This is a genomic window from Halomonas sp. YLB-10, from assembly GCF_003856855.1.
GTDB lineage: Bacteria > Pseudomonadota > Gammaproteobacteria > Pseudomonadales > Halomonadaceae > Halomonas > Halomonas litopenaei.
Genome location: NZ_RRCU01000010.1, coordinates 57,537 through 113,984, shown reverse-complemented (window position 1 = coordinate 113,984; position 56,448 = coordinate 57,537). Strand labels below are relative to the sequence as shown.

The window sequence follows — 56,448 nt, the reverse complement described above, 5'->3', positions numbered from 1 at the left end:
CTTCCAGCAGGCCCGAGTGGGAGCGATCGGCGTTCATGCCATGGTCGGCGGTGATCATCACCTGGCAGCCGTCGGCCAGCCAGCGTGGCAGGTAGTCGGCCAGGGCGATGTCGGCGTGGCGGGCGGCGTTTCTGTACTGGGGCGAGTCGCCGCCGTGACGGTGGCCGGTGTCGTCGATGTTCATGCTGTGAACCAGCAGGAAGTCCGGCGCGTGGCGTTGCCTCAGGGCCTCGGCGTCGCTGAACAGGTGATCATCCGGATAGTGGTCCTGCCAGTAGAAGATGCCGGCCTGGATGGCCGCCGCCGGGTCGTCGAGGAAGCGGTCGCGGGTGCGCTCGAAGGGTGCCTTGACGTAGAGCTCACTGACCCAGTGATAGGCCGCCGCTGCGGTGGCAAGGCCCTGGCCGCGGGCCAGGTCGAACAGGCTGGTGCCGTGGGAACGGCGCACGATGTCGTTGTGCACTACCCCGGAGTCCACCGGGCGATCACCGGTCAGCAGGCACTCGTAGAGCGGCCGAGACATGGCCGGCAGCTCGCAGTCGAGGTGGGTGGTGTAGCCGCGGCCGGCCTCCACCAGGGCGCTCAAGTGGCCCATGGCGTGATGGCCGACGGCGTGATTGAGGCCGTCCAGCACCACCAGTATGACGGGTCTGGTCATGATGACTCCCGGCCGCGCGGCAATACAGGGCGCGGCACTGTCGCGAAATGGCGTGGAATGCGCTGAAGACAGGCCTCGTGGGCACTGTCTTCAGCGGTCGATCGTTGTAGCGGGGCTGTCCTCAGCGCTTGATCACTGCTGGTGGATCAGCACCTCGGACTGCCACTGGCGCGGCAGCACCTTGGCGCTCTGTTCCCAGGCGGCAAAGTCCTGGATCGGACGGGCGCTGGCGTACTGCTCGTTGGGCAGCAGCTTGGCGGCGATATCGTCGGGCAGGGTCAGGTGCTCGGCGCGGATCGGGCGAGCGTAGCCCTCGGCCAGGTTGAACTGGCCTTCATCGGACAGGATGTACTCACGGGCCAGCTTGGCGGCGTTGGGGTGCTGGGCGTGGGTGTTGATGATGGTGGCGTAGCCGGAGGTCACCGAAGCGTCCGAGGGGATTACCACCTCGAAGGCGTCACGGTCGATCTGGTCGCGGTAGTTCAAGGCGTTGAAGTCCCACAGCAGGGCCACTTCCACTTCGCCCTTCTCCAGGTTGGCGATGGACACGTCGGCCAGCGACAGTCGGCCCTGCTCGGCCAGTTCGGCGAACAGCTCGAGGCCCGGGGCCAGGTTGCCCTCGTCGCCATCGGCGGCGTAGGCGGCGGCGAGTACCGCATTGTTGGCCTGGGAAGCCTGGCCCACGGCGCCCACTGATACCGAGTAGTCACCCTCGCGCAGGTCGGCGAAGGAACTCGGGCGCTGGTCCTCTTCCACCAGGTTCTTGTTGATCATCAGCGCAATGGTGCCGGTGTAGCCGAGCATCCAATGGCCATCTTCGTCCTTGGCCCAGTCGGGGATCTCGTCCCAGGTGGTGGGCTTGTAGGGCTGGGTCACCCCCTGCTGCACCGCGATCGGTCCGAAGGCGAAGCCGACATCGCCGATATCGGCGGTGGCGTTCTCGCCCTCGGCCTTGAACTTGGCGACTTCCTCGGCGGAGCTCATGTCGGTATCGGTGTGCGCCAGGCCGTAGACGCTTTCCAGGTCGGCCCAGGTGTCCTTCCAGTTGGCCCAGGTGTCGGGCATGCCGACGCTGTCGACGCGGCCTTCCTGCTTGGCGGCCTCGATCAGTGACTCAAGCTCGGCGGTGTTTGCCTGGGCGGCGGTGGACAGCAGGCCAGCGCAGGCCAGGGCGGTCAGGGTCGGGTAACGCAGAGAAGTGACGATCACGAGAGGGTCTCCGGGTCAGGGGTGTGAAGTCGACGGAAACCGATGCGCCTTTCTGGTCTAGATCAGTTTCCGCTGACGATCACCCTAAGGAGCTAGCGTGACAGCCTCGTGTCAGTTGCGTGGCAGTCTCGTCTCAGTTCATATGTGCCAGGTGGAGGAAGAAAAACCCGACTCGTTCGAGCACTGTCATCGCGTTGTCACCGGCTTGCCACTAGACTGCTGAAACTACGTTGAACCTTCTTTGGTCTATACCAGAAAGCTGGACGCCGCCGGAAGCCGCTCGGCGACGATCCTGGTCAGAGCTTCGAGAGTCCGCCTTGCCTACTGTCCCTGACGACACCTCGCACGACGCCTCACCCGCCCATCGCCTGCGTGAGCGTCTTGCGCCCTTGCTGAGCCTGGCCTCGACACGGGGCGATCGCCGTCTGCCCAGCGAGCGAGACATGATGGCGCGCCTCCAGACCACCCGCATCACCCTGCGCGAGGCACTCAATGAGCTGGAGGCGGAGGGCTGCGTGTATCGCGAGAATCGGCGCGGCTGGTTCGTGTCGCCGCCACGGCTTCGCTACGACCTGCTGGCCTGCCTGCCGTTTCACGAGATGGTGCGATCCCAGCAGCGCAGCGCCCGAACCCTGTTGCTCAGTGCCGAGGAAGTGATCGCGCCCGTCACGGTTGCCCGCCGGCTGGGACTCGCCGAAGGCGAGCGCGTCTACCGCATCTGTCGTGCCCGGCTGGTGGATGAGCGCCGGGTGCTCTACGTGGAACACCATCTGTTGCCGCGCTGCTTTCCCGCCATCCTGGAGTTCGATCTGGCGCGGGAATCGCTGACAGAGCTATACCGCCGCGAGTACGGCATCCGGGTCGGGCGGGTCAGCTACGAGCTCGGCACCTGTGTACTTTCCAGCGACGCCGCCGGCGCGCTCAACGCGGTACGCGGCAGCCCCGCCCAGCGCATCACCCGCATCAACCACGACCAGAACGGCCGTGCCATCGACTGCGACGACGAGTACTGGCGCCACGACGCCATCGAGCTGACGCTGTCTGCCGCGCCTCAGGGCGGCTGAGGTGCGAGATCGAGGGACTTCGAGCTGGGGGGAGTGCTAGACCGCGGGAGGACGCTCTTCCAGCAGGTGCCACAGGGGGGCTGCCACCGCTGTCTCGTCACGATGGCGATAGCAAGCCACTTCCAGATAGGGGCCGCCGAGGATTTCCTGCAAGGAAATCAGCTTGCCGCTCTCGAGGTCTTCCTCGATCAATCCGTGGGGCAGCCAGCCGATGCCGAGACCGGCCAGGGCGAGTTGGCGAATGCCGATGGTGAAGGCGGTCTCGCAGACCAGCTCGATCTCGTAGTGGCGTTGGGCATCGAGCAGGTAAGGCGTCGCCAGGGCCTGGCCAAGAAAGCTGTCCGGATCGTAGCCGATCAAGGGCAGTCGTTGACCTTCCTCGAGTTCGTGCATGAGACCACCGTGATGATCCGACGCACACACCGGCAACAGCCGTTCGACGCCCAGTGACAGCCGCTCGACGCTATCGCTGCCACTGAACAGGGGAGCCCCTTCCAGCTCTGAACACAGCAACAGGTCGGCCTTGCCTTGCTCGAAGTCGTGGATGCACTGGCTGCGGTCGGATGAGGTGATCTGCAGTCCCACCTCAGGCGCGTGATGACGCAGGTGGCGCAATAGACGCGGCAGGTAGCTGACGGTCAGGGTGTGCTGGGTGGTCAGAATGGCCCTGGGCCCCTGGCGGGCATCGCTTCTGAGACGACTGCGCATGGCGTAAAGGCGTGCCAGCCACTCTCGCAATTGGGGCTCGTACGCCCGCGCGTGGGCGGTCAACTCCAGGCGCGAGGCGCTGCGATCGATCAGCGCCACCCCCAGCCACTCTTCCAGCTGGCGGATACGGCGCGAGAATGCCGGCTGGGTGACGTGGCGCCGTTCGGCCGCCTGGGAAAAGGTGCCCGCTTCGATAAGCTCGAGAAAATCCTCTATCCATTCGATCTTCATTGGTGTTTTGGTCTGCCTTGGTGGGGAGCGGCCGGGGCTAAGCAGTGGCTATGCAAAAATTTAACAGCTGGCGAGCAACTTGGCATTGGTCTCATGTTCCAGGCGAGGCTTAACTTGGAAGCGATCGCTCGAGGGCAGGCCTTCAGGCCTGCTGTGTCTTTCGACGTAGGTCGTCAAGAGAGCACGCCAATGCCAACAATGACTCGCCTGGAGGCCCGTATGCACCTGTCCCGTTTTCCCCGTGTCCGTCTCGGCCATATGCCCACTCCGCTGGAGCCCATGGACAACCTGAGCAAGCTGCTCGGCGGTCCGCGCCTGTGGATCAAACGCGACGACTGCACCGGCCTGTCCACCGGGGGCAACAAGACCCGCAAGCTGGAATTCCTGATGGCCGACGCCCTGGAACAGGGCGCCGACACCATCATTACCCAGGGCGCCACCCAGTCCAACCACGCCCGCCAGACCGTGGCCGCCGCCTGCAAGCTGGGGCTCGAGTGCCACATTCTGCTGGAAGACCGTACCGGCAGCGAGGACTCCAACTACAACTACAACGGCAACGTCTTCCTTGATCAGCTCCACGGCGCCAGCGTCGAGAAGCGCCCGGGCGGTGCCGACATGGCCGCCGAGATGGAAGGCCTGGCCGATCGTCTGAAGAGTGAAGGCAAGAAGCCCTACATCATCCCTGGCGGTGGCTCCAACGAGATCGGTGCTCTGGGCTACGTCAATGCCGCCCTGGAACTGCTGGCCCAGGCCAACGACATGGGGCTGCGCATCGATCATCTGGTCCACGCCACCGGCAGCGCCGGTACCCAGGCGGGCCTGGTCACCGGCCTCAGCGCCTGCAACGCCGGCATCCCGGTGCTCGGCATCGGCGTTCGTGCGCCGAAGGACAAGCAGGAAGCCAACGTCTTTGCCCTGGCCCAGAAGACCGAAGCCAAGCTCGGCCTGTCCGGCGTCGTCAGCCGCGACCAGGTGGTCGCCAACTGCGACTACGTGGGTGAGGGCTACGGTGTGCCCACCGACAGCATGATCGAGGCGGTCACCCTGCTGGCCCGTCACGAAGGCATCCTTCTGGACCCGGTGTACTCCGGCAAGGGCATGGCGGGGCTGATCGACCTGATCCGCAAGGGCCACTTCAAGCAGGACGAGAACGTCGTCTTCCTGCACACCGGCGGCGCCGTTGCGCTGTTCGGCTATCCCGATGCCTTCGGTTTCCCTGACTACAAGGGATAAGCCCAGGACGCTTCAGGGCAGGCGCCCGCTGAGTTCGGGCGCCCTCGACGACGTTATTCGGAGACAACAATGACCATTCGTCATCTCAAGAAGGCGGAGGCCGCCGCTGGCGTTGCCGCCGAAGACCAGCGCGTGACGGAAGCGGTGCGTGGCATGCTCGAGGATATTCGTGCCCGCGGCGAGGCGGCCGTGCGCGAATACGCCGAGAAGTTTGACGGTTGGACCGGCGACTTTGTGTTGAGCGACGACAAGCGACGTCAGTTGATCGACAGCGTGCCCCAGTCGGTCAAGGACGACATCGACTTCGCCCACCGCCAGATCCGCCGTTTTGCCGAGGCCCAGCGTGACAGCCTGACCTCCTTCGAGATCGAGACCGAAGAGGGCGTGCTGCTCGGTCAGCGTGTGCTGCCGGTACACAGCGCCGGCTGCTATGTGCCGGGCGGCCGCTACGCTCACGCCGCCTCGGCGCTGATGAGCGTGGCCACAGCCAAGGCCGCCGGTGTCGAACACGTGGTGGCCTGTTCGCCGCCCCGGGGCGACAGCATCAACCCGGCGGTGGCCTACGCCATGCATGTGGCCGGCGCTGACATGATCCTCGAGATGGGCGGCGTCCACGCCATGGCCAGCATGGCCTTTGGCCTGTTCGGCGGGCGCGAGGCCGATATCCTGGTCGGTCCCGGCAACGCCTACGTGGCCGAAGCCAAGCGCCTGCTGTTCGGTGAAGTGGGTATCGATGTGTTTGCCGGCCCCACCGAGTCGGCGATCATCGCCGACGAGTCCGCCGACCCGATGACCATCGCCGTCGACCTGGTGTCCCAGGCCGAGCACGGCCCGAATTCACCGGTGTGGCTGTTCAGCACAAGCGAAGCGATCGCCCGCGAAGTGATGGAGATTCTGCCGAAAGTCGCTGACGACATGCCTAACGCTGATATCGTTCACGCTGCCTGGCGCGACTTCGGTGAGGTCATCGTGGGCGACAGCCGCGAGGAGATCGTCGCGATCAGCGATCAGTACGCCTGCGAGCACCTGCAGGTGCTGTGCGAGGATCTGGACTGGTGGAAGCAGCATCTGAGCAACTATGGCTCGCTGTTTCTGGGTGAGGGCAGCACCGTCACCCACGGTGACAAGTGCTCCGGTACCAACCATATCCTGCCGACCAAGCGCGCCGGGCGTTACTCCGGTGGACTCAATGTCCACAAGTTCATGAAGGTGCTGACCACCCAGCAGTTGAGCGTCGAGGCCAATCTGACCTTCAGCGCCGTGGGATCCCGGATTTCCCGTACCGAGGGCATGGAAGGCCACGCCCGGGCCTGTGACTGGCGCCTGGCCAAGTACTTCCCCGAGCAGGAATGGGATTTCCCTGTTCACCGTCAGGCTCGTTACTGAGTCGCCAGCGGAGGAGCCAGCCATGCGCCGTTTTGCCAAATCCTTCACCCAGCAGGAAGCCATCTCTGACGACGCCATCGCCTCGGCGGTGGCCGTGCTCCAGAGCGGTCGCCTGCATCGCTACAACCTGGCCGAAGGCGAGGCCGGTGAGACCGCCCTGCTGGAGTCCGAGTTCGCCGCGAGCCTGGGTGTCGACTACGCACTGGCCTGCGCCTCCGGCGGTTATGCGTTGCAGCTGGCGCTGCGCGCCTGCGGACTCGAGGCCGGCGACAAGGTGCTGTGCAACGCCTTCACCCTGTCGCCGGTGCCCGGCAGTATCGTCGCGGCGGGTGGCGAGGCGGTACTGGTGGACATCCTGGACGATACCACCGTCGATCCCGACGACCTGGATCGCGCCGCTCGCGAGAGCGGTGCCGGCTTCTTTGTGCTGTCGCACATGCGCGGCCATATCGGCGACATGGACGCCATCGTCGCGGTGTGCGAGTCCCACGGCATCGTGCTGATCGAAGACTGTGCCCACACCATGGGGGCGGCCTACGATGGCCGACCCAGCGGCACCTTCGGCAAGGCAGGCTGCTTCAGTACCCAGACCTACAAGCACATCAATTCCGGAGAGGGCGGGCTTCTGGCCACCGCCGATGCCGAGGTCATGCGGCGTGCGGTGATCCTGTCCGGCTCCTACATGCTGTTCGATCGGCACCTGGCCGCACCCGCGCCGGAGAGCTTCGCCGAGACGCGCCTGATGACACCCAACATGAGTGGCCGCATGGACAATCTGCGGGCGGCCATCCTGCGTCCTCAGCTGGCCGAGATGGAGCACCGCAAGACGCGCTGGAATTCGCTGTATCGGCGCATGGAGCAGCGTCTTGGCGATATCGCCGAGGTGTGCCTGATTGACCGGCCCGCCAGGGAGGACTTCGTCGGCAGCTCCATCCAGTTCCGCCTGCCGGCGCTGGGCGCTGACACCATTGCGCGCTTTGTCGAGGGCTGCGAGGCCCGCGGCATTCCGCTGAAGTGGTATGGCAAACCCTTGCCGGAGGACTACACCAGCCGCTACGACAGCTGGGGTTATCTGGCCGGCACACGTGCGCTGCCGATCGCCGACAGAGTACTCGCCACCCTGTGTGATCTGCGCCTGCCGCTGACCTTCGATCAAGCAGACTGCGACGACATCGTCGCGCTGATGAGCGCCGCCATGGATGAGGCGGTGCAGCCCCCCGAGGCAACACCCGACAAGGCGCTCGGCTCTCGCTGAGCCACGTCTGACGACGCAATAACAAGACATCCGGAGTGACAATAATGTTCAAGAAGACTCTACTTACCGCCGCCATCGTCATGGCAGCCACTGCCACCGCCGCAGAGGCCAAGACCTTCAAGGTCGGCATGGGCGATCCCATGGACTCCGACCAGGGGGCCCTGGCCCAGCGCTTCGAGGAGTTGGTCGAATCGCTGTCCGACGGCGAGATGCAGGTCGAGTTGTTCCCCGGCGGCCAGCTCGGTTCCGAGACCGGCATGATCCAGGACACCCGCATTGGCAAGCTGGACTTTGCGCTGGTCGGTGTCGGCAACCTGACGCCCTACGCAGCGCGTCTGGGCGCCTTGACCATGCCCTATGCCCTGCGTAGCCACGCCGATGCGGTCAAGGCCACCACCGGCCCCCTGGCCGATCGGTGGAACACCATCGCCGAGGAAGAGGCCGGTGTGCACATCGTCAGCTGGCTGTACTCCAACTTCCGTCACCTGACCAACTCCCAGCGGCCGGTGACGACCCTCGCCGACGTCGAGGGACTCAAGGTTCGCGTGCCGCAGAACGAGATCATGCTGGCCAGCTACGAGGCCTGGGGCGCCAGCCCCATCAGCATGTCCTGGCCGGAGGTCTTCACCGGCCTGCAGCAGGGCGTGATCGATGGCCAGGACAACCCCTACATCGTCAACAGCACCATGAAGTTTCACGAGGTGCAGGACCACCTCACCGAACTTCACGCCCAGTACTCGCTGCAGCCCATCGTGATGGGGGTGCGCAGCTACGAGCGTCTGTCCGACGAGGAGCGAGCGATCATCGATCGCGCCGGCCTGGAGGCGCAGCTGTACGCGCTGCAGTTCCAGCTGACCAAGGCCTCCGAGGCGCGCGCTGCCATGGAAGCCGAAGGGGTCGAGGTGGCCACCCTGGAAGATGAGGATGAATGGATCCGCATCGCCCAGGAAGAGGTGTGGCCGCAGTTCTACGAGGACATCGGTGGCCAGGAAGCCTTCGAGGAAATGCAGGCGGCGCTCGGTCACTGATCGTTGTCGCCGCGGGCGGCGGTCGCTGACCGCCGCCCGGGTCTTGTTGTCATCGCTGCTGCATTCCCGTCGGGAAGGAGGCCTCCATGCTGGCCAAACTCAACTATATCGAAGACTACGCCTGCCGCTTTCTGCTCGGGCTCTTTGTCATTCTGCTGTTCGTTCAGGTGGTGATGCGCGTCACCCTGGGCATCGGCATGGCCTGGATCGAAGAGCTCGCGCGCTACGCCTTCGTCTGGTTCGTCTTTCTGGGCGCCGCCCACGCCGCCCACTTGAGCGCGCATAACCGCCTGCAGACCCATATCAAGCTGATGCCACGCAAGGTGGCCAATACCCTCTTGTTGCTGGTGGATCTGATCTGGGTCGCCTTCTGTCTGGTGCTGGCCTACAAGAGCCTGGATCTGATCGGGCTGTTGCTGGAATTCCCCTATGACTCGCCGGCCCTGGGCTGGTCGCTGGCCTACGTTTACTTCGTCTTCCCCATCGCCTTTACCTTGATGGCCTTTCGCGTGCTGCAGGTGCAGTGCCTGAAGCTGTTCAAGGGCATCGAGCCAGGTGACGTGGACGCCCAGGAAGTGTCCAGGATCACCGAGGAAACGAGCCACTACAGCGACGGCAAGACGTCGTCCAAGGCGGAGGGCTAAGCCATGGCCGCAACCGTACTGTTTTCCATGTTTGCCGGGCTGTTGTTCTTCGGCACCCCTATCGTCGTCTCTCTCGGCGTGGCCTCGATGGCCGTCTATATACTCAACGGCGACGATCTCAGTTCGCTGATCGAGCTGGCCTTTTCGGCCATCAACTCGTTTCCGCTGATGGCCTTGCCGTCGTTCATCCTGGCCGGCGCACTGATGGGGGATGCCGGTATCGCCAGACGCCTGATCCTGATCGCCGAGGAGCTGGCCGGTCCTGCCGCTGGTGGGCTAGGCGCCGCTGCGGTGATGGCCTGCATGTTCTTTGGCGCGATCTCGGGCTCGGGACCTGCTACTACCGCAGCGGTGGGGATGCTGGTGATACCGGCGATGATCGAGCGCGGCTACGGCAGAAGCTACCCGGCGGCGATCACCGCCACCGCTGGTGGTCTCGGGGTGGTCATTCCGCCCAGCATGCCGCTGGTGATCTATGGCGTCACCGCCAACGAGTCGATTTCTGCGCTGTTCATGGCCGGCGTCATCCCCGGCGTGATGCTGGGGGCGGGCCTGATGGTGGCCAACTACATCACCGCCAAGCGCAACGGCTACCAGACCGAGGGAACTTCCTACGATCGCAAGCGGGTGGTCGCGGTGCTCAAGGATGGTTTCTGGTCGCTGATGGCGCCGGTGGTGATCCTGGGCGGCATCTATTCGGGCATGTTCACGCCCACCGAGGCGGCCGTGGTCTCGATCTTCTACGCGCTGTTCGTCGGTGTTTTCATCCACAAGGAGTCATCGCTGCGCGGGCTCAACGAGGCCTTTCAGAGCACCACCTGGCTGACCGGGCGTGTGTTGATCATCATGTTCACCGCCACCGCCTTCGGCCGCATCCTGGTCGAGAATCACATTCCGGCGATGATCGCCCAGGGCATCCTGGATATCACCAACAGCCTGTGGCTGGTGTGGATTCTGGTGATCGGCTTTCTCCTGATCGTCGGCATGTTCATCGAGATCCTGGCCACCATCATGATCGTCACGCCGGTGCTGTTGCCGGTGATGGTGGAGCTCGGCGTCGATCCCGTGCACTTCGGCATCGTGCTGGTGGTCAGCCTGGGCATCGGTTTCTCGACGCCGCCGCTGGGCGAGAACATGTTCATCAGCTCGTCGATCGCCAATGTCTCCATTGAGAAGATTTCGGTGCGCGCCTTGCCGCTGGTGGGTTCCATGGTGGTCATTGCCTTGCTGCTGGCCTTCTTCCCGCAGCTCAGCCTGTGGCTGCCCAATCTGCTCGGCTTCTGATACCGGTCATCACTCGTCAAAGGACCCGCTATGACGCTTTCCACCGATAACTCCGCAACCATCGCCGACCATACGATGGTCGGCGTGCTGGGCGGCATGGGACCGGACGCCACGGTGGCCTTCATGCAGAAGGTCATCGAGGTGACGCCCGGCGAGGACGATATCGACCACGTGCATATGCTGGTCGACAACAATCCCAAGGTGCCATCACGCATCAAGGCGCTGATCGACGGCGACGGCGAGTCACCGGCGCCTGCCATCGCTGCCATGGCCAGACGACTCGAGCAGGCAGGCTGCGATTTTCTGGTCATGCCCTGCAATACCGCCCACTACTACTGGTCGGCCGCCCAGCAGGCGGTGGACATTCCGGTGTGGCATATCGTCGAGCGCACCCTGGACCGGGTCGCCGCCGAGATGCCGGGGGCCAGGGTGGGCATGCTGTGCTCGCCGGCGCTTCGCAAGATTGGTCTTTACGAGGGATTCATCAAGCCGAGGGGGCTGTCGTTGGTCTATCCCGACAACGAGGATCGCGTGCTCGACGTGATCCGAGCGGTCAAGCGTGGTGCCGGGCGCGCGCCCGCCACCCACGCGGCCTTCATCGAGGCCGCCCATGACGTCCAGGCGCGTGGTGCCGACGTGCTGGTCCTGGCCTGTACTGAGCTTTCGGTGATCCGCGATGCGCTCGATGGTCGCGTGCCGATCATCGATACCGTACAGGTGCTGGCCGAAGACGTGGTCGCTGCGGCCACCGGAAAGGCACCGCGCGGTTGATTCGGAGAACCGAGTCGAGCACTGAAGCGAGAGCACTGTAACGAGAGCACTGTAACGAGAGCACTGCTCAGAGGTTGAAACAGGGCGGCGTCGAGCGCCGCCAGCACGTCGATCTTCCTGTCCCGTTCACCAAAGAGACGCCTTCGTCCGCTGGCCTCATCCGGCAGGACCGGGGTCGCTCGTTTTCACGATCCGGAGTCGTCCCATGACCTCACCCTCTTCTTCCCCCTCGACGGCGACCTCGCGACAGCGGCTAAGCCGTCGACTGGCGTCCCTGAGCCCGATCGGGCGAGGACTGCTGGTGTGCGTGACCATTGCCCTGGCCACCACCTTTATCGCCGATCACTACGGTGGGCCGACCCTGCTCTACGCCTTGCTGTTTGGCATGTCGCTGCACTTCTTGAGCGAAGAGGGACGCTGCCTGCCGGGGATCGAGTTTGCCGCGCGCACCGTGCTGCGCCTTGGCGTGGCGCTGCTGGGCGCACGCATGACCCTCGAGCAAGTCGGTGACCTGGGGCTTGGACCGGTGCTGACGGTGCTCGCCGCGGTGGGACTGGTGATCTGCGCAGGGGGGCTGCTGGCCCGGGCGCTTGGCCTGCACCGTGATCTGGGCCTGCTGACCGGTGGTGCCGTGGCGATCTGCGGGGCCTCGGCGGCGCTGGCGCTGTCGGCGGTGATGCCGAAAAACGACACCAGCGAGCGCAACACCATCCTCACAGTGGTGGGCGTGACCACGCTGTCGACGGTGGCCATGGTGACCTACCCGCTGCTGGTGGGGGTGCTCGACCTTGCCAATACCCAGGCCGGCATCTTCCTGGGGGGCACCATCCACGACGTGGCCCAGGTGGTCGGGGCGGGGTACATCATCTCGGAGGAGACCGGCGACGTCTCGACCCTGGTCAAGCTGGTGCGTGTGGCCATGCTGGTGCCGGTGGTGATGATCTTCAGCTGGCTCTATCGCGCCTCGCGCAACAGCGAAGGAAAGCGCCAGGTGCCGATGCTGCCTGGCTTCCTGGTGGGGTTCGTGGCGCTGGTGCTGATCAACAGCCTGGGGCTGATTCCAGAAAGCGTGAACGAAGGACTGTCGACGCTCTCGCGCTGGTGTCTTGTCACCGCCATCGCCGCCCTGGGCATCAAGACCTCCTTTCAGAAGCTCGCGGTGGTCGGCTGGAAGCCGGTCATCCTGATGGTGCTGGAGACCCTGCTGTTGCTGGCCATCGTGCTGGGGGTGGTGGTCTTCGGCGGGCTGGGTAGCTGAGCGGCGATGGAACGCTGCTCTTGCTGATACACCAATAAAACACAATAAGGTCCCTGACAATGACAACACAAACCGCAACACCTTCACTGTCCTTTCGTGGGGGCACCCTGGGTGCCTTGACGCCTCTGATCCTGCTGGTGCTAGGCCTTATCTATCTGTCGGTGTTCGAGCGTGCCGGCACCAAGCCATTCTGGGCCTGCGCCTGGGTGGCAATGGGCGTGGGACTCTTTCTGTGCCGACAACGCACGGCGTACTGTGACAGCCTGCTCAAGGGGATGGGCAATTCCACCGCGACGGCCATCATCGCACTGTGGCTGCTGGCCGGTGTCTTCGGCAAGCTGATGGCTGCCGGCGGCCTGATCGATGGCTTGATGTGGTTGGGAGCAGCGGTGGGCGCCGAGGGTGCGGCCTTCACGCTGCTGGCCTTTGCCATGGCCATGGTGTTTGCCCTGGGGACCGGCACCAGTACTGGTACCGTCATCGGGCTGTCGCCGGTGCTGTACCCGGCGGGCGTCCTGTTGGGGGCGGATCCGTCCATGCTGGCGGTGGCGATCCTGTCCGGTGCGGCCTTCGGTGACAACCTGTCCCCAGTGTCGGATACCACCATCGTGTCCTCCTATACCCAAGGGGCGGAAATCGCCGACGTGATCCGCACCCGTCTACCGCTGGCGCTGACGGCTGCGGCGATCTCGATGCTGATCTTCCTGTTGTTCGGTGCCAGCGGCGAGGCCTCGGCGTCAGCCGTGGAGGTGCCTTCCGGTCATGCCTCCGGCCTGGTCATGCTGATTCCGCTCGCGGCGGTGGTGTTCTTTGCGCTGAAGCGCCGACACATCGTCGAAGCCATGTTTATCGGCAATCTGGTGGCCATGTTGTGCGCCCTGGCGATCGGTGCCATTGGACTGGGCGATCTGTTCTCGTTGCCCGAGGCCAGAGGCGAGAGCACTGGCCTGATCGAAAATGGTATCGCTTCGGTAACCGGCGCCGTGCTGTTTGCGCTGATGGTGCTGGCGCTGACTCAGGTGATTCTCGATACCGGTCTGATGGAAAAACTGCTGGACGGCGCCAGGAAGCGCCTGGTCAAGGACCGGGCCAGCGCCGAGACCAGCATCGTGGCAGTGACGATTGCCGCATCTACTCCGCTGTCGGCCAACGCCCCGGCGTTGCTGCTGGTGGGGCCGGGATTGGTACGAAGCCTGGCTCAGCAGTTCGGCATCTCGCCGGCCAGGGCCGCCAACCTGATGGACTGCGCGGTCTGCACGGTGTTCTTTCTGCTTCCCTGGCACATCGTGGTGGCGGTCTGGCAGGAGGTCATCGCTTCCACCGCGGTACAGAACGAGGTCGCCGCGCCGTCAGCCTTTGCCTCCTTCCTGACCCCATACCCCTGGGCCATGCTGGTGGTGCTGGCTGTCTCGATCCTGCTTCGGCGGCGCAAGCAGGGCACCACCGAGGTCGCAGCCGTCTGATCGGCCTCCGCTCACCTGGCAGTAAAAAACAGCCCCGCCATGCTGGCGGGGCTGTGGCGCTCTTGTGGTTGTCGTTGTTGGTGGCGCGGGGAAAGTTTTTTAGAGCGTTAGAGAAGCCAGCGCTACGCAAGCAACGACCGACAGTCCGGTCAGGAACCAGAACAGGGTCATCTCATTGGAAGTGAGGGGGGAAGGTTCAGCACCGAAGCGGTTATCACCATCACTCCCCTTGATGAAGGTCACCATGATAAATGGGATGAGGTTTATAAGGGGGATAAAGAAAAGTAGCATGAGCCAGCCTGATTTGTTCAGGTCATTTAGCCTGCGCTTTCCCTGGATTAGCGCAAAGATAGTCAATGGAATTCCAAGCACGAATTGGCTGATGGTAAAGGCGCTGGCGGCTGTCTCTGCAGCGGCCGGTGTTGCCGTCAGACTATAGTAGATAAGTATTCCGTATACGGCATAGACGAACAACACCGGCAAGGTCAAGCGATTAAAGTGTCTTACTCTACCGATACGACCATTGGTCGACCATAGTCCAGGGTTTTTATTTGCTACCTGGCGGTCGTTTGCATCACCTTGCGTGTTGGATATTTCTGTATCTGAAGGGAAGTTGATTTCATTTGAGTTATCTAGCGTAGTGCTTTCGTTTGTCATCTTGCTGCTTCCTTCCTTGGGGTAAGTGTTCCGGCGATCCTTTCGCCGAGTCGGTTAATCTCTATGCTTGTTGCAGTGCTCTGGGAGGGTCTAAAGACCCAGGTGAAACTGTAGTGGTCCATAGCAGATGGCCGCTGACGCCACGGCAATGTTAAGAATGAGCAAGCACCAGAAGCGCTTCGTTTCCGATGAAGTCGATGGAGAAGGTGGTGGTCCGAAGGGGTTGCTTCCTGGTGTGCCACGAAAGAAGACCAGAGTGATGACCAGCCATACGTTGATCAGGGGAATCAGTCCAAGAAGCAGTGCCCACCCAGAACGCCCCTGATCGTTAAGGCGACGTTTTGCCTGAAGAATGGCGAAAAGGGTGAAGACTGAGTACAGGCCTGCGTAGGCGTAGATCAGGATGGTGAAGGTGCTCTGGGTGAGTGTCGCAGGGTACAGGTAGTCGAGATAAAGTGGGACGAAGAGCGCGAGGTTATAGATGAGTCCTACTGCGGCAAGTCGGCTACAGTAGCGAATGCGTCCGATACGGCCACGAGTTGACCAGAGTCTGCTGCTTCTACTGGGTACGCTATACAGCGGCAGCGGCAAGGTGACGGAAGATGAGGTGGCTGACGACATGGAGTTGAGTCTCATCTTCTTCTCCTGTTTCCTTCTTTAAATCGGTCTTCGATTCATCAAAGGTGTCAAGGCGTTGTCGGATTTTCCCATGCCTTGATGGATGGTCAGTCGTCATGGCAATGGTTGGCGGTGGCGCATGTTTTCCTTGCATGAGGAACGCATCATTGGTGCCTGCAGCAAGGGCTTCACTGCGACTCTAGAAAGCCATTTCGTCAGAGGATATAGGGGATCTCCTACATACTTTCTTTTTTTAAGAATTTTCTAATTATTTGTTCTCCCGTTGGCCGAACTGGCACGAAATTGCGTCGCAGCGACAAAAAAACACCCCGATGGCCGGGCGCCTTGCCCTGCCATCGGGGTGATGTTGTTGAGATATTGCCGCAGTGATGCTGAGTCGTCGCTGAGGCGATGGTCCGGAAACAGGACCGGGAGAGGTTAAGCGGCAGGGCCAATCAGATGCTTTACCTCAAGATAACCGGACAGTCCCCAGGGGCCGAGTTCACGTCCGATGCCGCTGGCGCCGAAGCCGCCCCAGCTGGCCTCGGGCATCACCAGCTGTTCGGAGTTGAACCAGATGCTGCCTGCACGCAGGGCGCGGCCAACACGCCTGGCGCGCTCGGCGTCACCGGAGATCACGGTGGCGGCGAGGCCAAAGGCGCTGTCGTTGGCCAGGGCGATGGCCTCGGCTTCGCTCTCTGCGCTGCGCGCACACAGCACCGGGCCGAAGATTTCCTCGCGCCACAGACGGCTTGAGGTGGGCACGTCGCGGTACAGGGTCGGGGCGACGAACTCACCCTGGGCCGGCAGGTCACGATGGCGGCCGTCACGCACCGGCGTCAGGCCTTCCTCCTTGGCGATCTCGAGGTAGCGCTCCACGGCTTCGCGCTGACGGGCGCTGGTCATCGGGCCCATGTCGGTGCCCTCGGCCAGCGGGTCACCCAGGGCGAGGCCGTCGATACGTTCGGCCAGTGCCTGGTAGAGCGGTTCGGCCAGCGTCTGATGCACGATCAGTCGCGAGGTGGCGGAGCAGATCTGCCCGGAGTTGAAGTAGATGCCGGCCATCACCCAGTCGGCGGCGGCTTCGACCTCGGCGTCATCGAGCACCAGGATCGGCGATTTGCCGCCGAGCTCCAGTGATACGCCGCGCACGCCGTTGGCGGCGGCCCGCATGACCTTCTCGCCGACCGCATTGCTGCCGGTGAAGGACAATTTATCCACACCCTGATGGGCGGACAGGGGGGCGCCGATGCCTTCGCCGTCACCCAGCAAGAGGTTCAGCACACCGGCGGGCAGGCCGATCTCCACGGCGATGTCGGCCAACGCCACCTCGGGCAGCGGAGTGACCTCGGAGGGCTTGAACACCAGGGTGCAGCCGGCGGCCAGTGCCGGTGCGATCTTCCAGGCGCTGGTGACCAGCGGGAAGTTCCAGGGGGTGATCAGTCCGACCACGCCGGCGGGGTCTTCGAACACCCGCGCCTCGACGCCGTCCATGCCGTGCTCGAGCAGACGTCCCTGACGCTGTTCCAGAGCACGGGCCTGGCCGGCGTAGTAGCGGTAGCAGGCGATGGCGTCGTCCAGGTCGATGGCGGCCTCGGCCAGGGCCTTGCCATTGTTGGTGGAGGACAGCCGTTCGAGATCGCCGCGGCGGGTTTCGAGGGCCGTGGCGAAGGCCTCGAGAAAGTCGCCACGACGCTGCCCGCCCAGCGCCTGCCAGGCGGGCAGGGCGGCGCGGGCGCTGGCCACGGCGGCGTCGACGTCGCTGGCATCGCCGGCGGTGATCTCGGCGATCTGGGTCTGGCGGTAGGGATCGGTCACCGCCAGGCGCCGGCGGCTGTGACTATCCACCCAGCGGTTGTCGATAAACTGTTGTGTCAGCTGTTGCACGGGGGGACTCCAGGGGCAAAGACATTGGAAGGAATAAGCGAATGAAATGATCGGCGAGATGAGGGCTCGTTACGCGCTCAGGCCTGGTGGCGCTTGATCCAGTCATCGATCAGGGCGTGGCAGTGACGGCCCGAGAAGCTCGGGAAGTGGCCGCCGTGCACCGTGGCGATCGGCAGCCTACGCAGGCGCTCGAGGCTCGCCGCGTAGTCGTCCAGGTCGCTGTGGTAGGCGTCCTCGATCAGCTCACCGTCGTAGATGATGTCGCCGCTGATCAGGGTGGCGCTGGCGGCCTCCCACAGGGCGATGCCGCCGGGCGAATGGCCGGGGGTGTGGATCACCTCGAAATGGCGATCGCCCAGCTCGATGACGTCGCCGTCCTCCAGCGTCTCGATACGCGGCGGCGCCGCAATGCGATAGCCGCTGTGGGCGTAGGGCAGCGGTGGCAGGGCGTCGAACATGGCGTCGTCGAGAAAGGCCTCGGCCAGGGTGCGACGGTTGTCGGGGCTTGCCAGGATATCGGCCTCGGCGCGATGAACGTGGCAGCAGTCGAACTCGTGAGCGGCGCCGATATGATCGAAGTGGGTGTGGCTTGCCACCGCCACGATCTCGCGTTCGGCCAGTAGTGCCACCCGTTCGCGCAGTGGCACCGCGCCCAGGCCGAAGTCCACCACCAGATCGCGCTCGCGGCCGCGAACGTGCCAGATATTGCAGCGGTAGAACGGCTTGATGGCCGGTTCGTCGATCAGGGTGATGCCGTCGGCCAGGCGCTGGGTGCGATACCAACTGGCGGCGTCGCCCCGGGGCAGGGTGAAGGTGCTCACGTGTTGCCTCCCGGCAGGGCGCGCAGGTCCTTCAGGTAGTCCTGGTGGCTGCGGCTCTCGTCGATACGCGAGTGTTCGATGTCCACCACCAGCACCCCGGCGTCGTTGCCAAGGCGCCCCAGCACCTCGCCGTCCGGTCCTGCCACCAGGCTGTTGCCGCAGTAGTGCAGCTCGCCCTCGATACCGGCGCGGTTGATGCAGGCGACGAAGCGCTGGTTGTCCAGCGCCCGGGCGCGGATCTGCAACTGCTGGCGCTCGGCGTTGGGCACCATGTTGGCGGTGGGCGAGAGGATCACCTCGGCGCCGGCCTGGGCCAGCGCTCTGGCTATCTCCGGGAACTCGTTGTCGTAGCAGATCATCAGGCCCAGGCGGCCGAGCCGGGTGTCGACCACGCACAGCTCGTCACCAGGGGTGAAGTACTGGTGCTCACGATCCCATAGCTGGCGCTTGTGGTAGCAGGCCAGGGTGGTGCCGGTGTCGTCGATCAGCACCGCCGAGTTGGTCAGGCGGCCGTCGGCCTGGCGCTGGGCCAGGCCGAACAGCAGGTGCAGGCGATACTGGTGCGCTAACCGGGCGACCTGATCGATCAACTCGCCTTCGTCGGCCAGTTCATCGAGCCGTTCGAACACGTTGTAGCCGGTCAGCGCCAGTTCCGGCAGGGCCAGCAGCTGGGCGCCGGCGGCCACCGCCTGCTGGCACAGGCCATCGAGGGCATCGAGATTGGCGGCGACATCCGCGTGGACGGGGTCGGTCTGGGCCAGCATCAGGCGCATGGATCAGTCTCCTTGGGCAGCGAGGCTGGAACGGGTGAACAGGGCACAGCCCAGCCAGTAGAGTCCGCCGGTGATGACGAACACCGGCAGCGAGGCACCGATGGACAGCGGTGCCACCAGGGTCCAGTAGGCCGCCAGGGCCGCACCGATCAGGTAGGCGCCGATGGCGATACCGGCGGTGGGCCGACCGAGCTGGTGCGGCGAGCGCAGCAACTCGGTGCTGTAGCCGTCACGGCCGACCAGGTAGTAGTCGACGATCATCACCGAGAAGGCCGGAATGAACAAGGCGCCGATCAGCAACAGGAAGTTCTGGAACTGGTCGAGGATACCGGGGATCAGGGCGCCAAAGACCGTCACCACGCCGATCACCAGCGCCGGCTTCCAGAAGGCCATGCCGGGGGACACGTTCATGCACGACAGGGTGGCGCTGTAGACCGCCATCACGTTGGTGGTCATCACCGAGAAGAAGATCACCAGCGCAGCGGGCAGACCAAAGCCGAAGCCGGACAGCAGCCGGGTCGGGTCGTAGGTCTGTTCCATGCCGCCGAGCACCGACAGGCCGGATACCGCGGCACCCAGCCCCATGGCGATCATCGAGGCGCAGACGTAGCCGCCGTAGGTGCCGAGTACCGCGATGCGTCCGCTCTTGCAGTTGCGGTTGTAGTCGGCCGAGGTGGAAATCCACGAGAAGGCGGTGGCGACGACGATGTCGAAGGCGATGCCCAGGGTAATGCCGTTGCGGGATTCGGCGGGCATCTCGAACAGTGCACCGACCTCGTAGTGGCGGTTGAGCTGGTAGACCACGCCGGCCGCCAGGACCATCATGGCCGCCGCCGCCCAGCGCTCGATGCGCTCGATACCCAGGTGGCCGCGCAGCACGATCAGCACCACGATGGTCTCGCACAGGATCGTCATCAGCGGCAGGTTGGAGTAGCCAGTGGTGGCCTCGATGGCGTAGTCCAGGCTCATGCCGGCCAGCAGCGCCTGGATCCAGCTCCAGGCGATCAGCACCGCCATGTTGACCAGCGAAATGATCTTCGACCCGGTGGGGCCGTAGGCGCGGCGGGTCAGGGCCATCGAGGGCAGGCCGGTGCGCTGGCCCATCAGTCCTACCAGCAGCAGCGGAATGGCGCCGATCAGCGAGCCGATCAGGACCCAGGTCATGGCGACCGGGAAGCGCAGGTCGGGTACCAGCAGCATGCCGGTGAGGATGGTGGTGACGACCACGTTGGCGCCGAGCCATAGGGCAAAGGTGGCCATGCCTCCCATGCTCTTGTGCTGGTGTTCATCCAGGGTGTCGTGGCCGATCAGCCGCTTGAGTGAAATCATCTAGGAAACCTTTGTGGTTATGGTTGGTAGGTACCGCAGGGGCGCGAAATTGGGAGCGCAAAACGGAGCAGATAAAAGGAGCAGACAAAAGGAGCAATAGGGCCGGCGCCGTGGCGCCGGCAAAGGGGTCGTCGCTCGATCAGGCCACTGCGGCGTTCCATGCCGTGGCGTCGATCTCGATCAGCATCGGGCCGTCTTCGGGGCGATGGGCGATGGCCCGGGCGAGGCCGACGGGGTTGCCGACCCGGGTCGCCGCACAGCCGAAGCCGGCCGCCAGGGTCTGGAAGTCCGGTGCCTGGATGTCCACGCCGAGGCGGGTGACGCCGGCGTTGTCCATGAAGCGGCGGATTTCCTCGTAGCCCTGGTTGTGCCACAGCAGCACGATGACCGGCAGCCGTTCCTCCACCGCACAGGCAAGCTCGGTCAGGGTGAACATCACCCCACCGTCGCCTACCAGCGCCACCACCGGCAGGTCCGGCTGGCCGAGGCTCGCGCCCATGGCCGCGGGCAGGCCGTAGCCGAGAGTGCCGTAGCCGGTGGATGCGTTGAAGAAACGGCGCGGCGCGTCCTGGCTGACCAGGTGGTTGGCGGCGTAGGTGGTGGCGCAGGAATCGCCCACCAGGATCGCCCCCGGCAGGCTCTCGCGCAGGGTGTCGAACAGCGGCACATAGGGGCGGAAGGCCGGATCATCGGCCAGCGCCAGGGCGCTCAACGCATCATGTGTACGCTTGCGGCCATCGCGCGAAAGCCGCTCACCGCCGAGGCGCTGGTCGCAGCCGGCGGCCAGCGCTTCGAGGCTGGAGGCGGCGTCGGCCACCAGTGCCAGGTCGGCATGCTGGTTGCGGGCGAGCTGCTCGGGGTCCAGGTCGATACGAATCAGTCGACCGTCGAGGGTGAAGCCGTCGTCGAACACCACGTCATAGTCGGTCTCGCCAAGCTCGGTGCCGATGGCCAGCACCACGTCGGCTTCATGGGCAAGCTCCCGCACCGCTGGCAGCGAGGCGTTGGCGCCCAGATCCAGCGGATGGTCGCGGCCGAGCAGGCCCTTGGCGTTGATGGTGGTGACGGTGGGGGCGTCGAGATTCTCGACCAGACGACGGGCGGCGTCCGGGGCATCGACGCAGCCGCCGCCGAGCAGCACCAGCGGGCGCTTGGCGTCGACCAGCCAGTCGAGCGCCTGCTCGAGCGCGGCGGGGGCCGGTGCGGCCTTGGCCAGCGCCGTGCGGCGCGTGCTGACAGGCTCGCTGACCGGGGCATCGAACAGGTCGATGGGGATCTCGATATGCACCGGGCCGGGGCGGGCGCCATCGAACACGGCGAAGGCACGGGCCAGCACCTCGCCGAGGCCGTTCGGGTCGAGCAGGGTGTGGCTGAAGCGCGAGACGCCGGCTATCAGCTCGCGTTGGCCGGGGAGTTCGTGCAGCCGGCCCTGGCCGCGTCCCAGGGTGTCGCGGCGGTTGACGCTGGAGATCACCAGCATCGGCACCGAGTCGGCCAGGGCCTGGCCCATGGCGGTGGCGATATTGGTCATGCCGGGGCCGGTGATGATGAAGCACACGCCGGGCTTGCCGGTGGTGCGGGCGTAGCCGTCGGCCATGAAGCCGGCGCCCTGTTCATGGCGCGGGGTGACGTGGCGGATGCCACTGCCCTGGTGGTCGTGTCCATTGCCGCCTTCGAGGCCACGATAGAGCTCGATGGTGTGGACGCCGGGGATACCGAAGACGGTGTCCACGTCGTAGGTGTCACGCAGCAGACGGATCAGCAGTTCAGCGCAGGTCATGCGGTACTTCCTTGAGACGGGGCATGGGCTTGAGACGGATCAGGGGCTTGAGACGAGCCAGGGGCGAGGGCGGGGTCCGGGGCCACCGAGTAGGGGGCTCTTGCAAAGATCCGCCTGACCATGGGCTCGAAGTGCGCCAGCGGCAGGGTGTCATAGGCGGGGTCGAAGGACGGGCAGTCCCAGTCGCGACAGAAGGCTTCGCAGTCGTCGAACCAGGGATGGCCGCGGAACCGCTCGCGGGCGTCCTTGTTGCCGCCGACCTTGTCCCAGTAGTAGTGACCCTGGAAGACGTCGTGATGCTGGACGATCCAGTGGGTCTTCTCGCTGACGAAGGGGCGCAGGATCGAGGCAGCGAAGGCGGCGTGGTCGAAAAGCGCCAGTTCGTCGCCGATGTCGTGGACCAAGGCGGCGACGATCATCTCTTCGTCGGCGCCGGCACGCTCGGCCCGGGTCGCGCTCTGCAGGCAGTGCTCCAGCCGGGTGATCTGGTAGGGCTGGTGGCCCTCGCCCAGCCGGGCGAGGGTATCCAGTACGCTGTCGGCGAGGCCGGCCAGGTAGTCGGCGTCGTGGGCGGCGATCACCGCCCAGTCTTCTGCCGTGCTTTGGTCGATGCGGGTGAAGGCCGCCTTGCCGGCGGCGTGAGCATCGTTTGCGTCTGTCATGTCGGCCTCCCGATCAACCCACCAGCCAGTGGGCCATGACCACGATGATGGGCAGGGTGATGGCGGTGCGCAGCAGGAAGATCACCACCAGTTCCCACAGCTTGAGCGGGATCCGTGACTTCAGCAGCAGGGCGCCGATCTCTGACATGTAGATCAACTGGGTCAGTGACAGACAGGCGATGACGAAGCGGGTCAGTTCGCTCTCGATGTCGCTGGCCAGTACCGCCGGCAGGAACATGTCGGCAAAGCCCACCAGGGTCGCCGGCGCGGCGGCCTCGGCCTCGGGCAGACCCATCCACTCGAGCACCGGCACCATCGGCATGGACAGCCAGGTGAACAGCGGAGTGAACTCGGCCAGTACCAGCGCCACGGTACCGATGGCGATGACCAGCGGCAGCAGCCCGAAGAAGATGTCGGCGACGTTGAACAGTGCCAGGCGGGCGAGCTTGAGCGGGCCCGGGGCGGTCTCGGCGCGGGCCACGGCGATGCCCAGGCTGTAGCGCAACAGGCTCTGGTTGCCGGTGTTTTCTTCCTGGATCTGGCAGCCCACCGGCTCGTAGTAGGTGTTGGCCTTGCGTGACAGCGGCGGCAGGCGCGGCACGATGACGGCGGCGACCAGGCCGGCCACCACCACGGTCAGGTAGAACGGCACGAACAGGTGGTTGATGCCGATGAAGCTGGTCACCAGCAGGGCGAAGGCGATCGACACGATCGAGAAGTTGGTGGCGATGGCCGAGGCCTCGCGGGCGTTGTAGAAGCCCTGCTCGTACTGCTGGGTGGTGATCAGTACGCCGACGGTGCCGGAGCCCATCCAGGAGGCGGTGGCGTCGATGGCGCTGCGCCCGGGCAGCCCGAAGATCTTGCGAAAGGGCGTGCGCACCATGGAGCCGATGAACTCCATGAAGCCGAAGTCCACCAGGAAGGGCAGCAGGATGGCGGCGAAGAAGAAGAAGGTCAGCAGCACCGGCGCCAGGTCATTGAGCATTACCCCGCCAGTGAAGGAGGCGGTGACCATCTCCGGGCCGACCTGGAAGTAGGTCATCAGCGCGAAGGCGGCGCCGAGGGCGCGCATCACCACCCACAGCGGGGCGATGTCGAATAGCTCCTTCATCGCGCCCTGGCGGGCCCAGCCTGGTTTGGTCAGCTTGACCACCAGGGTCAGCACGATGGACAGGGTGAGCACGACGGTGGCGATGGCGGGCAGGGCGTCGCCGAGGGTGGCCTTGAGCCAGTCGGCGGCCAGACCCATGCCGATGTTGATGGTGTCACCGACCGAGAAGGGCACCAGGAACAGCAGGATGCCGATCAACGACGGGACGAGGAACTTGATCAGACCATGGGTGCTTAGCTTGCCCCCGTCGGTCGTGATCTTGTCGGCAGAATGCAGGTGGGAGGACATGGGCGATCACTCTTTGCTGTTGTAATGGTCGGCGCCCTGACGCGGGCGCCTCGTTGGCTGTCGCCAGGGCCACTCCCTGGCCCTGTGAGGATTCAGTCGCGTCGCGCGACTCCGGGGAGCACGCACAGCATTTCATAGAGCAGGGTGGCGCCCATCAGGGCGGTGTTGCCGCTGGGGTCGTAGGGCGGGGAGACTTCGACCAGGTCGCCGCCGACGATATTGAGCCCCTGGGCGCCGCGCACGATCTCCAGGCCCTGGGCCGAGGTCAGGCCGCCCATTTCCACCGTGCCGGTGCCGGGCGCCACCGACGGGTCCAGGCCATCGATGTCGAACGAGATGTACACCGGGCCATCGCCCATCTGCTCGCGCACCTCGGCCATCAGCGGCTCGAGAGACTTGTGCCAGCACTGTTCGGCCTGGACCACGCGGAAGCCCTGCTGGCGACACCAGTCGAAGTCCTCGGCGGCGTAGCCGGTGCCGCGCAGACCGATCTGGACGACCCGGTTGGCGTCCAGCAGCCCTTCTTCCTGGGCGCGGCGGAACGGGCAGCCGTGGGCCACCTCTTCGCCGAACATGTGCTCGTTGACGTCGGCGTGGGCGTCAATATGGATCAGCCCGACCGGGCCATGTTTCTTGGCGATGGCGCGCAGGATCGGCCAGGTCAGGGTGTGGTCACCGCCCAGGGTCAGCGGCACGCAGTCGTGGGACAGGACGTCGTCGTAGAAGCGGCTGATGATGTCCAGGTTCTTCGGCAGGTTGAAGGTGTTGATCGGCACGTCGCCGATGTCCGCCACCTGCAGGCTGTCGAAGGGTGCAGCACGGGTGGCCATATTGTAGGGGCGCAGCATGCGCGATTCGTCGCGGATCTGGCGCGGCCCCAGTCGGGTGCCCGGGCGGTTGGAGGTGCCGATGTCCATGGGAATGCCGATAAAGGCGGCGTCCAGACCCTCGGCGCTGGTCTGGGTTGGCAGACGCATCATGGTGGCAGGGCCACCGAAGCGCGGCATCTCGTTGCCGCCGAGAGGTTGATTGAAGTCGCTCACAGGGAACTCCTGGCATCGTGGATGGGGACGGTCGCGGCCCTGGGCCTGACGGTTGTTGTGAGTGATGCAGACGCCGTGCCATCTTTTGAGCATTTATACTAAAGATGTAATAGAGGTGCAGAGATTCCAAGGGATGGTCTGCTGTGGTGATAGAAGTGATCCAGAAGTGAATCGCGATCTCGACGCATCGTGATACACTTCTGAATCAATGATGCATTTATGGATCGCTGGATGAGCGACGACGACACCAAGATTCTCAAGACCATCATCGATACCGCCCACGACCACTTCTTCATCGTCGCGCCGGACGGTCGTATCCGCGACGTCAGTCCTGGGGCGGCGGCGGTCTACGGCATGTCCTGCGAAGAGCTCTGCGCCACCAGCGTGCAGCGGCTCGAGGCCGATGGCGTGCTGACCCCGTCGGTCAGCCTGGAAGTCATTCGCAGCGGGCGGCCGGCCCAGCTGGTCCAGCGCACCGGCACCGGACGCCGGGTCATCGCCCAGGCCCATCCGGTATTCGAGGGTGAGCGGCTGGTGGCGGTGGTCAGCCGCTCCATGGACTTGACCGATCTGCAGCTGCTGCAGCAGGAGTACGCGCTGTTGCAGCGCCGCTTTAGCGAGCACCTGCGCCGGGGGCATGCGCTGGAGAGCGACAGCGAAGCACTCGAGGCCGAGCTCGATGACCTGGAGGTGAAAAGCCAGCTGATGCGCGAGGTGGCGCTGCTGCTCAAGCGGGTCGCGCCCACCGACGCCACGGTCTTGATGCTGGGCGAGTCCGGGGTGGGCAAGACCGCTTTCGCCCGCCAGCTGCACCGTTGGAGTTCTCGCCGCGATGGCCCCTTTATCGACGTCAACTGCGCCGCCATCCCTGAAAGCCTGTTCGAATCGGAGATGTTCGGCCATGAAAAGGGCGCGTTCTCCGGCGCCGCGCCCGGGGGGCGCAAGGGGCTGATCGAGCAGGCCGAGGGCGGCACCCTGTTTCTCGACGAGATCGGCGAGTTGCCCTTGGCGGTGCAGACCAAGCTGCTGAAGACCATCCAGGATGGCAGTATTACCCGGCTTGGGGACAGGGCCCCGCGACGGGTCGACTTTCGCCTGGTGGTGGCCACCAATCAGGATCTGTCGGCACGGGTCGAGCAGGGCCTGTTTCGCCTGGATCTGTACTACCGGCTGAACGTGATTCCTGTCACCCTGCCGCCCCTGCGCGAGCGTCGCGAGGATATTCCCGGCCTGGTCGAGCGCCAGCTAAAGCGCCTCAATCGGCGTTATGGACGCGACAAGATGCTGGCGCGAGACGTGTGGCAGGCGCTGATGGGCTGGGATTGGCCGGGCAATGTGCGTGAGTTGGAAAACACCCTGGAAAGGGCCTGGTTATCCAGTGACGATGTCATCCAGGGCGATCTGCTGGTGCCGTCCACGGGGGCCTCGGTAGGGCAGCTCGGCGGGCAGCAGCGTGAAGCGCAGCAGACGGCGTCGTCTGTCACCGGAGCCTCCGCTGCGCTGGCTGATGGCGCTACGTCACCCGCGACACTATCCGCACCAGGCGCAGCGCGCCCCGAACTGCCGCTTGCCCGGGGCGAGGGCCTGAAGGCCGCCCTGGCCCGGCGCGAGCGTGAGATCCTTGCCGACTGCTGCCGTACCCTTCCCACCACCTACGCTATCGCCGAACACCTGGGCATCAGCCAGCCAAGCGTGGTGCGCAAGCTCAAGCAGCATGGGTTGCGGATCGGGTGACCGGTGATGAAGGGCCGAGCTTTGCGGCACCTACTGACGGAAGACGTAAAAGAACCCGACCCAGGTGGCCAGGATCAGCAGTGGCTTCAGCACCAATACCGCACCGCTGGTAGAGCCCCGTTCGTCGTGCTCGGTGTCGCTGGACTCCCCGGGCTGCATGGCGAGTACCACCGTCAGCAGCAGGTTGGCGCCGGGGACCAGCAGCATCAGGCTCCACAAGCCCGCCTGGCCCAGGTCGTGCAGGCGACGAGTGCCGTGCAGCACCAAGGGCTGAAGGCTGATGACAACCCACCAGAGCCCCAGCAGGCCTGCCTTGATCGTCAATGCGTCCTCGAGGGCGGGGGCGGTGATGGTGGTCGCCCACAGGGCGGCATAGTAGAACGATAGCGCCAGGGTAGCGTTGAGACAGAAGTCGAGACGACTCTCGCGCCCCGCCAGGCTGTCGAACCAGTAGCCCGGCAGCACTCGCCTGAGCTCGAAGGCCTGGGGCGATGAGTGACCGGGGGCGACAGGGTCGTGAAATCCGGGAGCAGTAGGGCGATGCATCGGTATCTCGTCCTGTAGATCCAGCGTGATGCCGGTGTGCAGTTGAGGGAGACTGGTTCGATAAGCTGCGTCCTTCCGACTTGAATCCTACCCATTTTCTCCCTTGGTCTAGATAGGCGATCACGTAGTTTCTAGTACGAACCGCGTAAATAGTGCTGGTTCATAAGTCTGGTGGGCGACCTGCTTCCGAAGGATGGAAGCGTTCGGCCTCTGCCTGGTCCTTGAACACCAGGGTGCGGTAAGGGAAGGGAATCTCGATATTGGCCTCATCGAGCGCGCGCTTGATGGATGCCACCACCTGATCGCGGGAAGCGCGGATGTCGACGGGGCGGGACCCGGTCCACCAGGCCACCTCGAAGTCGATGGAACTGGCGCCGAAGGCCTTGGCGAAGACCTGCACCGCACGCACGTCGCTGCGCACCGAGTCCACCTCGGCGACCGCGCCCTGGATGATCTCGCGAGCCTGGTCCACGTCCTCGTCGTAGGCGACGCCAACGATGATGGAGGTGCGCCGGATATCGCGGTTGGTGCGAACGATGACCGGCTGCTGGAACAGCAGGGCGTTGGGCACCACGATCATCTGGCCGTCGGTGCGGCGGATACGGCTGTCGCGCACCGTGATCTGCTCTACCTGTCCTTCCACGTCGTTGGCCTCAAGGGCGATGTGGTCGCCGATCTGGAAGGGTTCTCGCCACAGGATCAAGAGGCCGGCGAGGAAGTTCTCGAACACGTCCTTGAAGGCGAAGCCGATGGCGATGGAACCGAGGCCCAGGGTGGTCAGGGCCTTGCCGGGGGTGACGGTGGGGAAGATCAGGGTGATGGTGATCAGAAGTCCCCCGAGCCAAAGACAGAGCCCCGTCAGCATGGTCAGGACGTCGCGAAGATTGCGTCGAAGCTTGGCCTTGTCGGCCACCCGAGCCACCAGGGCGCGGCCGAATCTCGCCACCAGCCAGGTCACCAGGATCAGCAGCAGGCCGGCGGCCAGTCGTGGGCCAGCAGAGCCAATGTCTGACAGGTAGGCCTGAACCTCTCCCAGCAGCAGCGACACGAAGGGTAGTTGTTCCAGTTCTTCCATCGCATCCTCCCGGGCCATGTTCAGGCGGTGGGCGCACTATCCTGCGCCCTTGTTGCTGAGCATAGCGGGGCGCCAGGCAAATCGCGCGTCACCTGCCAACGCTGGCAGTCCGGATACCGCGTCGGTTCCGACTTGACCCTCTATTTATCATGATAAATACTTTTGTTCATCTGGAGGTGGCCGCGATACGCTCGCGGCGTCACTCCATCGCCAGGCCTTCTTCGACAAACGATCCAGAACGGTTCTTCCACAACAAGGACAACTCCATGAGTGCCCACGACCAGACGCTGAAAGAGCGCAAGAAGTGGTATCGCACGGTGCCAGACCCGATGGTGCTGATCTTCCTGATCCTGCTCGCCACCTATGCGCTGACCTTCATCATTCCCGCCGGCGAGTTCGAGCGGGTCATGCAGGATGGACGCACCCGCGTAGTGCCGGACTCCTTTCATTATCTGAGCGACGTGGCGGCGATCTCGCCTTTCGACATCTTCGTGGCAATTCCCAAGGGCTTGAACGCGGCCTCGCTGTACCTGTTCATCGTGTTCATCGCCGGCGGGCTGTTCCATATCCTTCAACGCACCGGCGCCCTGGAGAACGCCATCGGGGTGGCGGTCAATCGCGTCGGCGTCGAACGGCGTAACGTCATCATCACCGCCGGCACCTTCATCTACGGCTTCTTCGGTGTGGCCGTCGGCTTCGAGAACAATATTGCGCTGGTGCCCATTGCGGTGCTGATCGCCAGCGCGGTGGGCTGCTCCAGCCTGGTGGGCACCACCATGGCGGTGGGTGGCATCGGCGTGGGCTTTGCACTGTCGCCGATCAACCCCTATACCGTGGGCGTGGCCCAGGGCATCGCCGAGCTACCGACCTTTTCCGGCGCCTGGCTGCGTGCCTTGCTGGTGCTGACCTCATTGGGCCTGTTGTCCTGGTATATCTGTCGATTCGTCACCCGCATGGACTTCGAGGAGCCCAACGACGCCAAGGCCATGAGCAAGTCGCTGGACGAGTACCACATGAGCAAGCGCGACAAGCTCACGCTGGTGGTGTTCGTCGGTGGCCTCGCCGCCATGCTGGTGGGGGTCTTTACCCAGGGCTGGTACATCAATGAGATTGCCGGCATGTTCCTGCTGATCGCCATCGTGATCGGCATCGTCAACGGCCTGTCGGCCAACGAGATCGTCAAGCAGATGATGGAAGGGGCATCCGGCGTGACGGCGGGCGCCCTGGTCATCGGCCTGGCCGCCTCGATCCAGGTGATCCTCAAGGACGCCCAGATCATCGACACCATCGTCTACGCCTTGAGCGGTCTGATTCAGGACATCCCGGGGGCGCTGTCGGCGATCATGGCCAGCGTCGTCCAGGGGGTGATCAATCTGTTTGTGCCATCCGGCTCTGGCCAGGCGCTGGTGACCATGCCGATCCTGGTGCCGGTGGCCGACCTGGTCGGCATGAGCCGCCAGCTGATGATCACCGCCTTCCAGGTGGGTGACGGCCTGACCAACCTGATCGTGCCGACCTCCGGTGGCACCCTGGCGATGCTGGCGCTGGGCCGGGTGTCCTACGAGAAGTGGCTGAAGGCTATCCTGCCCTTCATGGCGCTGGTCTACCTGCTGTCCTGGGGTGGTCTGGTGATCGGCCATATGGTCGGCTACTAGGTCGCGCCATGACACTGTCGCTGCTGCATGTTCATCCGGCTACCGGCACGGTAGCCGCCCTCACCGCCACCGGAGGTGTGGCGGTGGGCGGCTACGTTCACCATGTGTGGCGTGGCGTCGGCGCCTGCGTGACCCAGGGGCGGGTTACCCACCCCTGGTATCCCGACGGTGTCCGCCGGGCGCTGGACCGGGGGGAGGATGCCCGCGGTGCGCTTGCCCGGCAGGTCGACGCCGACAAGGGCGCCTCGTTGCGTCAGTGCCTGGTGATGGATGCCCAGGGGCGCTCAGCGCTGCATAGCGGTGCTGACAACCTCGCCACCGTCGCTTCCTGTTGCTACCCCGGCGTGGCCACGGCGGGCAATCTGCTGGCCAGCGCCAAGGTGGTCGAGGCCCTGGCTCATGCCTTTGTCGACACCTGTTGTACCAATGCCGACGCCGTGCGCCAGGGTGCAACGCCCGAGTACCGCGACGACTATGAGGCGACGCTGCTCGAGGGACTGATCGACGCCCTGGAGGTCGCCCTGGCAGAGGGGGGCGACGTCAGAGGCACGCGCTCCGCCGCCCTGCGTATCGAGTCGTTCACCCAGGCCCCCCTCGATCTGCGTGTCGATTGGTGTGAGGGCAATATCGCGGGCGAGTTGCGCGCCCTGGCCAGGCGTGTGCGCGCGCCTGCCTTTGCCGACTTTCTGGCGTCCCTGCCGCGTCGCTGACGCCATTCCTTCGTTATTCCGGTGCCTGAAGGCACCCGATCTGGAGATATCATGACCGCTGACCACGAGACCATGACGCTCGGCGCACAACTGCTCGAGCGCCTCGACGAGGCTGCGTGTTTCTCGGAGCCTGGCGCCGGCGTGACCCGGCTGTTCTGCTCGGAGCAACACCGCCAGGTACTCGAACTTATCGCCGATTGGATGCGCCGGGCCGGACTCGAGCCCGAACTGGATGCCTCCGGGAATCTGGTTGGGCGATGCGACAAGGCGCGCGCCGGCGCGCGCACGCTGATCATGGGGTCACACCAGGACACCGTGGTCGAAGGCGGCAAGTATGACGGCATGCTCGGCGTAGCGCTGCCGCTGCTGGCGCTGGAGCGATTGAAGAAGGATGGGATCGAGCTCGACTACGGCGTCGAAGTGGTGGCCTTCGGTGATGAGGAGGGGACCCGTTTTCAGTCGACGCTGATCGGCAGTCGTGCCCTGGCCGGTACCTTCGATCCTGCCAGCCTGGAGGCCAGGGATGCCGATGGCATCAGCGTGGGCGAGGCGCTTCGGGCCTTTGGTGGTGATCCTGAGCAAATTCCGTCATTGGCCCGAGATCCTGACTCGGTGCTGGGCTTCGTCGAGGTCCACATCGAACAGGGGCCAGTGCTCGAACGGCGCGATCACGCTGTCGGCGTGGTGACCTCCTTGACCGGGATCGAGCGCCACCGGCTGACGGTTGCCGGCAAGGCAGGTCACGCCGGCACCACGCCGATGCCGGGCCGGCGCGATGCCCTGGTAGGAGCCGCCGAGATGATCGCCGAGGTCGATCGTATCCTCAACGCCACCGAGGATTTCGTCGGGGTGGTGGGCAAGCTGGAGGTGCGCCCCAACGCGGTCAACGTGATTCCTGCCGAGGTGGTGTTCACTCTCGAGCTGCGCTCTCCCCACGCCGAGGTTCGGCGTCGTGGTCGCGAGGACATTCTGGCCGCCTGCCGACAATTGGCACAGGCGCGCGAGTTGTCACTGACGGTGGAGACGACCTATGAGGCCGAGGCGGTGGCCTGCGCGGACTGGCTGATCGAGGCCTTGGGGGATGCCTGCCAACGGTGCGATGAGCCGGCTGATCTGCTGTTCAGCGGCGCCGGTCATGACGGTCTGGCGATGTGCGACCTGACCGGTATCGGCATGTTGTTCGTGCGTTGTACCGATGGCCTGAGTCACCATCCGGACGAAGCCATCACCGCGGCCGACGGTGAGGCGGCCACTCGTGTACTGATGCAATTTCTCAAGGACCTGACTCCGAAAGCGCAATAGGCGTCGTCGAGGTGGGCAAGGCACTCGCACCTCCGCCTCTGAGGGTCGTTAACCTTCGTTGAGAAACCCGCGCCGCACCTGTGCTTCGTTGTCGTGCATCACCGCCTGGGCTTCCAGCAGATGCTCGCGCATCAGGGTGCGGGCGCGTTCTCCGTCGCCGGCCTCGATGGCGTCGAGCAGCCAGGCGTGATACTGGCAGCCGGCGGGACCGATATGATGGTCGCCGGGCTCGTACAGCCGCCGATAGACGGTAAGGTCGGACAGCACCTGGGCGGTGAAGCGGATGATGAAGGACAGCAAGGGGTTGCCGCCGGAAAGCTGCGCCAGTTGTTCATGGAAGTCCAGCGAGTCGATGTGCTGCTGGCGCTCGGCGTCCAGGTCACAGGCGGGCTCGGCGTAGCTCGCAAGTGACTGGCGCAGCCTGGCGATCTCTGAAACCTCGACCTGCCCCGCCAGCGAGGCTACCAGCTCCGGTTCCAGCGCCAGGCGGATCTGGTAGATGTCGCGGATCGAGATGTCCTTGAAGTACAGATAGTGGCTGAGCAGCGAGATGGCGCGGGATTCGCTCATTTCCCGGATAAACACGCCGCCGCCGGGGCCGGTACGCGTCTCGACCAGCCCCTGGGCTTCCAGCACCCGGGTGCTTTCACGAACGGTGCCCTTGGAGGCGCCGAGGATCTCCATCAACTCCGCCTCACCGGGCAGGCGATCACCCGGTGACAGCTCGCGTTCGACGATCCAGCCCTTGATGGTCTCTGCCAATTGATAGGGTCGTCTGCGAGGTGTCGATCCGGTCATGTTGGTCTCTCGTCGGTCATGAAACCACAGCATATCAGAGCCTATGACGGACTGGCCGCCACCTCGTCGGTCAGGGTTGCCGCGACTGCGCGGGGCTGGACGGCAAAGATTTTGTGAATATTAGTTACATTTAGTAACAGTATGGCTATTCTAGAAGGCCAGGGTGAAGCCTGTCCCTGAAGTGGCCTAAGCCGGCCAGACCGCAGTGCCTGTGAGGGGGTTACGGGTGACTTTTCTGCCACTCTGTGTGCAGCGTTTGTGTGGTGGTGGCGCCATCGACAATCCGTGGAGGCCTTTCGATGTCCTTTCGTGCTCGGCTACTGCTGGTGATGCTGGTCCTGACCATCGGGATACAGCTGGTCGTGTCATGGGCGGTACTCAGTGCGGTTAAATCCACCGCCTTGGAGGAGGGCGAGAAGGAACTGAGAGTAGCTTCCAGTGTGGCAGTCGCCCTGCTCGATGGCTGGGGCCAACAATTGCTGCATAGTGTGAGCCTGCTGGTGGAAGATCCACGTTTCCGCGAAGCCGTTGACTCGCTCGACAGGGCGGCGAGGGGAAACGTTCTGGGTGAGTACGCGCAGCGCATGGGCGCCGATATGGCGAGCCTGCTCGATGAGAAGGGTCGTGTGCTGGTGTCGAGCCATCACGAAGCTCTGGGGACAGGAGCTTTCCGCGACCCCAGGGAACAGACGAGACACAATGATGGGGCCGTTACCCTTGGCATTCATGATGGCGAGGCCTTTCAACTTGTGTTGTATCCGGTCCAGGGAAAGACGTCGGCGGGGTGGCTGATCATGGGGTTTCGCCTCGACGAGGACATGGCAACGGCGCTGTCGGCGCTGATTCGCAGCGACACCCATTTCGAGGTGCAGGTGGGTGAAGGTGAGGACGTAGGCCTTGTGGGGAGCGAGGGTCTGCGCCGAGCCTTGACGCTGTTCGAGGATGCAGAGGGGCGTATCCAGCTCGTGGTAGAGCGTTCCTACGAGACTCTGTTGGCCGACTATCAGGCAATAAAGCGCCAGCTAGCGATCATCCTGGCGATCAGCCTGGCGCTGATGCTGGTGGCCGCTATCCTGATCGCTCGGAGCGTGAGTCTGCCGCTGTTGCGCCTGGTGGGGGCGGCCAAGAGTGTGGGGCGTGGGGAACCTCTGGATCTCGATCGACTTCCCCGCAAGGGAGAATTTGGTCTGCTGTCCTCGACCATGCTGAAGATGCAGAACGACCTGGTGCGCCGGGAAGCCGACATTCGCAAGCGCTCACGCCAGGACCAGTTGACCGGGCTAGGCAATCGCCAATGCGCCAACGAGGATATCGAGGCTGCCATCGCCACCGGGCGTCCCTTTACCCTGCTGCGGCTGACCATCAACCATATGCGCCGGATCAACGACACCTTCGGCCATGACTTCGGTGATCAGGTACTGAGTACGCTGGCCGGACGCCTGGCGGATCTGCCGGCACCCAAGGCAGGGGCTTACCGTCTCAGTGGCGACGAATTCCTGCTGCTGCTGTCAGTGTCTCACCTCGACCCGCTGTGGCTTGAGGATACGCATCGTCGACTGACCCGGGCGATCCGTCTGGATGGGTCGCCGGTGACACTCGATTGCGCCATGGGCGAGGCGCGCTATCCGGAGCATGGCGGCGAGGCCAACCTGCTGCTGCGGCGGGCCGAGATCGCACTGGATCGAGCACGTCAGCTACGCCAGTCCTATCAGTGTTACCTGCACGGCCAGGACGAACGCCATCTGCGCCATCTGTCTCTGGTGCGCGATCTCCAGCACGCCGCCAGCAACGGTGAGTTCTCGCTGCGTTATCAACCCCAGGTGTCGGCCCTGACCGGCCGGGCCCTCGGCATGGAGGCACTACTGCGGTGGGACCACCCCAGGCTCGGACGCATCCCGACGGATGAATTCATCGCCCTTGCCGAGCGCTCGGGGCTGATCCACCAATTGACCCAGTGGGTCATCGACACCGGCTGCCAGCAGCTGGCCAGGTGGAGCGAGGTGGGGCTCAATGTGCGCCTCGGGGTGAATATCTCGGCCATGGACCTGCAGCAGCCAGGGTTGATCAAGCGGGTCGAGCGGGCGCTGGACCGCCATGGCCTGCGCGGCGAGTGTCTGTGCATCGAGCTCACCGAGAGCGCGCTGATGGAATCGCCGGAGATGGGGGCGCGCAAGCTGCAGTCATTGCGCGCCATGGGGGTGGAGCTGGCCATCGATGACTATGGAACAGGCTATTCGTCGCTGGCCCAGCTCAAGCGCATGCCGGTCCAGGAGCTGAAGATCGACAAGTCTTTCGTCATGCAGCTGGTGAAGGGGTCCGAGGACGACGTCATCGTGTCCTCCACGATCGAGCTTGCTCACCATCTGGGGCTCAGCGTGGTCGCCGAGGGGGTGGAAGACCAGACGGTGGCGGACCACCTGGCGGAGCAAGGCTGCCATATGCTGCAGGGCTTCCTGATTTCACGACCAATGACCGCCGAGGCCGCCACCGAGTGGCTGCGCAGTCGCGTCGGGGACGGCATCCGCGACGCCGCCAACGAAGAACTGCGCTGAGCCTTGACGACGCTGCTTCAGGCGAAGCCGCCATTGGCGCGGATGACCTGGCCATTGATCCACTCGGCCTCGGGGCTTAGCAGGAAGGCGATCACCGCGGCGATGTCACGCGGTTGGCCCAGTCGCTCCAGTGGTGGCATATGGGTGAACCTTTCGATCTGTTCCTCGGTCTTGCCCGAGCGGAACAGTTCGGTATCCACCGGTCCCGGCGCTACCGCGTTGACGGTGATCCGCCTGCCGCGCAACTCGCCGGCAAACACTCGGGTCAGCGACTCCACTGCAGCCTTGGTGGCGTTGTAGAGCCCGTAGCCAGGCAGATTCAGCGCCAGCGCGCTGCTCGACAGGTTGACGATTCGGCCGCCATCTTCCAGGCGCGAGGCGGCTTCCCTCAGGGTGTTGAAGGTGCCGCGCGTGTTGGTCTCGAAGTGCGTGTCGTAGTCGTCGTCCGCCGCCTCGGCGATGGGCACCGCCTTGAGCACGCCGGCATTGTTCACCAGCGCATCGACGCGACCGAAGCGCTGCATGGCAGTGTCGAAAAGCTGCGCCACTTCGTCGGTGCGTGAGATGTCTGCCTGAACGGCCAGCGCCGCGCCGCCCTGGGCCAGGATCTCCTCGACCAGGCCGTCGGCGACCTCGCGGTGATGGGCGTAGTTGACGATCACTGCATAGCCATCGTTGGCCAGACGCCGACTGATGTCGGCCCCGATACCGCGTGAGCCACCGGTGATGATGGCGACCTTGGGAGAGTCGGATTCGCTCATGCTTCAGGCCTCTGGGGGTGCGTCGTAAACCTGGGGGCGCCGCCGCCGATGGACAAGCCGAAAGCGGCGGCATGTGAGCAGCGATTCAGCGCAGTGCGATCGGTGGATCATCGAGCCCACGTACGCCGGGAAGCGCTTCGCTCAGGTCGAACAGGAAGGTAGCGCCGTCCTGGCGGCCTTCCTTGTGTTCTCGCTGTCCTTCGGTGGCGGTGGTGATCAGCAGGGTGGTCAGCTCACGCCCGCCGAAGGCCGGGCAGGAGGGCTGGTCGGCGTTGACCCTGACATGACCGACCTCCTCGCCATCCGGCGTCAGCCGGGCAACCCGCCCTGACCCCCATAGCGCCAGCCACATGTAGCCATCGGCATCGATCACTGCGCCGTCCGGGTTTCCCGGGTCGTCGTTGAAGTCCGCCCAGGGTTCGGGCTCGGCCAATTGTTCGGGCCTTGCCGCCACCCCGTCCTGAAGGAAGGCGCCGCCATCCTGGCGCAACGGGAAGCCCTCGGCGTCGAGCGCCCAGCGCATGACCACCCCGGTGGCGGTGTCGGTGAAGTAGCCAAGGCGACCATCCGGTGAAAAGCACAGGGCATTGGGGATGGTGATGTCTTGCTTCAGGCAGAAGATCTCGCCGCGGTACAGGCGATAGAGGCTGCCGGCTGCGGCTTCGGCGGCCTTGCCCATGGTCGAGAACCACAGCCCGCCGTGGCGATCGATGCGCGCATCGTTGCTGCGCGTCACCGGGTTGGCAGCCTCGACCTCGCGCCAGGGTGACACGCCGCCGTGGGCGTGGTCGCGTTCCTTGAGGCCGTGTTCGGTGACCAGCAGATCATCACCGCTGGTCAAGGGGGCGGCGAAGGACACCAGCTCGTCCAGCGCCTGGGACCGATGATCGCCGTCTTCGAGGCGGTAGCGATGGAAGCGGCGCCCGAGGATATCGAGCCAGCGAAACTCGCCACGCCGGGCGTCCCAGCTGGGGCCCTCGCCGAGTTCGCAGGGTGCCTCGACGATGGCGCGAGCCTCGCCAAGGCAGGGGGATGCGGAACGGGACATGACGTCTCCTCGAACTTGGCGGATGGCACCTTGGAGCGCGCATCCACCAGGACTGTTGTCATTGTTCGGCAACGCGATCAGCCGTCGCTCACCACTCGGCGACGGAGCCGTCATCGTGTTGCCATACCGGGTTGCGCCAGCGGTGTCCGACCTTGGCGCGTTCCTCGACGAACGCCTCGTTGATCTCGACGCCCAGGCCTGGCCCCTCGGGAATGGCACAGAAGCCGTCCTCGATCGCCAGCGCGTTCTTGTCGACCAGATAGTCGAGCACGTCGTTGTCCTTGTTGTAGTGGATGCCCATGCTCTGTTCCTGGATAAAGGCATTGTGACATACCGCATCCAGCTGCAGCGACGCCGCCAGGGTCAGCGGGCCCAGCGGGCAGTGGGGCGCCAGGGCCACGTCGTAGGCCGAGGCCAGGGTGGCGATCTTCAAGCCTTCACTGATGCCGCCGCAGTGAGACAGGTCCGGCTGGACGATATCGACCATGTTGTCGGCGAGCAGGTCACGGAAGGCGAAACGGGTGTGCAGGCGTTCGCCGGTGGCGATCGGGGTGGCCAGATCCTGGGCGATGGTCTTGAGCACCGGCAGGTGCTCGGGTGCCACCGGCTCCTCGATGAACATCAGGTGATAGGGCTCGAGCTCGCGCATCAGCGTCTTGGCCATGGGCCGATGGACACGGCCGTGGAAGTCCACCGCGATGCCCACGTCGGGACCGACGGCGTCGCGAGCCTCGGCGACGCGGGCGACCGCCTCGTCGATCTTGCGATGGCTGTCGACGATCTGCATCTCCGGCGTACCGTTCATCTTGAAGGCGGTAAATCCCTGATCGGTCAGTGCCTTGGCGCCGGCACCCACGTCGGCGGGACGATCGCCGCCGGTCCAGGCGTACATGCGCATGCGATCACGCACCTTGCCGCCCAGCAGTTGGTGCACCGGGACGCCGAGTTCGCGGCCCTTGAGGTCCCACAGCGCCTGGTCGATGCCGGCGATGGCGGACATCAGAATCGGGCCGCCGCGATAGAAGCCGGCCCGGTACATGACGTTCCACAGGTGCTCGATATTGCGCGGATCCTGGCCGATCAGGTAGTCCGACAGCTCGTGCACTGCGGCTTCCACGGTGGCGGCCCGGCCCTCGATGACCGGCTCGCCCCAGCCGTAGACGCCCTCGTCGGTCTCGATCTTCAGAAAGCACCAGCGTGGCGGAACCTGCCAGGTCTTGAGTCGGGTGATCTTCATGGTCGATGCCTCTTGTGGGGGCCTGCTTGGCCCGATGTCGATGGGGTTGGGTGAAGCGAGCGGACGGGCTTAAAGGTGTCGCGACGCCGGTGTCGTGATGCCACTGGCCGGGAGTGTCTTGTCCAGGTCACGTGCGGTGCGCTCGAGCAGCAGTTCCGTGGCGCGGCGGGCCTGCTCTGGCTGCCTCAGGCGAATCGCCTCGAGTAGCTGGCGGTGGCGCTCCAGGCTGTCGCTGAGTCCACGCGCATGGCCGCCTGCTGCGTCGTCCGTGGGGCCGTCGGAGGAACTCCCGGCATGGCGCTGCGAGCGCTGGATCAGGGCCACGATGGAGGGCCTCAACAGCAGCCCCATCTGGCGCCAGACCAGGTTGTGGCTGGCGCGATAGATGGCGTCGTGAAAGGCCACATCGTGTTCGGCGTGGGCCAGTCGTTGCGAGGGCGCATCGGCGGTCTCCCGCATGCCGTCGAAGGCGCGTTCGATGCGTGCCAGGTCTTCTCCGGAGGCGTTAAGCGCCGCCAGCTCGCCGATATAGGGCTCCGCTGCCAGGCGAAAGGCGAACACCGCCTCGACCAGTTGCGGGTGGGGCGCGTCCAGGCTGGCCATCCAGCCGCTCATCTGCGGATCCAGCAGATGCCAGTCGACGATATCGCGCACCACGGTGCCGCGACCGGCGGTGCGCTCGATCAGGCCCGCCGCGCTGAGTTCGCCCAGGGCGTTACGCACCCGATTGCGGCTGGCCTCGAAGTGCTGGCACAGATCCAGCTCCCGAGGAAACAGATCCCCCGGCTGCCAGTGTCCCGACAGAATCGCCCGTGCCAGTACCTCGGCCAGCGCCGCGGCACCGCGACCCTCGGCGGGCCTCGGGAGTGAAGCGAGAGCGTCCATCCAGGCCTCCATAATGTTCGACGTTACTATAGTTAATGTCTGACATTTTAGGCAAGGCAGGAATGCCTCGAATGGGGTAGACCTTGGTGGAAGGCACGGTGCTGAACGCGTGCGCTTGTTAGCTCGCCGATTAGTGGCTGCCTGATTCTCGGCAGCCGCCGTCATTCTGCCCCATGCAACTCACATGCTGGCCTTGTCTGTGCTGAAGCTTACGTGTGGGCTCGAGAAGAGTGTGATTAGCCGCCACGCTGCGATGCAGGATGTATTGACGGACCAGCCTGCCATGCGTGATAGACATGATCAGAGCTACAAGCTGCTGTTCAGTGAGCCCAGGGTGATACGTGACCTCTTGACCGGGTTCGTCGAAGGCGAGTGGGTCGAGCGGCTGGACCTGGACAGCCTGGAGAAGGTCAGCGGCAGTTTCGTGACGGATGATCTTCGCGACCGCGAAGGTGACGTGATCTGGCGGGTGCGTTCTGGTGATGACTGGCTGTACCTTTATCTGTTGATCGAGTTTCAGAGCAGCGTCGATCCCTTCATGGCGCTGCGCATCATGACCTACGTGGGTCTGCTGTATCAGGACCTGGTGAAGCAGAGAAAGTTGGCCAGCGAGCGCAGGTTGCCGCCGGTGCTGCCCATCGTCCTCTACAATGGAGAAAGACGCTGGAGTGCCGCGAAGGAGCTGTCCGAACTGATTCATCCCGCAGCGACGGAGCTGGCTCGCTACCAACCCTCGCAGTCCTATCTACTGCTGGATGAAGGTGCGATCGTCGCCGACGAGCGCTGGCCTACGGACACCCGCAACCTGGTTGCCGCCATCTTTCGGCTGGAGTATCACCATAGCCAACAGGACGTGATCGACACCATCGGCCAGTTGGTGGAGTGGTTGAAATCACCCGGGCAGGCTCGGCTGCGGCGCCACTTCGCGACATGGATCAAGCGCGTCCTGCTGCCCAACTGGGTGCCGGGCGGGAAGAGCGACCACGAGCAGTGGCAGGCGCTCAATGACCTTGAGGAGGTACACACCATGCTGTCGGAACGTGCCAAACGATGGCCCGAACAGTGGAAGCAGAAGGGACTCGAGGAAGGACGACGGCTAGGGCGAGAGATAGGTCTAGAGGAAGGACGCGAGGAAGGACGCCTGGAAACCGCGCGTAACCTGCTTGCGCGCACCGCCATGGATGACCGCGAAATCGCAGAAATCTGTGAACTCGAGCTTGAGCAGGTGGCGGAGCTGAGAAGACAAGCATAAGGCAGGATAGCAGCGAGTATGGCCTATCTCCTGCTTTCCAGATGGCCTCCTCAGGAGCCGATGACGCTCTCTCAATCCAGAGCGTGTGGAAGCATCGTCCAGTCCGGCAGCCTCGGGCCGGCCAAGGGCATCTCGATGGTCAGCTCGGGTTCACGGGCGCACAGGCTTAGGGTGAGGCGGTCATCCTGGGCCTGCCAGGCGTAGAGGGGATCGCTCGACTGCTGACTATTCGTATGGCTATTCGAATGGCTGATCATGTCGGTCAAGCCAGGAGTCATCAATGAGCCGATGCGGGTGGCAAGGACGTGGTCCGGGGGCTGGCCCTCGAGACAGCCGAGTTTGTAGTGAGCCTCGTACAGGGTCCAGCCGCGGTAGAAGGCTGCCAGGGCATCCGGCGCCCGCTGGATGGCCCGGCGTACGCTGGCTTCGGGCAGCGTCGCGATCAGGCCATCGAGGCGGCTTCGGTGACGCTGTCGCTGTCGCCGATCGGGACATTCGATATCCAGCCCTACCGGCACTTCGGCGAGCCCGACGACGACCAGGCTGCCGCTGTGGCTGAGGCACGCGGTCCAGGGCGAGGGTAGCCCGGGATGGCGAGGTGGTCCGGCACCGCGAGGGGACCAGCCCGCCACCGGGCAGTCAAAGCCGAGTCCGGCGGCGAGTCGGCTGAGCCGTTCACGGCCCAGGTGCGAGGCAGCCTCGCCGCGAATGCCTGCTTGAACGCGTCGCGGCTGTCGTCCGTTGTCGTGTCCTTGGCGTGCTTGCTGCGACCCAATTCCCTGTTGTCTCCCCCGTGCCGCACCCTGATCGGGCGTGCCGCTGGCCGGCAGTTCGGCGATGGCCAGCAGCAGGCGAGGGAGGCGAGCCTCAGCGCAGGGTGACGACATCGCCCTTCAGCGCGACACCGGCCATCAAGGCGCCGGCGTGGCACTCGTACTCGCTGGTTGAGGCGCGTGCGTTCCTGTCGTAGAAGCTCTCGATGTTGACCACGGCGTTGCCGCCCTGCTGGCGGGCACTATCCTGGAGCGCGATCAGCGCCGACAGCATGACCCAGCGACAGGCCTCTTCGTCGGTCTTGTTGAAGGCGTTGGTCTTGCGGCTGGTGACCACCTCACCGAAGTCCTGGCTGACGTTGCCGCCGGCATCGGCAAATACCAGGCGGATGTTCGGGTCCAGCTTCTCCTGGGCGGCCGGTGTGGCCAGGGCTTCCTGGATCGGCAGGAAGTAGGGGGTGTCCCTGGCTTGTGCGCTGGCGGCTGCGCCAAGGCCTGCGACCAGTAGCGTCAGTGCGAGGATTCCCTTTCTCATGGTGTCCTTTCCTTTCATCTTGATGGGAGGCCCGAGGGCCCCTTGGGCTTCATCTATGGCCAGTGGCGGAAGATCAAGGAGGTGTTGATGCCGCCGAAGGCAAAGTTGTTGCTCATCACGTACTCGCAGTCCATGCGTCGGCCCTCGCCGCGCAGGTAGTCGAGCTCTGCGCAGGCCGGGTCGGGATGGTCGAGATTGAGGGTGGGGTGAAACCAGCCCTCGCGCATCATCTCGATGGCGACCCAGGCCTCGAGGGCACCGCAGGCCCCCAGGGTGTGGCCGGTGAAGCTCTTGAAGGCGCTGACCGGCTGGCGCTCGCCGAATACTGCCCGGGTCGCCTGGCTCTCGGCGATGTCGCCACGATCGGTGGCGGTGCCGTGGGCGCTGACGTAGCCGATCTGGGCGGGGCTGACGCCGGCATCGTCGAGGGACTGGCGAATCGCGCGCTCCATCATGGCGGCGTCGGGCTGGGTGACGTGGCGGCCATCGCTGTTGGTGCCGAAGCCGACCAGTTCGGCGTAGATGCGGGCGCCGCGCGCCTGGGCATGCTCCAGGTCCTCGAGGATTAGGCTACCGGCGCCTTCACCGATCACCAGACCGTCGCGGTCGCGGTCGAAGGGGCGCGGCGTTGCCTCGGGGGTGTCGTTGCGGGTACTGGTGGCGAACAGGGTATCGAAGACCGCCGCCTCCGAGGCGGACAGTTCCTCGCAGCCGCCGGCGATCATCGCCTTCTGACGGCCGAAGCGGATCGCCTCGTAGGCGTATCCGATGCCCTGGCTGCCTGAGGTGCAGGCGCTTGAGGTGGTGTGAATCCGTCCCCGTAGGCCGAGAAAGACGCCGATATTGACCGGCGCGGTGTGGGCCATCATGCGGATGTAGGAGTTGGCGTTGAGACCGTCGGTGGACTTGTTGATCAGCATGTTGCCGAAGTCGGCCACGGCGTCGGGCTCGCCGGCCGAGGCCCCGTAGGCGATGCCCATCTCGCCGCTGCCCAGCAGGTCGCTGTCGAGCAGCCCGGCATCCTCGAGCGCCAGCTCGCTGGCGCGGGTGGCCATGCGCGCGCCGCGCCCCATGCTGCGCAGGGCCTTGCGATGGTAGTGGGCGGGCAGGCTGAAGTCTTCCACCGGGGCGCCGAGGCGAGTGTTGAGCCCATCGTAGACGTCCCACTCGGGAAGGTGGCGAATTCCGCTTTCACCGCGTTGCAGTCGGGTCTTGATCGTGTCCCAGTCGTTGCCGACGGGAGAAAAGCCGGCCATGCCGGTGACCACCACGCGGCGGCCAAGTCCATCGGCTCGATGTCCATTGTGATGCATCAGCAGAGGCCTCCATTGACGGCGATGACCTGGCGGGTGATATAGCCTGCGTCCTCGGAGCACAGGAAGCTGACGGTGGCGGCCACCTCCTCGGCGCGACCGCTGCGGCGCATCGGAATCGCCTTCAGCGCTTCCTCGCTGGCCAGACCCTCGGTCATGTCGGTGTCGATCAGTCCCGGGGCCACCGCGTTGACGGTGATCCGGCGCTTGGCCAGCTCCACCGCCAGGGCCTTCACCGCGCCGATCAGGCCGGCCTTGGCGGCGCTGTAGTTGACCTGGCCGCGGTTGCCCATGATCCCCGACACCGACGACATGACCACGATGCGGCCTGGCCTGCGGCGTCGCACCATGGGCATGGTGATCGGCTTGACCACGTTGTAGAAACCGTTGAGGCCGGTATCGATGACGCTGTCCCAGTCGTCATCGGTGAGCGCAGGGAAGGCGCCGTCGGCGGTGATGCCGGCGTTGCAGACCACCCCGTGGTAGGCGCCGTGGACCTCCATGTCGGCCTCGAGAGCGGCTCTGGCGGCGTCTCTGTCGGTGACGTCGAAGCAGAGCACGCGGGCGTCACGGCCCAGGGCGCGAACTTCGTCGGCCACCTGTTCGGCGGCGTCACGGCGGCTGCGGCAGTGGACCACGATATCGAAGCCATCGCGGGCGAGCCTGAGGGCGATGGCGCGGCCAATGCCCCGACTGGAGCCGGTGACGAGCAGGGTATCGGTCATGGCGCTGAATCCTCGAGCATGGCCGACAGGGTCTCGGCACTGTCGGGTTGAAAGACGTTGAGGGTGGCGTGGGCCAGGCGCCGCTCCTTTGCGTCGCGCAATTCACCGCGGAAGGCGCCGAGTCCATTGTCGGCGCGGTAGTCGAGTTCGACCTTGACCTCGACAGGGGAATCGAAGACGAAATGCTCGACGTCGCAGTGATAGTGCCGTGAGCCCAGCAGAAAACCGATCCGGGGTTCGCCTCCGGCCTCGCGGGCGGCCCGCCCGGACCAGGCAGCGATGGCCTGGGCCAGCCACTCCAGGCCGACCCAGCCGGGAATGCCGTGGTCATTGGCAAAGGGGTCCTGCCGGTCGGGCGTGATACGGGCGATCAGATGTTCCTCACCGATCTCCAGCACGCTGTCGAGCAGGCACATGGCGCCGGAGTGGGGCACCAGGTCGGCGATAGGGGGCAGCGCGTCTGCACTGCCGGAAGAAGAGGCATCAGTGGACATAAGGGGGGCTGTCACGGGAGTCGGGGGTGTCGTCATGGCGCGCGCTCCATCACCAGGGCGATATTGTTCCCACCAAAGGCGAAGGCGTTGGTCAGGCTACGTCGCACCTCGGTGGCTGGCGTCGTATCAGATCCGCACAGCGAAAGCGCGGGCAGTTGCGGGTCTGCTGCGTGCAGATGTGGCGGCCGCCGGTTGTGGTGCATGGCCAGCCAGCAGAAGGCTGCCTCCAGCGCGCCGCAGGCGCCCAGGGTGTGGCCGGTGAGGCTCTTGGTCGAGCCACAGGCCACGCCATCGGGGAAGGCTTGAGCGACCGCCCGGGACTCCATGCTGTCGTTCTGTCGGGTGGCGGTGCCGTGGAGATTCAGATAGTCGATCTGATCCGGACCGAGGCCGGCCATCTCTAGAGCGGCGCGCATGGCCTCCAGAGCGCCCATGCCGTCGGGGCGAGGGGCGGAGATATGGTGGGCGTCGCTGGTCTCGCCGCAGCCGCTGAGCTGAACGCCGCCGGGTTCGGCGGTGACCAGGAACAGTGCGGCGCCTTCGCCCAGATTGATGCCGTCGCGATCCTCGGCGAAGGGGCGACAGGGCTCGTCGCTGACCGCCTCGAGGGCGGCAAAGCCGTTCACCGTAAGACCGCACAGGCTGTCGGCGCCACCGGCGATGACGGCGTCACACAGCCCCGCCTTGAGCATCCGCCTGGCGCTGGCCAGGGCCTTGGCGCTGGAGGTGCAGGCGGTCGACAGGGTATAGGCGGTGATCAGACGGATATCCGGCCGCTCGGCGGCCAGGCGCCAGGCCAGAAAGTCGGACGCTGCGCCGATCTCGTGGCGGCAGTAGTGGAAGGGCTCTGGCCACTGGCCGCTGGCGGCACGATGGGCCACTGCCGCCTCGGTCTCGCCGATACCGGAGGTGCTGGTGCCCAGCACGACGCCCAGGCGTGCCCCGGGATGGCTGGCAAGGTAGTCATCAAGGGTCGGCCGCAGACGCGCGAAAGCGGCGTCCAGCAGGCGATTGTTGCGCGAACGATGGCGCGCCGGCCAGTCACCGTCGTCGGGCAACGGCGTGGTCACGGTGCCCAGCCACAGCGGCCTGCCGGGGGTGTATTTATCGCTACGCACCAGGCCGTGCTGGCCGTCGAACAGCCGCGCGGCGATGGTCGAGAGGTCATCCCCCAGGGGGCAGACCAGTGCCGGCGCATGCAGTCGGCAGGGTGTCTGCGCAGGTGTCACGTCGAGGGGCATGGTGAATCGGTCACTGCGTTATGGTTGGTGGTGGTCGTGCTGACGCTGCTGTTCGGGCTTTTGTTCTCGCGGGCATCCGGGGAGGGCGCGAGGGTCGCCACGCTGAGCCGGTAGTCAGCCTCGATATCATGAATCACGTGGCAGGTCGGCGTCATCTCGAGTCGCACCGCCAGGCGGCCCTGATGATAGATGCGGCGCTCGTGGTCGCGCTGCTCGAGCGACCAGTCACTGCCGGCGAAGGCCTCTCGCAGGCGTGCTTCGGGCCACAGGCTGAAACTCAGGCGGCTGGCCAGCCAGTCGGCGCTGAAAGGCGGCTCGAAGGCGGCGCCCGGAGCGAAGCGCGCGCCCTCGTCATCCTGCACCAGGGTCAGCAGTCGCTGGCCCTGAGGGCTTATCAGCGCCAACTGAAGCTGCTGGTGGTCATGACGCAGCACGCCGAGCAGCACGCGGCGCTCGCCCTGGTGCTCGAAGGTCAGCCGCTGGGTCTGGGCGCTGATGGGCGCTAGCGTGTGCAGTGCCGGCATCGGCGCCACGCCTGGACCCAACCCGCAGGCGCCGAGCAGGCAGAGTATCACTAGCGCCGCGAAGGACCTGCCTGGCCCACGCAGCCTGGCCCAGGGGCTCGACCACCCGCCATTTGGCGGGTGGTGCGGGAGCGTAGAGCGCACCTTCACGGAGCGACGGCCTGGCTGTCCAGTTCGCAACGCTCGGCCAGGCTGGTGAGGCGTCGACGGCTGGCGGCGACAAAGGGGTTGTCGATGTCCCAGGCGTATCCCGCCAGCACCGAGGCGATCATCTGACGCACCCGGGGCTGTTGATCCGGATGGAAGATGACGCGTGGCAGGCGGCCGTCGTACCAGGCATCGACAAACTCGCGGAAGGTGGCGACACCACGGCGCAGCGGTGCTTCAAAGTCCTGCGCCCAGTCCACGGCCTCGCCGTCGAGCTGGTCTGCTACCAGTGGCGCCGCGCGCAGCGCCGAGTCCAGCGCGATGGTGACGCCGGAAGAGAACACCGGATCGAGAAACTCGCCGGCGTTGCCGAGGATCGCGAAGCCCGGCCCGTGCAGGCGGGTGATATCGGCGGAGTAACCGTCGATGCGCTGGACCTCGCGGGTGGCCGTCGCGTCCTTGAGCAGGCGAGCGTAGCGGGGCTCCTGACCCAGCATCGCCCACAGCCGCTGGTCGTCGCTGTCGCCGGCGCTCTCGAGCAACTCGGGACTGGCGACGACACCGACGGAGGCGCGCCCGTCACGGAAGGGGATCAGCCAGTACCACACGTCCGGGTGGGTCGGGTGGACGCCGATCAGAATCTTGTCGCGGTCATGCTCGGCGCGATCGATACGGTCTTCGACGTGGGTGAACAGCGCGCAGCGAGTGGCCAGGCTGGAGGGGCGGTCCAGCGCCTCCAGGCGTGCCAGCACGCGGCCATAGCCGCTGGCATCGAGGACGAAGCGGGCTTCGATGTCGAAGCACTTCCCGTCATCGTCGACACAGCTCAGTCGCGGCCTGAACGGATCGGCGCGAAAGTCGCTGACGCTGACGCCGAAGTCGACGCGCGCGCCCGCCGCCCTGGCACCCTCGATCAGGCGCTGGTCGAAGTCGTCACGGGGCACCTGCCAGGTGGTGCCGGGGCCATCGCTGAACTTGTCACGGAAATCGATGGCCGCGTAGTCGTCGCCCCGGCAAAAGGCGGCGCCGTTTTTCGGCTGGTAGCCACCGGCCTTGGCCGCCTCGAGCAGGCCGCAGCGCTCCAGGTGCACCATGCACTGGGGCAGCAGGCTTTCGCCGATGACGAAGCGCGGAAAGTGGGTGCGCTCCAGCACCCTGACCGAATAGCCCTTGCGCGCAAGCCAGGCGGCGGCCGCCGCGCCCGAGGGGCCGGCACCGATGATGGCGACGTCGGTATCAGGTCGATCTTCCATGGGATGAACTCTCCAGTTCTTGGGTGTCGCTTCCTGCGACACCCCGGTGGGCGGCCACGCCAGCGCGTTCCGTCGCGCCTCGGGCCAGGGGGACCAGGCACCAGGTGGCAACCAGTCCGATCAGGCAGGTCTGACCAAGAAAGTGCAGTGCCGGCGTGGCGCTGAAAGCCAACAGGCCGAACGCCAGCAGGCTGGACGCGCAGGACAGGCTGATCGCCAGCCATGCGCCCGGGTCTTGCGGGTGCTCGGTGCTGAAGATACCGGCGTCGAGGCCGATGCCGAGCACCAGCAAAAGACCCAGCAGGTGAAACAGGGTCAGGCCGGTGTGGCTCAGTGCGTAGAGACCCAGGGTGATGATCACCGCGCCCACCGGCGGCAGCAGCACCCGCCAGGCGTGGCGCCGGTAGCGCAGGCCGAACACCACCACCAGCAGTGCCAGGGCGAGTGCCAGCCAGCGCACCAGCTCCTCGCTGAGCAAGGCGAGCTGCTGCGACAGCGCCGCGACCCGATCGCGGTAGATCACGTCCGGTGACTCGGCGAGCTGCGTCAGCGCCTTCGATGCGGTGGCGTCCACCTCACCGATGGTGATCAGGGCGGCGGGGCGTTCGAGGCCGTCGAGCCAGAGCGCACGGTCGGCTTCGCCGGCGCGGCTCGACAGCCAGGTCTGCGGGGACAGGAAGGGCACCTCGTGCAGAGGATCTTCAAGGCGCGGGATCAGCGTCGAGGGCAAGCCGGCGGCCGTCAGCAGCTCCGGCAGGGCCGCGGCGTAGCGCTCGCGCACCCGTTCGAGGTTGTGCTCCTGGGTCTGCATCGACGGTACCGCCTGGGCCAGGTGGCGATGGGAGGACAGGTGGCCCTCCCGTTCGAGCCGGGACAGCGGCTCGTCAAGCTGTTCCAGGCGCTTCAGCAAGGCATCCGGGGTCTCGCCGCTGACGATCAGGTAGCGGAAGCTGGCCGGACGCTCGAGCAGCGTCTGCACCCGCTGCTGTTCGGCGATCAGCGCAGCCGGCGACGGATTGAGCTGGCGCAGGTCATGGCTGGTGGTACTCCCGGTCAGCGCCAGCACGGCAGCCACGGCCAGCACCAGCGCCAGGGCGGGATACACCCAACGCTGGCCGCGGCCGACACGCAATCGATCGAGCCGCCTGGCGATGGTGGCGGTAGCCGGGTGGTGATAGAGCGGCAGCCGTGGCAGCCACAGACGCACGCTGAGCCAGGCGCCGATCAGGCCGAGTGCGGTGAAGGTGGCCATCTGGCGCAGCCCCGGCAAGGGAGTCGCCAGTTGCACCAGGTAGGCGCACAGGCTCGAGGCCAGGCCCAACGCCAGGCCCGGCCAGAACAAGCGCAGCGAGCGCCCCGGGTTGAGCTGGCGGGTGCATTGCAGGTGCAGCGCGTAGTCCACCGACAGACCGATCAGGCTGGCGCCGAAGGCTAGGGTGATCAGGTTGAGCGAGCCGAAGATCAGCCAGGTCAGCGCGCTGGCGAAGACCAGACCGGTGGCCACCGGCAACAGCAGCGTGGCGATCACCAGCGGGCGGCGGAACACCAGCGCCAGCAACGCCAGAATGCCGAACAGCGAACCCAGACCGATGGTGGCGATCTCGTGACTCGCCTGCCTGGCACCGGCGGCGGCATGGAACACCAGCCCGGCGCGCAGCAGGGTCAGCTCGGGATGCGCCTGGCCGAAGCGCTCCAGCACCGCACTCAGCTCTTGCTGCAGTGCCATGTCGTAGGGGCTGGCCGCCAGGGTTGCGCCGATCAGGCTCCACTCGGTCTTGTCGGTGACCACCCCGGGGCCGCCGGGGTGCCAGCTGACCGGGCCCTGGAAGCGCGCCTCGAGCCAGCCGTCGAGCAGGCCGAAGGGGTCGCGCTCGAGATCGGCGTCGACGCCTGGGGCGAACAGCCGTGACAGGCCGCGCTGGCGCCAGGCCTCGGCGTCTTGGCGGGCCAGCGAATCGGTCAGCAGGCGATAGCGATAGGGGGTCAGGGTCTGATCCGGGCGCGGCGGCGACTGGCTATCCAGGCTTGCGATGATGCCGCTGGCCGTCAGCGCCTGGCGAAGCTCGTTGACCGCCTCCACGGGGGCGGCGTGCGGCGTCTCGTCGCTCGCGACCAGCAACAAAAAGCGGCGCTCGAAGGTGGACGCAAGACTGTCGTCGGCGCGGGCGATCAACTCGCCCTGCTGATGTTCGGGCAGCAGGGCGGTGATGCGGGTATCCAGTGGCGCACCGCGCAGCACCTGCACGGCCAGCAGCACGATACAGACCAGCAGCACCAGTGCCCAGCCGCGACTCGCCAGCAGCGCGCCGCGGCCTGAATCAGTGACCCCGAGACTCATGCGCCGGGGGCTCCGGTCAGGGCGTCACAGGGCAGCGGCGACAACTCGAGTCGCAGACGGTCGCCGTCGGTGAAGCTGACCTGAAGGTGCTCGACCTGCTCGGCGCCGTCCAGTTCGATCCCTTGCAGACGCTCGGCGATGGCCCTGTCCAGGGGCGCAAGTTGTGCCTGCCAGTCATCGAGGTTGCCGCCAAGGCGCACGCTGAAATGCCCTTCAAGGGTCGCCCAGTTGCCGTCGAACAGTCCCGTCAGAACGGGTAGCAGGGCCTTGAGCCCCGGTGGCAGTTCGGGGTTGTCGGCGGACAGCACGACCCGATCCTCGATCGGGCTCAGGGTCTGCCACACCAGCCCCGAGGGCTGGCGACGAAAGTAGCCGGCGCTGGGCAGTTCGGTCTGCAGGTCCGCCATCCAGCGGTTCTGCTCGAAACTCACGCAGGCCGGCTGATGCTGCTCCAGTTGCCGGCTCAACTGCGGCAGACTCGGCACCGTACCGGTGGAGGCAACAGCAGCCGTTGCCAGCATCGGTAGCACCAGCAGGGTGCCCGCCAGGGCGCCCCTCAAGGCTCGGCTTTTCCCGTGAGCCCAGTGAGGACGGTGTGAACGGTGGTGCGTGGAGCTGTGGTTCATGGTTGCGCCTCCTGCCAGGCCATCAGCCGCTCGATCAGCGCAGGTGGTGAGGCCAGGCGCATCTCGCCATCGTCCAGGCCCACCGCGACCTGGACCGACCAGGCGCGGGTCAGGCGCTTGCGGCTCTCGGCGCAGCGGATGGTGTAGTCGATCTTGAGGCGGTTTTCCCATTCGCTCAGGCGAGCCTCGATGGCCAGGCGCTGGGCGAAACGAGCGGGCGCGGCGTAGCGCAGGCGCAGATCGATGATCGGCCAGGCGAAGCCCGATGCGCGCATCTGCAGGTAGTTGTAGTCGATGGCGTCGAGCAACCGGCAGCGGGCGATCTCGAGATAGCGCACGTAGTGGCCGTGCCAGGCCACCTCCATCATGTCGACGTCGTGAAAGGGCACCTCGAGCTCCACCTCGGCTCGGGGTAGCGGGCGATCGTCAGGCGTCATAGAGCCTCCAGTGACGGCGGCGTATCAGGCCACAGAGGTGGTTGAGGTCGCTGTCCATGGCGCGGTCCTCGGCCAGGGGGGCGACGTCGCGGCGCACGCTGTCGACGAAGGCCGCCAGGCGCTCGGGAACGGCGCCGGCGTCGTTCAGTCGGCTGCGCAGTTCGACCCCCTGCACCGCGGCGTGCAGGGTCGCGGCAGCCACCTGCTCGACCAGGGTCAGCACGCGTAGGGCATCGCGCGCGGCGATGGTGCCCATGCTGACCTTGTCCTGGTTGTGGCACTCGGTGGAGCGCGAGAACACGCTGGCCGGCATGGTCAGCTTGAGCGCCTCGGCGGTCCAGGCGGAGGCGCCGATCTGTACCGCCTTGTAGCCATGATTGAGCGCGAGGCGCTCGGCACTGGCGCCGCTCAGGTTGCTCGGCAGCCCATGGTTGTAGCGGCTGTCCACCAATAGTGCCAACTGCCGGTCGAGCAGGTCGGCCAGATTGGCGGCGGCCTGCTTCAGACTGTCCATGGCAAAAGCCACGTGGCCACCGTAGAAGTGGCCGCCGTGCATCACCTTGCCGGCCTCGGCATCGATCAAGGGGTTGTCATTGGCGCTGTTGAGCTCATTGGTCAGGAACTGTCGCCACCAGGGCAGGGCGTCTGCGACCACGCCGATCACGTGGGGCGCGCAGCGGGTCGAGTAGCGATCCTGCAGCCTCGGTGAGTTACGCGGGGTACGCGGTGCATGCAGGTCCTGGCGCAGCCTGGCGGCCACCTGCTGCTGTCCCGGGTGCGGCTTGGCGGCGAACAGCTCGGCATCGAAGTGGTAGGGGTTGCCGTCCAGCGCCTGAACCGACAGCGCGGTGATGCGCGTCGACAGTTGTGCCAGGTAGGCGCAACGGGCGAAGGCCAGGCAGCCCAGCGCGGTCATCACCGCGGTGCCATTCATCAGCGCCAGGCCTTCCTTCGGCTTCAGTCGATAGGGGGCCAGGCCGCGCTCGGCCAGGGCCTCGGCGGCCGGACGGCGGGTACCATTGTCGATGACTTCGCGCTCACCACACAGCACCGCGGCCAGATAGGACAGCGGCGTCAGGTCACCGCTGGCGCCGACCGAGCCTTCCTCGGGAATCACCGGCAGCACGTCGTGTTCGAGCAGCCAGGCCAGCCGCTCGAGCAACTCGAAGCTGACCCCGGACACCCCCTGGCACAGCGATACCAGGCGCACCAGCACCACCGCCCGGGCTGCCTCGATGTCGAGGTCCTGACCCATGCCGCAGCCATGGAAGGTGTACAGCTGGCGGGGCAGGTCGTCGATGTCCTGGTGGGCCACCGGTCGGGTACAGGCGTCGCCGTAGCCGGTGGTGACGCCGTAGACCACGCCGTCTTCTTTAAGCAGGCGCGCGAGAAAGCGCTGGCCGCGCTCGATGCGCGTGCGAAACTCGGGAGCTGGCGACAGCGCGACGCACCGGCGGCGCTGGGCCACATCGAGTACGTCCTCCAGGCTCAGGGCGCCGCCATCGAGGATCAAGGGGGCGGTCGGCTCAGCGGGGTGGGTCATGGTCAGTCGTCTCGTCGGCGGTCCAGAAAGGAAAGAAGTTGAACCACTGCAACGGGTGGCGCTGGACGCGCCAGGCCAGGTCGGCGCAATGGCGTTGCATGGCCTCGGCGATCCAGGCGCTGCGGCCACGGCGCCCTATCCGCGAGGTGTCGTCGATCAGGTCGAAGTCGACCACGAAACCGTCGCCATCACGCACACAGGCAAGCCGGTAGAGCCGACAGCGCAGCAGGCTGGCGAGCAGGAAGGGGCCCTCGGGGAAGGGCGCCGGTGCACCGAGAAACTCGAGCGCACGGGTACGGCCCTGGCGCAAGGGAATGCGATCGGCGGCGATGACCACGAAGCCTCCGGCGCGGATGCGCGCGTCCAGGCGCTGGGCGCTGGACGGTGAAATCTCGCTGACCTCGAGAATCTCGGGGCGGCGGCGGCCGGTGGCGCGCTCCAGCAGTTCGTTGAACTTGCGCGCGTTGCGGGTGTGCATGATCACCGTCAGGTCCAGCGAGGGGTGGCGTTCGCTGAGGGCGTTGACGATGTCCAGATTGCCGTGGTGGGCGACCAGAATCAGGCCCCCCTGGCCGCCGTCCACGGCCTGGGCGAAGTGCTGTACACCTCCGCCGGACAGCCGCGAGGGGGGATACTCGCCGTTCCAGGCGGCCACCTTGTCCATCAGCGAGCGTCCAAAGCACAGAAAGTGACGAAAGCTACGTGCCCGCAGCCGCAGTGGCTGTCGTTCGAGCGCCGGATCGAGCCGTGTCAGGTAGTCCTGGGAGGCGCGCCGGGCGGTGCGGTGGGACAGGTAGTACCACAGGATCACCGGCCACAGCAGTAGCTGGAAGGGCCAGTCGCCGAAGCGTCTCAGCCAGACCATGAACAGCATCCCCGAGAGGGTGCCGCGCTCGCCGATGGCGGCCCAGTGGCGGTTCATGGCTGCCTCCGATGGCGCCACAGCAGACCGGGCAGGCGGGGCCACATGGCCACGAACAGGCGGGCGTGCATGGCGCTGATCTGGGCGTTGTCGCGCCACAGGGCGAAGTGGCTGACTCCCTGCTCGGGGTAGTGCACCCGTACCGGCAGGTTAGTGAGTTCGCCACCGGCCCAGTACCAGCGCACCAGCACCTCGGTGTCGAAGGTCATGCGATCACCACAGGGGTGCCGACGTAGCAGGCCATTGACGGCAGCCAGGGGGTAGAGACGTACCCCACACATGGAGTCGCGAATCCGCCGCGACAGGGTGTTGATCCAGACCCACACATGGGTGGCGTAGCGGCCGTACAGCCGGGCCCTGGGCACGCTGTCATCATAGCGGGCGTAGCCGACCAGCAGACGATGGGGCGTCTGGTGCATGGCATCGATGAAGGCAGGCAGGTCGTCCGGGTGGTGCTGGCCATCGGCGTCGACCTGCAGTGCGTGGCTGTAGCCCAGCCGCTCGGCCTCGAGCAGCCCACTGCGCACCGCCGCGCCCTTGCCACGATTGTGCTGGTGGGTCACCAGCGCGTGGCCGTCGCTGGCCAGACGCTCGAGCTCCCGGCGACAGGACGGTTCACTGCCGTCGTCCACCAGGATCACCGGCAGGCCCAGATCGGCGAGCCGCCCGACCACTCCGGCCACACTGTCGGGGTGGTTGTAGACCGGTACCACGGCGCAGGGGCAGGGCTCAGTCATGGCGCGCCTCCAGCCGGACCCTGCCGCCGGCGTGGCGACCCTTCGGCGAGTCGAACGAGAAAGCGATGCCATCGGTACGACGCTTGAGCGTCAACGTCAGGCGCTGGCCGGGACGCAGGACCTTCTGGAACTTCAGCCGGTCGACGCCGCGAAAGGCGCAAAGCGCCGGATACCGCTCACGCGCGTGGTGGATGGCCCACTGCACCAGCACCACCCCGGGAACCAGCGCGAAGCCCTCGAAGTGGCCTTCCAGATAGCGCAGACGCTCGGGTACCTCGAGGGTGATGCGCTGCTCGTCGTCGACGTCCACTGCGCCCAGCCAGCGCGGCAGACGATCGTCGTCGAGGTCATCGAAGAAGCGACGCAGGGTAGCGTGATCGTGCTTGCCCTGGGGATTGAGTGGAAGCGACTCGACGAAGCGCCAGTAGCGCGGAATCGCCGACGGCTCGTGTTCGCTGGCGAGGTGCTCGCGCAGGGTCGAGATCAGCCGTCTTCTGGCCTCGTGCTGCTGGGGTAGCGCATCGCCGGCCACGGCCAGCACCACGCCGAGCCTTCCGTCGCGCAAGTCGAGATCCACACAGCGGGCGTCTTGGACAACCTCGTGCTGGCACAGACGTTGTTCCAGCGCCGTCAGCGAAACACGCTTGCCGCCGATCTTGGCCAGTCGGTCGCGGCGCCCCAGCAGGCGAAAGCCCTCGCCCTGGCGCTCGACCCGGTCGGCCTGGTCCCACCACTGCTCCGGCCGGGCCAGAAAGGGCGAGCGTAACTTCAGAGCGCTGTCATTCAGGTCCAGTTCGACCCCGGGGAACGGGGTCCAGAGATCACCGCTCGACTGCCGACGATGGGCGATGCCGCCTGTCTCGGTGCTGCCGTAGATCTCGATCACCGGGCTATCGAGCAGACGCTCGCAGCGTATGGCGTCGTCCCTGGACAGCGGCGCTCCGGAGCACAGTACCCGGGCAATGCGCTGGTGGTGCAGGGCCAGGTGCTGCGGCAGCCGCGACAGTTGCGCGGGGCTCGCGACCAGGCAGGCGTCCAGCCCGACCGAGGTTGCCTCGCTGACCCGTTGGGCCATCACCTCGGGGAAGCGGCTGTCGTCGCCACAGAAGGGGGCGCCGTGACACAGCGGTGCCAGAATACCGGCGAGCAGGCCGTAGATATGCTGGTGACTGACCTGACAGACCACGGCTGTCTGTGCCAGCGGCCAAAGTGCGGCGTGACGCTCGAGCTCTTCGTCGAGTTGGCGAAAGCACTTGGGCTCGAGGCTTGGTTGACCGGTGGAACCCGAGGTGCACAGCACCACCGCCTCTTTTTCCGCTGCCTCGCTGTCAGCCGCCACCACCGTCGCACCGGCAGAGTTCCGATCGGTTTCCCGCTGTGTAGTGGCGAGGGAATCCCGGGCAGACAGATCCTGGGTGTCTTCCGGCGATGGCTCGGCGGGGAGTCGGCCGACGACCAGCGGCATCAGTCGCGCCAGAGTGGCGGGACGATCATCGCCGGGAAGCAGCGCGCTTTGTCCGCTCTCCCAGAGTGCCAGCAAGGCTGCAGTAAAAGTGATCGGGTCTGGGTCGAGCAGCAGCCAGCGACCGTGCGGGCGAGGGGCGAGCCAGGCGAGCCAGGCGTCGATTCGCCGGCCAAGATCCCGGGAATGACACCAGCGGGAGGGCAGGTGCCGAGCGTCCGGCCAGGCCTGGCGCCAGGGGCGATCTGCCAGACACAGATAGCCGTCACGGGTTGTCGGGGCGCCGATGATGGGGCGTGTCATGAGGAGGAGCTCCGCAACCGGCGACGGCACAGCCATTCGCCGGTAAACATCAGGGCGATCAGGCCATAGCTGATAACGCCGTTGTACAGGGTCCAGACGTCCAGGTCCGCAAAGGCCGCCGTCCAGGCAGCGATACCGCCATTGATCAGGAAGAACAGGCACCAGGCCTGGGTGACGCGCCTGGTATAGCGCACCCCGGCGGGGGGCAGGTCGGGCTCCTTGAGACGCGCCAGGCGTTCGATCACCGGCATGCCTCGCCACAGGCTGGCGGCGAAGGACGCCAGCAGTACCGCATTGACGGCCACCGGGTAGCCACGCATGCCAAGCTCGGCATCGACGGCAAGCCCCACCGCCAGCAG

General features: G+C 65.5%; 52 protein-coding genes (2 of these 52 running past the window's edge). 16 read left to right on the top strand and 36 right to left on the bottom strand.

Annotated features, from left to right (window positions below; genetic code table 11):
* Together EBB56_RS20070 and EBB56_RS20065 are read right to left on the bottom strand one after the other, a co-directional pair.
* On the bottom strand, positions 1-658 hold the 5' portion of the coding sequence (locus EBB56_RS20070; protein ID WP_124805148.1) for an alkaline phosphatase family protein. It extends 212 nt beyond the left edge of the window; 658 of the gene's 870 nt are visible here — the first part of the coding sequence; its start codon is at positions 656-658; its stop codon lies off the left edge, out of view.
* A 132-nt stretch (positions 659-790) separates the two neighbouring features.
* Entirely contained in the window at positions 791-1,867 is a 1,077-nt protein-coding gene (locus EBB56_RS20065) for an ABC transporter substrate-binding protein (RefSeq protein WP_239452577.1), read from the bottom strand.
* Positions 1,868-2,184: 317 nt separating this feature from the next.
* On the opposite strand from EBB56_RS20065, the gene EBB56_RS20060 reads away from it, so the two are divergent.
* On the top strand, positions 2,185-2,931 hold the full coding sequence (locus EBB56_RS20060; RefSeq protein ID WP_045993658.1) for a UTRA domain-containing protein: 747 nt from the start codon (positions 2,185-2,187) through the stop codon (positions 2,929-2,931).
* 36 nt (positions 2,932-2,967) lie between these two features.
* On the opposite strand, the gene EBB56_RS20055 is transcribed toward EBB56_RS20060, so the two are convergent.
* Positions 2,968-3,870 carry a LysR family transcriptional regulator gene (locus EBB56_RS20055; RefSeq protein ID WP_045993657.1) on the bottom strand — a complete coding sequence of 301 codons (903 nt, stop codon included), beginning with the start codon at positions 3,868-3,870 and terminating at the stop codon, positions 2,968-2,970.
* Positions 3,871-4,059: 189 nt separating this feature from the next.
* Between EBB56_RS20055 and EBB56_RS20050 the strand changes: the two genes are divergently transcribed.
* The 9 genes from EBB56_RS20050 to EBB56_RS20010 all read left to right on the top strand — a co-directional run bounded on the left by EBB56_RS20050 (position 4,060) and on the right by EBB56_RS20010 (position 14,192).
* Entirely contained in the window at positions 4,060-5,103 is a 1,044-nt protein-coding gene (locus EBB56_RS20050; RefSeq protein ID WP_239452576.1) for a D-cysteine desulfhydrase, read from the top strand.
* Positions 5,104-5,172: 69 nt separating this feature from the next.
* A complete protein-coding gene (gene hisD, locus EBB56_RS20045; protein WP_185696483.1) occupies positions 5,173-6,489 on the top strand; it encodes a histidinol dehydrogenase in 1,317 nt (438 codons plus the stop codon).
* Positions 6,490-6,511: 22 nt separating this feature from the next.
* Positions 6,512-7,744 carry a DegT/DnrJ/EryC1/StrS aminotransferase family protein gene (locus EBB56_RS20040; protein WP_045993655.1) on the top strand — a complete coding sequence of 411 codons (1,233 nt, stop codon included), beginning with the start codon at positions 6,512-6,514 and terminating at the stop codon, positions 7,742-7,744.
* Between the two features lie 44 nt (positions 7,745-7,788).
* The gene (locus EBB56_RS20035; RefSeq protein ID WP_052704426.1) at positions 7,789-8,772 is read left to right on the top strand and encodes a TRAP transporter substrate-binding protein; all 984 of its coding nucleotides are present in this window, start codon (positions 7,789-7,791) and stop codon (positions 8,770-8,772) included.
* An 86-nt stretch (positions 8,773-8,858) separates the two neighbouring features.
* Positions 8,859-9,416 carry a TRAP transporter small permease gene (locus EBB56_RS20030; RefSeq protein WP_045993654.1) on the top strand — a complete coding sequence of 186 codons (558 nt, stop codon included), beginning with the start codon at positions 8,859-8,861 and terminating at the stop codon, positions 9,414-9,416.
* A 3-nt stretch (positions 9,417-9,419) separates the two neighbouring features.
* The gene (locus EBB56_RS20025) at positions 9,420-10,700 is read left to right on the top strand and encodes a TRAP transporter large permease (protein WP_045993653.1); all 1,281 of its coding nucleotides are present in this window, start codon (positions 9,420-9,422) and stop codon (positions 10,698-10,700) included.
* A gap of 30 nt (positions 10,701-10,730) precedes the next feature.
* The gene (locus EBB56_RS20020) at positions 10,731-11,471 is read left to right on the top strand and encodes an aspartate/glutamate racemase family protein (protein WP_052704425.1); all 741 of its coding nucleotides are present in this window, start codon (positions 10,731-10,733) and stop codon (positions 11,469-11,471) included.
* A gap of 205 nt (positions 11,472-11,676) precedes the next feature.
* A complete protein-coding gene (locus EBB56_RS20015; protein WP_108133480.1) occupies positions 11,677-12,729 on the top strand; it encodes a YeiH family protein in 1,053 nt (350 codons plus the stop codon).
* A gap of 59 nt (positions 12,730-12,788) precedes the next feature.
* Entirely contained in the window at positions 12,789-14,192 is a 1,404-nt protein-coding gene (locus EBB56_RS20010; RefSeq protein ID WP_124805147.1) for a Na+/H+ antiporter NhaC family protein, read from the top strand.
* Between the two features lie 99 nt (positions 14,193-14,291).
* On the opposite strand, the gene EBB56_RS20005 is transcribed toward EBB56_RS20010, so the two are convergent.
* From EBB56_RS20005 to speB, 10 genes are all read right to left on the bottom strand, one after another.
* Positions 14,292-14,849 carry a DUF805 domain-containing protein gene (locus tag EBB56_RS20005; protein WP_124805146.1) on the bottom strand — a complete coding sequence of 186 codons (558 nt, stop codon included), beginning with the start codon at positions 14,847-14,849 and terminating at the stop codon, positions 14,292-14,294.
* 90 nt (positions 14,850-14,939) lie between these two features.
* Complete coding sequence (locus EBB56_RS20000; RefSeq protein ID WP_124805145.1) at positions 14,940-15,485, bottom strand: DUF805 domain-containing protein; 546 nt, start codon at positions 15,483-15,485, stop codon at positions 14,940-14,942.
* A 420-nt stretch (positions 15,486-15,905) separates the two neighbouring features.
* Positions 15,906-17,354 carry an aldehyde dehydrogenase family protein gene (locus EBB56_RS19995; protein ID WP_124805144.1) on the bottom strand — a complete coding sequence of 483 codons (1,449 nt, stop codon included), beginning with the start codon at positions 17,352-17,354 and terminating at the stop codon, positions 15,906-15,908.
* Between the two features lie 77 nt (positions 17,355-17,431).
* Positions 17,432-18,175 (bottom strand): MBL fold metallo-hydrolase, encoded by a 744-nt coding sequence (locus EBB56_RS19990; RefSeq protein WP_124805143.1) that lies wholly within the window; start codon positions 18,173-18,175, stop codon positions 17,432-17,434.
* Complete coding sequence (locus EBB56_RS19985; RefSeq protein ID WP_124805142.1) at positions 18,172-18,948, bottom strand: carbon-nitrogen hydrolase family protein; 777 nt, start codon at positions 18,946-18,948, stop codon at positions 18,172-18,174. Before EBB56_RS19985 ends, EBB56_RS19990 begins: the two co-directional genes overlap by 4 nt.
* A gap of 3 nt (positions 18,949-18,951) precedes the next feature.
* Positions 18,952-20,277: a cytosine permease gene (locus EBB56_RS19980; RefSeq protein ID WP_124805141.1), complete on the bottom strand. Its 1,326-nt coding sequence runs from the start codon at positions 20,275-20,277 to the stop codon at positions 18,952-18,954.
* 139 nt (positions 20,278-20,416) lie between these two features.
* Positions 20,417-22,057, bottom strand: coding sequence for a 5-guanidino-2-oxopentanoate decarboxylase (locus tag EBB56_RS19975; protein WP_124805140.1), 1,641 nt, complete (start codon positions 22,055-22,057; stop codon positions 20,417-20,419).
* Positions 22,054-22,719 (bottom strand): HD domain-containing protein, encoded by a 666-nt coding sequence (locus EBB56_RS19970; protein ID WP_124805139.1) that lies wholly within the window; start codon positions 22,717-22,719, stop codon positions 22,054-22,056. Before EBB56_RS19970 ends, EBB56_RS19975 begins: the two co-directional genes overlap by 4 nt.
* A gap of 13 nt (positions 22,720-22,732) precedes the next feature.
* On the bottom strand, positions 22,733-24,118 hold the full coding sequence (locus EBB56_RS19965; RefSeq protein WP_083970496.1) for a YjiH family protein: 1,386 nt from the start codon (positions 24,116-24,118) through the stop codon (positions 22,733-22,735).
* Between the two features lie 92 nt (positions 24,119-24,210).
* Positions 24,211-25,161 carry an agmatinase gene (speB, locus tag EBB56_RS19960; RefSeq protein ID WP_045993646.1) on the bottom strand — a complete coding sequence of 317 codons (951 nt, stop codon included), beginning with the start codon at positions 25,159-25,161 and terminating at the stop codon, positions 24,211-24,213.
* 231 nt (positions 25,162-25,392) lie between these two features.
* On the opposite strand from speB, the gene EBB56_RS19955 reads away from it, so the two are divergent.
* A complete protein-coding gene (locus EBB56_RS19955) occupies positions 25,393-26,895 on the top strand; it encodes a sigma-54-dependent Fis family transcriptional regulator (RefSeq protein WP_124805138.1) in 1,503 nt (500 codons plus the stop codon).
* Between the two features lie 30 nt (positions 26,896-26,925).
* Here the strand turns inward: EBB56_RS19955 and EBB56_RS19950 are convergent, their stop codons facing one another.
* Positions 26,926-27,441, bottom strand: coding sequence for a DUF805 domain-containing protein (locus EBB56_RS19950; RefSeq protein WP_045993638.1), 516 nt, complete (start codon positions 27,439-27,441; stop codon positions 26,926-26,928).
* A 160-nt stretch (positions 27,442-27,601) separates the two neighbouring features.
* Positions 27,602-28,516: a mechanosensitive ion channel family protein gene (locus EBB56_RS19945; protein WP_108449236.1), complete on the bottom strand. Its 915-nt coding sequence runs from the start codon at positions 28,514-28,516 to the stop codon at positions 27,602-27,604.
* Positions 28,517-28,782: 266 nt separating this feature from the next.
* Between EBB56_RS19945 and EBB56_RS19940 the strand changes: the two genes are divergently transcribed.
* The 3 genes from EBB56_RS19940 to EBB56_RS19930 are packed head-to-tail and all read left to right on the top strand — an operon-like array spanning position 28,783 to position 32,183.
* The gene (locus tag EBB56_RS19940) at positions 28,783-30,171 is read left to right on the top strand and encodes a YfcC family protein (protein ID WP_045993637.1); all 1,389 of its coding nucleotides are present in this window, start codon (positions 28,783-28,785) and stop codon (positions 30,169-30,171) included.
* Positions 30,172-30,179: 8 nt separating this feature from the next.
* Positions 30,180-30,881 (top strand): DUF1028 domain-containing protein, encoded by a 702-nt coding sequence (locus tag EBB56_RS19935; RefSeq protein ID WP_124805137.1) that lies wholly within the window; start codon positions 30,180-30,182, stop codon positions 30,879-30,881.
* Between the two features lie 51 nt (positions 30,882-30,932).
* Entirely contained in the window at positions 30,933-32,183 is a 1,251-nt protein-coding gene (locus EBB56_RS19930; RefSeq protein WP_221621215.1) for an allantoate amidohydrolase, read from the top strand.
* 48 nt (positions 32,184-32,231) lie between these two features.
* Here EBB56_RS19930 and EBB56_RS19925 read toward each other — a convergent pair whose 3' ends face one another.
* Positions 32,232-32,981 (bottom strand): FadR/GntR family transcriptional regulator, encoded by a 750-nt coding sequence (locus tag EBB56_RS19925; RefSeq protein WP_045993683.1) that lies wholly within the window; start codon positions 32,979-32,981, stop codon positions 32,232-32,234.
* 299 nt (positions 32,982-33,280) lie between these two features.
* Here EBB56_RS19925 and EBB56_RS19920 point away from each other — a divergent pair, with 299 nt between their 5' ends.
* Positions 33,281-35,533 (top strand): bifunctional diguanylate cyclase/phosphodiesterase, encoded by a 2,253-nt coding sequence (locus tag EBB56_RS19920; RefSeq protein WP_045993635.1) that lies wholly within the window; start codon positions 33,281-33,283, stop codon positions 35,531-35,533.
* Between the two features lie 17 nt (positions 35,534-35,550).
* On the opposite strand, the gene EBB56_RS19915 is transcribed toward EBB56_RS19920, so the two are convergent.
* From EBB56_RS19915 to EBB56_RS19900, 4 genes are all read right to left on the bottom strand, one after another.
* Positions 35,551-36,294 carry an SDR family oxidoreductase gene (locus tag EBB56_RS19915; RefSeq protein WP_045993634.1) on the bottom strand — a complete coding sequence of 248 codons (744 nt, stop codon included), beginning with the start codon at positions 36,292-36,294 and terminating at the stop codon, positions 35,551-35,553.
* Between the two features lie 85 nt (positions 36,295-36,379).
* Positions 36,380-37,342, bottom strand: a complete 963-nt coding sequence (locus EBB56_RS19910) for an SMP-30/gluconolactonase/LRE family protein (protein ID WP_045993633.1) — start codon at positions 37,340-37,342, stop codon at positions 36,380-36,382.
* Between the two features lie 88 nt (positions 37,343-37,430).
* Positions 37,431-38,579: a galactonate dehydratase gene (gene dgoD / locus EBB56_RS19905; RefSeq protein ID WP_045993632.1), complete on the bottom strand. Its 1,149-nt coding sequence runs from the start codon at positions 38,577-38,579 to the stop codon at positions 37,431-37,433.
* Positions 38,580-38,648: 69 nt separating this feature from the next.
* On the bottom strand, positions 38,649-39,464 hold the full coding sequence (locus EBB56_RS19900; RefSeq protein WP_045993631.1) for a FadR/GntR family transcriptional regulator: 816 nt from the start codon (positions 39,462-39,464) through the stop codon (positions 38,649-38,651).
* A 283-nt stretch (positions 39,465-39,747) separates the two neighbouring features.
* On the opposite strand from EBB56_RS19900, the gene EBB56_RS19895 reads away from it, so the two are divergent.
* Complete coding sequence (locus tag EBB56_RS19895) at positions 39,748-40,716, top strand: Rpn family recombination-promoting nuclease/putative transposase (protein ID WP_124805136.1); 969 nt, start codon at positions 39,748-39,750, stop codon at positions 40,714-40,716.
* Between the two features lie 71 nt (positions 40,717-40,787).
* Here the strand turns inward: EBB56_RS19895 and EBB56_RS19890 are convergent, their stop codons facing one another.
* The 16 genes from EBB56_RS19890 to EBB56_RS19815 all read right to left on the bottom strand — a co-directional run.
* On the bottom strand, positions 40,788-41,603 hold the full coding sequence (locus EBB56_RS19890) for a hypothetical protein (RefSeq protein ID WP_124805135.1): 816 nt from the start codon (positions 41,601-41,603) through the stop codon (positions 40,788-40,790).
* The gene (locus EBB56_RS19885) at positions 41,584-42,024 is read right to left on the bottom strand and encodes an excinuclease ATPase subunit (RefSeq protein WP_108133500.1); all 441 of its coding nucleotides are present in this window, start codon (positions 42,022-42,024) and stop codon (positions 41,584-41,586) included. The genes EBB56_RS19890 and EBB56_RS19885 overlap by 20 nt, the downstream gene beginning before the upstream one ends.
* 53 nt (positions 42,025-42,077) lie before the next feature.
* Positions 42,078-43,337: a beta-ketoacyl-ACP synthase gene (locus EBB56_RS19880; RefSeq protein WP_124805134.1), complete on the bottom strand. Its 1,260-nt coding sequence runs from the start codon at positions 43,335-43,337 to the stop codon at positions 42,078-42,080.
* Positions 43,337-44,062, bottom strand: coding sequence for a 3-oxoacyl-ACP reductase FabG (fabG, locus tag EBB56_RS19875; RefSeq protein WP_045993627.1), 726 nt, complete (start codon positions 44,060-44,062; stop codon positions 43,337-43,339). The genes EBB56_RS19880 and fabG overlap by 1 nt, the downstream gene beginning before the upstream one ends.
* Positions 44,059-44,592 (bottom strand): hypothetical protein, encoded by a 534-nt coding sequence (locus tag EBB56_RS19870; RefSeq protein WP_239452575.1) that lies wholly within the window; start codon positions 44,590-44,592, stop codon positions 44,059-44,061. Before EBB56_RS19870 ends, fabG begins: the two co-directional genes overlap by 4 nt.
* The gene (locus EBB56_RS19865; RefSeq protein ID WP_045993625.1) at positions 44,589-45,797 is read right to left on the bottom strand and encodes a beta-ketoacyl-ACP synthase; all 1,209 of its coding nucleotides are present in this window, start codon (positions 45,795-45,797) and stop codon (positions 44,589-44,591) included. The genes EBB56_RS19870 and EBB56_RS19865 overlap by 4 nt, the downstream gene beginning before the upstream one ends.
* The gene (locus EBB56_RS19860) at positions 45,782-46,321 is read right to left on the bottom strand and encodes a DUF3261 domain-containing protein (RefSeq protein WP_071211134.1); all 540 of its coding nucleotides are present in this window, start codon (positions 46,319-46,321) and stop codon (positions 45,782-45,784) included. The genes EBB56_RS19865 and EBB56_RS19860 overlap by 16 nt, the downstream gene beginning before the upstream one ends.
* Before the next feature lie 146 nt (positions 46,322-46,467).
* Positions 46,468-47,721: an NAD(P)/FAD-dependent oxidoreductase gene (locus tag EBB56_RS19855; RefSeq protein WP_045993624.1), complete on the bottom strand. Its 1,254-nt coding sequence runs from the start codon at positions 47,719-47,721 to the stop codon at positions 46,468-46,470.
* Positions 47,705-50,059: an MMPL family transporter gene (locus EBB56_RS19850; protein ID WP_185696482.1), complete on the bottom strand. Its 2,355-nt coding sequence runs from the start codon at positions 50,057-50,059 to the stop codon at positions 47,705-47,707. The genes EBB56_RS19855 and EBB56_RS19850 overlap by 17 nt, the downstream gene beginning before the upstream one ends.
* On the bottom strand, positions 50,056-50,685 hold the full coding sequence (locus EBB56_RS19845; RefSeq protein ID WP_124805133.1) for a LolA-related protein: 630 nt from the start codon (positions 50,683-50,685) through the stop codon (positions 50,056-50,058). The genes EBB56_RS19850 and EBB56_RS19845 overlap by 4 nt, the downstream gene beginning before the upstream one ends.
* On the bottom strand, positions 50,682-51,122 hold the full coding sequence (locus tag EBB56_RS19840; protein ID WP_124805132.1) for a thioesterase family protein: 441 nt from the start codon (positions 51,120-51,122) through the stop codon (positions 50,682-50,684). The genes EBB56_RS19845 and EBB56_RS19840 overlap by 4 nt, the downstream gene beginning before the upstream one ends.
* Complete coding sequence (hutH, locus tag EBB56_RS19835) at positions 51,112-52,665, bottom strand: histidine ammonia-lyase (protein WP_124805131.1); 1,554 nt, start codon at positions 52,663-52,665, stop codon at positions 51,112-51,114. Before hutH ends, EBB56_RS19840 begins: the two co-directional genes overlap by 11 nt.
* Positions 52,649-53,587, bottom strand: a complete 939-nt coding sequence (locus EBB56_RS19830) for a glycosyl transferase (protein ID WP_124805130.1) — start codon at positions 53,585-53,587, stop codon at positions 52,649-52,651. Before EBB56_RS19830 ends, hutH begins: the two co-directional genes overlap by 17 nt.
* Positions 53,584-54,324 (bottom strand): glycosyltransferase family 2 protein, encoded by a 741-nt coding sequence (locus EBB56_RS19825; protein WP_124805129.1) that lies wholly within the window; start codon positions 54,322-54,324, stop codon positions 53,584-53,586. The genes EBB56_RS19830 and EBB56_RS19825 overlap by 4 nt, the downstream gene beginning before the upstream one ends.
* On the bottom strand, positions 54,317-56,089 hold the full coding sequence (locus tag EBB56_RS19820; RefSeq protein ID WP_124805128.1) for an AMP-binding protein: 1,773 nt from the start codon (positions 56,087-56,089) through the stop codon (positions 54,317-54,319). The genes EBB56_RS19825 and EBB56_RS19820 overlap by 8 nt, the downstream gene beginning before the upstream one ends.
* Positions 56,086-56,448 carry the 3' portion of a hypothetical protein gene (locus EBB56_RS19815; RefSeq protein ID WP_231498698.1) on the bottom strand. The gene runs 180 nt beyond the window's last position, so 363 of the gene's 543 nt are visible here — the last part of the coding sequence; its start codon lies beyond the right edge, outside the window; the stop codon is at positions 56,086-56,088. Before EBB56_RS19815 ends, EBB56_RS19820 begins: the two co-directional genes overlap by 4 nt.

Excerpts from the sequence above, each read along its gene's own strand:
- EBB56_RS20055 (WP_045993657.1), bottom strand. The coding sequence starts at position 3,870 with ATGAAGATCGAATGGATAGAGGATTTTCTCGAGCTTATCGAAGCGGGC.
- EBB56_RS20050 (WP_239452576.1), top strand. The coding sequence starts at position 4,060 with ATGCCAACAATGACTCGCCTGGAGGCCCGTATGCACCTGTCCCGTTTT.
- hisD (WP_185696483.1), top strand. The coding sequence starts at position 5,173 with ATGACCATTCGTCATCTCAAGAAGGCGGAGGCCGCCGCTGGCGTTGCC.
- EBB56_RS20040 (WP_045993655.1), top strand. The coding sequence starts at position 6,512 with ATGCGCCGTTTTGCCAAATCCTTCACCCAGCAGGAAGCCATCTCTGAC.
- EBB56_RS20035 (WP_052704426.1), top strand. The coding sequence starts at position 7,789 with ATGTTCAAGAAGACTCTACTTACCGCCGCCATCGTCATGGCAGCCACT.
- EBB56_RS20030 (WP_045993654.1), top strand. The coding sequence starts at position 8,859 with ATGCTGGCCAAACTCAACTATATCGAAGACTACGCCTGCCGCTTTCTG.
- EBB56_RS20025 (WP_045993653.1), top strand. The coding sequence starts at position 9,420 with ATGGCCGCAACCGTACTGTTTTCCATGTTTGCCGGGCTGTTGTTCTTC.
- EBB56_RS20020 (WP_052704425.1), top strand. The coding sequence starts at position 10,731 with ATGACGCTTTCCACCGATAACTCCGCAACCATCGCCGACCATACGATG.
- EBB56_RS20015 (WP_108133480.1), top strand. The coding sequence starts at position 11,677 with ATGACCTCACCCTCTTCTTCCCCCTCGACGGCGACCTCGCGACAGCGG.
- EBB56_RS20010 (WP_124805147.1), top strand. The coding sequence starts at position 12,789 with ATGACAACACAAACCGCAACACCTTCACTGTCCTTTCGTGGGGGCACC.
- EBB56_RS20005 (WP_124805146.1), bottom strand. The coding sequence starts at position 14,849 with ATGACAAACGAAAGCACTACGCTAGATAACTCAAATGAAATCAACTTC.
- EBB56_RS20000 (WP_124805145.1), bottom strand. The coding sequence starts at position 15,485 with ATGAGACTCAACTCCATGTCGTCAGCCACCTCATCTTCCGTCACCTTG.
- EBB56_RS19985 (WP_124805142.1), bottom strand. The coding sequence starts at position 18,948 with ATGCGCCTGATGCTGGCCCAGACCGACCCCGTCCACGCGGATGTCGCC.
- EBB56_RS19980 (WP_124805141.1), bottom strand. The coding sequence starts at position 20,277 with ATGATTTCACTCAAGCGGCTGATCGGCCACGACACCCTGGATGAACAC.
- EBB56_RS19975 (WP_124805140.1), bottom strand. The coding sequence starts at position 22,057 with ATGACCTGCGCTGAACTGCTGATCCGTCTGCTGCGTGACACCTACGAC.
- EBB56_RS19970 (WP_124805139.1), bottom strand. The coding sequence starts at position 22,719 with ATGACAGACGCAAACGATGCTCACGCCGCCGGCAAGGCGGCCTTCACC.
- EBB56_RS19965 (WP_083970496.1), bottom strand. The coding sequence starts at position 24,118 with ATGTCCTCCCACCTGCATTCTGCCGACAAGATCACGACCGACGGGGGC.
- EBB56_RS19955 (WP_124805138.1), top strand. The coding sequence starts at position 25,393 with ATGAGCGACGACGACACCAAGATTCTCAAGACCATCATCGATACCGCC.
- EBB56_RS19950 (WP_045993638.1), bottom strand. The coding sequence starts at position 27,441 with ATGCATCGCCCTACTGCTCCCGGATTTCACGACCCTGTCGCCCCCGGT.
- EBB56_RS19945 (WP_108449236.1), bottom strand. The coding sequence starts at position 28,516 with ATGGAAGAACTGGAACAACTACCCTTCGTGTCGCTGCTGCTGGGAGAG.
- EBB56_RS19940 (WP_045993637.1), top strand. The coding sequence starts at position 28,783 with ATGAGTGCCCACGACCAGACGCTGAAAGAGCGCAAGAAGTGGTATCGC.
- EBB56_RS19935 (WP_124805137.1), top strand. The coding sequence starts at position 30,180 with ATGACACTGTCGCTGCTGCATGTTCATCCGGCTACCGGCACGGTAGCC.
- EBB56_RS19930 (WP_221621215.1), top strand. The coding sequence starts at position 30,933 with ATGACCGCTGACCACGAGACCATGACGCTCGGCGCACAACTGCTCGAG.
- EBB56_RS19925 (WP_045993683.1), bottom strand. The coding sequence starts at position 32,981 with ATGACCGGATCGACACCTCGCAGACGACCCTATCAATTGGCAGAGACC.
- EBB56_RS19920 (WP_045993635.1), top strand. The coding sequence starts at position 33,281 with ATGTCCTTTCGTGCTCGGCTACTGCTGGTGATGCTGGTCCTGACCATC.
- EBB56_RS19915 (WP_045993634.1), bottom strand. The coding sequence starts at position 36,294 with ATGAGCGAATCCGACTCTCCCAAGGTCGCCATCATCACCGGTGGCTCA.
- EBB56_RS19910 (WP_045993633.1), bottom strand. The coding sequence starts at position 37,342 with ATGTCCCGTTCCGCATCCCCCTGCCTTGGCGAGGCTCGCGCCATCGTC.
- dgoD (WP_045993632.1), bottom strand. The coding sequence starts at position 38,579 with ATGAAGATCACCCGACTCAAGACCTGGCAGGTTCCGCCACGCTGGTGC.
- EBB56_RS19900 (WP_045993631.1), bottom strand. The coding sequence starts at position 39,464 with ATGGACGCTCTCGCTTCACTCCCGAGGCCCGCCGAGGGTCGCGGTGCC.
- EBB56_RS19895 (WP_124805136.1), top strand. The coding sequence starts at position 39,748 with ATGCGTGATAGACATGATCAGAGCTACAAGCTGCTGTTCAGTGAGCCC.
- EBB56_RS19890 (WP_124805135.1), bottom strand. The coding sequence starts at position 41,603 with ATGTCGTCACCCTGCGCTGAGGCTCGCCTCCCTCGCCTGCTGCTGGCC.
- EBB56_RS19885 (WP_108133500.1), bottom strand. The coding sequence starts at position 42,024 with ATGAGAAAGGGAATCCTCGCACTGACGCTACTGGTCGCAGGCCTTGGC.
- EBB56_RS19880 (WP_124805134.1), bottom strand. The coding sequence starts at position 43,337 with ATGCATCACAATGGACATCGAGCCGATGGACTTGGCCGCCGCGTGGTG.
- fabG (WP_045993627.1), bottom strand. The coding sequence starts at position 44,062 with ATGACCGATACCCTGCTCGTCACCGGCTCCAGTCGGGGCATTGGCCGC.
- EBB56_RS19870 (WP_239452575.1), bottom strand. The coding sequence starts at position 44,592 with ATGACGACACCCCCGACTCCCGTGACAGCCCCCCTTATGTCCACTGAT.
- EBB56_RS19865 (WP_045993625.1), bottom strand. The coding sequence starts at position 45,797 with ATGCCCCTCGACGTGACACCTGCGCAGACACCCTGCCGACTGCATGCG.
- EBB56_RS19860 (WP_071211134.1), bottom strand. The coding sequence starts at position 46,321 with ATGCCGGCACTGCACACGCTAGCGCCCATCAGCGCCCAGACCCAGCGG.
- EBB56_RS19855 (WP_045993624.1), bottom strand. The coding sequence starts at position 47,721 with ATGGAAGATCGACCTGATACCGACGTCGCCATCATCGGTGCCGGCCCC.
- EBB56_RS19850 (WP_185696482.1), bottom strand. The coding sequence starts at position 50,059 with ATGAGTCTCGGGGTCACTGATTCAGGCCGCGGCGCGCTGCTGGCGAGT.
- EBB56_RS19845 (WP_124805133.1), bottom strand. The coding sequence starts at position 50,685 with ATGAACCACAGCTCCACGCACCACCGTTCACACCGTCCTCACTGGGCT.
- EBB56_RS19840 (WP_124805132.1), bottom strand. The coding sequence starts at position 51,122 with ATGACGCCTGACGATCGCCCGCTACCCCGAGCCGAGGTGGAGCTCGAG.
- hutH (WP_124805131.1), bottom strand. The coding sequence starts at position 52,665 with ATGACCCACCCCGCTGAGCCGACCGCCCCCTTGATCCTCGATGGCGGC.
- EBB56_RS19830 (WP_124805130.1), bottom strand. The coding sequence starts at position 53,587 with ATGAACCGCCACTGGGCCGCCATCGGCGAGCGCGGCACCCTCTCGGGG.
- EBB56_RS19825 (WP_124805129.1), bottom strand. The coding sequence starts at position 54,324 with ATGACTGAGCCCTGCCCCTGCGCCGTGGTACCGGTCTACAACCACCCC.
- EBB56_RS19820 (WP_124805128.1), bottom strand. The coding sequence starts at position 56,089 with ATGACACGCCCCATCATCGGCGCCCCGACAACCCGTGACGGCTATCTG.